Source organism: Acrocarpospora pleiomorpha, assembly GCF_009687885.1.
GTDB classification, from domain to species: domain Bacteria; phylum Actinomycetota; class Actinomycetes; order Streptosporangiales; family Streptosporangiaceae; genus Acrocarpospora; species Acrocarpospora pleiomorpha.
In genome coordinates this window covers 1-56,036 of record NZ_BLAF01000053.1, presented here as the reverse complement: position 1 = coordinate 56,036, position 56,036 = coordinate 1, and the positions used below count along the sequence as shown (strand labels likewise).

At 67.9% G+C, this 56,036-nt stretch carries 50 protein-coding genes and 1 pseudogene; 29 read left to right on the top strand and 22 right to left on the bottom strand.

Annotation, left to right across the window (positions count from 1 at the left end):
* Positions 1-222, bottom strand: a 222-nt coding sequence (locus Aple_RS36860; protein ID WP_246265012.1) for a COX15/CtaA family protein, incomplete at its 3' end; no start/stop codon positions are given.
* A 170-nt stretch (positions 223-392) separates the two neighbouring features.
* Between Aple_RS36860 and Aple_RS36855 the strand changes: the two genes are divergently transcribed.
* From Aple_RS36855 to Aple_RS36830, 6 genes are all read left to right on the top strand, one after another.
* Positions 393-1,637 (top strand): NAD(P)/FAD-dependent oxidoreductase, encoded by a 1,245-nt coding sequence (locus tag Aple_RS36855; RefSeq protein WP_155349380.1) that lies wholly within the window; start codon positions 393-395, stop codon positions 1,635-1,637.
* Positions 1,634-1,885 (top strand): (2Fe-2S)-binding protein, encoded by a 252-nt coding sequence (locus Aple_RS36850; RefSeq protein ID WP_155349379.1) that lies wholly within the window; start codon positions 1,634-1,636, stop codon positions 1,883-1,885. The genes Aple_RS36855 and Aple_RS36850 overlap by 4 nt, the downstream gene beginning before the upstream one ends.
* Positions 1,882-3,183, top strand: a complete 1,302-nt coding sequence (locus Aple_RS55780) for an FAD/NAD(P)-dependent oxidoreductase (RefSeq protein ID WP_155349378.1) — start codon at positions 1,882-1,884, stop codon at positions 3,181-3,183. Before Aple_RS36850 ends, Aple_RS55780 begins: the two co-directional genes overlap by 4 nt.
* Positions 3,173-4,063 (top strand): dihydrodipicolinate synthase family protein, encoded by an 891-nt coding sequence (locus Aple_RS36840; RefSeq protein WP_155349377.1) that lies wholly within the window; start codon positions 3,173-3,175, stop codon positions 4,061-4,063. The genes Aple_RS55780 and Aple_RS36840 overlap by 11 nt, the downstream gene beginning before the upstream one ends.
* 1 nt (position 4,064) lies before the next feature.
* Positions 4,065-5,057, top strand: coding sequence for a proline racemase family protein (locus tag Aple_RS36835; RefSeq protein ID WP_155349376.1), 993 nt, complete (start codon positions 4,065-4,067; stop codon positions 5,055-5,057).
* A 131-nt stretch (positions 5,058-5,188) separates the two neighbouring features.
* The gene (locus Aple_RS36830) at positions 5,189-5,866 is read left to right on the top strand and encodes a GntR family transcriptional regulator (RefSeq protein ID WP_155349375.1); all 678 of its coding nucleotides are present in this window, start codon (positions 5,189-5,191) and stop codon (positions 5,864-5,866) included.
* 4 nt (positions 5,867-5,870) lie between these two features.
* Here the strand turns inward: Aple_RS36830 and Aple_RS36825 are convergent, their stop codons facing one another.
* The 4 genes from Aple_RS36825 to Aple_RS36810 all read right to left on the bottom strand — a co-directional run bounded on the left by Aple_RS36825 (position 5,871) and on the right by Aple_RS36810 (position 9,059).
* A complete protein-coding gene (locus Aple_RS36825; protein ID WP_155349374.1) occupies positions 5,871-6,773 on the bottom strand; it encodes an EamA family transporter in 903 nt (300 codons plus the stop codon).
* 84 nt (positions 6,774-6,857) lie between these two features.
* Positions 6,858-7,142, bottom strand: a complete 285-nt coding sequence (locus Aple_RS36820) for a VOC family protein (RefSeq protein ID WP_174889924.1) — start codon at positions 7,140-7,142, stop codon at positions 6,858-6,860.
* Entirely contained in the window at positions 7,139-7,903 is a 765-nt protein-coding gene (locus Aple_RS36815; RefSeq protein ID WP_155349372.1) for an ABC transporter permease, read from the bottom strand. The genes Aple_RS36820 and Aple_RS36815 overlap by 4 nt, the downstream gene beginning before the upstream one ends.
* A gap of 247 nt (positions 7,904-8,150) precedes the next feature.
* Positions 8,151-9,059: an ABC transporter ATP-binding protein gene (locus tag Aple_RS36810; RefSeq protein ID WP_155349371.1), complete on the bottom strand. Its 909-nt coding sequence runs from the start codon at positions 9,057-9,059 to the stop codon at positions 8,151-8,153.
* 147 nt (positions 9,060-9,206) lie between these two features.
* Between Aple_RS36810 and Aple_RS36805 the strand changes: the two genes are divergently transcribed.
* The 12 genes from Aple_RS36805 (at position 9,207) to dnaE (ending at position 24,549) form a co-directional block, all read left to right on the top strand.
* Positions 9,207-9,977 (top strand): VOC family protein, encoded by a 771-nt coding sequence (locus tag Aple_RS36805; protein ID WP_155349370.1) that lies wholly within the window; start codon positions 9,207-9,209, stop codon positions 9,975-9,977.
* A gap of 149 nt (positions 9,978-10,126) precedes the next feature.
* The gene (locus Aple_RS36800; RefSeq protein WP_155349369.1) at positions 10,127-10,897 is read left to right on the top strand and encodes a helix-turn-helix transcriptional regulator; all 771 of its coding nucleotides are present in this window, start codon (positions 10,127-10,129) and stop codon (positions 10,895-10,897) included.
* A complete protein-coding gene (gene sufB / locus Aple_RS36795) occupies positions 10,894-12,306 on the top strand; it encodes a Fe-S cluster assembly protein SufB (RefSeq protein ID WP_155349368.1) in 1,413 nt (470 codons plus the stop codon). The genes Aple_RS36800 and sufB overlap by 4 nt, the downstream gene beginning before the upstream one ends.
* 2 nt (positions 12,307-12,308) lie before the next feature.
* A complete protein-coding gene (sufD, locus tag Aple_RS36790) occupies positions 12,309-13,427 on the top strand; it encodes a Fe-S cluster assembly protein SufD (RefSeq protein WP_155349367.1) in 1,119 nt (372 codons plus the stop codon).
* The gene (locus tag Aple_RS36785) at positions 13,424-13,741 is read left to right on the top strand and encodes a Rieske (2Fe-2S) protein (RefSeq protein ID WP_155349366.1); all 318 of its coding nucleotides are present in this window, start codon (positions 13,424-13,426) and stop codon (positions 13,739-13,741) included. Before sufD ends, Aple_RS36785 begins: the two co-directional genes overlap by 4 nt.
* Positions 13,738-14,490, top strand: coding sequence for a Fe-S cluster assembly ATPase SufC (gene sufC, locus Aple_RS36780; RefSeq protein ID WP_425544284.1), 753 nt, complete (start codon positions 13,738-13,740; stop codon positions 14,488-14,490). Before Aple_RS36785 ends, sufC begins: the two co-directional genes overlap by 4 nt.
* Entirely contained in the window at positions 14,490-15,761 is a 1,272-nt protein-coding gene (locus tag Aple_RS36775) for a cysteine desulfurase (protein WP_155349364.1), read from the top strand. The genes sufC and Aple_RS36775 overlap by 1 nt, the downstream gene beginning before the upstream one ends.
* Entirely contained in the window at positions 15,758-16,189 is a 432-nt protein-coding gene (sufU, locus tag Aple_RS36770) for a Fe-S cluster assembly sulfur transfer protein SufU (RefSeq protein WP_155349363.1), read from the top strand. Before Aple_RS36775 ends, sufU begins: the two co-directional genes overlap by 4 nt.
* The gene (locus tag Aple_RS36765) at positions 16,189-16,557 is read left to right on the top strand and encodes a metal-sulfur cluster assembly factor (RefSeq protein ID WP_155349362.1); all 369 of its coding nucleotides are present in this window, start codon (positions 16,189-16,191) and stop codon (positions 16,555-16,557) included. Before sufU ends, Aple_RS36765 begins: the two co-directional genes overlap by 1 nt.
* Before the next feature lie 356 nt (positions 16,558-16,913).
* Positions 16,914-18,872 carry a DEAD/DEAH box helicase gene (locus Aple_RS36760; protein ID WP_246265010.1) on the top strand — a complete coding sequence of 653 codons (1,959 nt, stop codon included), beginning with the start codon at positions 16,914-16,916 and terminating at the stop codon, positions 18,870-18,872.
* 427 nt (positions 18,873-19,299) lie between these two features.
* Positions 19,300-20,808 (top strand): cellulose binding domain-containing protein, encoded by a 1,509-nt coding sequence (locus tag Aple_RS54980; protein ID WP_246265009.1) that lies wholly within the window; start codon positions 19,300-19,302, stop codon positions 20,806-20,808.
* A gap of 159 nt (positions 20,809-20,967) precedes the next feature.
* Entirely contained in the window at positions 20,968-24,549 is a 3,582-nt protein-coding gene (gene dnaE, locus Aple_RS36750) for a DNA polymerase III subunit alpha (RefSeq protein WP_155349361.1), read from the top strand.
* A 439-nt stretch (positions 24,550-24,988) separates the two neighbouring features.
* Here dnaE and Aple_RS36745 read toward each other — a convergent pair whose 3' ends face one another.
* The 3 genes from Aple_RS36745 to Aple_RS36735 all read right to left on the bottom strand — a co-directional run bounded on the left by Aple_RS36745 (position 24,989) and on the right by Aple_RS36735 (position 27,912).
* A complete protein-coding gene (locus Aple_RS36745) occupies positions 24,989-25,255 on the bottom strand; it encodes a hypothetical protein (protein ID WP_155349360.1) in 267 nt (88 codons plus the stop codon).
* A gap of 388 nt (positions 25,256-25,643) precedes the next feature.
* Positions 25,644-26,297: an HAD family hydrolase gene (locus Aple_RS36740; protein ID WP_246265008.1), complete on the bottom strand. Its 654-nt coding sequence runs from the start codon at positions 26,295-26,297 to the stop codon at positions 25,644-25,646.
* A gap of 616 nt (positions 26,298-26,913) precedes the next feature.
* A complete protein-coding gene (locus tag Aple_RS36735; RefSeq protein WP_155349359.1) occupies positions 26,914-27,912 on the bottom strand; it encodes a hypothetical protein in 999 nt (332 codons plus the stop codon).
* 140 nt (positions 27,913-28,052) lie between these two features.
* Here Aple_RS36735 and Aple_RS36730 point away from each other — a divergent pair, with 140 nt between their 5' ends.
* Complete coding sequence (locus tag Aple_RS36730; RefSeq protein WP_155349358.1) at positions 28,053-28,589, top strand: DUF4760 domain-containing protein; 537 nt, start codon at positions 28,053-28,055, stop codon at positions 28,587-28,589.
* A gap of 343 nt (positions 28,590-28,932) precedes the next feature.
* Here Aple_RS36730 and Aple_RS56450 read toward each other — a convergent pair.
* A pseudogene (locus Aple_RS56450) lies at positions 28,933-29,046 on the bottom strand (Clp protease N-terminal domain-containing protein); the annotation flags it as partial.
* 135 nt (positions 29,047-29,181) lie between these two features.
* On the opposite strand from Aple_RS56450, the gene Aple_RS36720 reads away from it, so the two are divergent.
* The 5 genes from Aple_RS36720 (at position 29,182) to Aple_RS36700 (ending at position 34,602) form a co-directional block, all read left to right on the top strand.
* Positions 29,182-30,012, top strand: coding sequence for a hypothetical protein (locus Aple_RS36720; RefSeq protein WP_155349357.1), 831 nt, complete (start codon positions 29,182-29,184; stop codon positions 30,010-30,012).
* A gap of 783 nt (positions 30,013-30,795) precedes the next feature.
* Positions 30,796-31,605, top strand: a complete 810-nt coding sequence (locus Aple_RS36715; RefSeq protein WP_155349356.1) for a hypothetical protein — start codon at positions 30,796-30,798, stop codon at positions 31,603-31,605.
* A gap of 872 nt (positions 31,606-32,477) precedes the next feature.
* The gene (locus tag Aple_RS36710) at positions 32,478-32,750 is read left to right on the top strand and encodes a hypothetical protein (protein ID WP_155349355.1); all 273 of its coding nucleotides are present in this window, start codon (positions 32,478-32,480) and stop codon (positions 32,748-32,750) included.
* A gap of 105 nt (positions 32,751-32,855) precedes the next feature.
* On the top strand, positions 32,856-33,677 hold the full coding sequence (locus Aple_RS36705) for a glycoside hydrolase family 16 protein (RefSeq protein WP_218038687.1): 822 nt from the start codon (positions 32,856-32,858) through the stop codon (positions 33,675-33,677).
* A gap of 121 nt (positions 33,678-33,798) precedes the next feature.
* Positions 33,799-34,602 (top strand): hypothetical protein, encoded by an 804-nt coding sequence (locus tag Aple_RS36700; protein WP_155349353.1) that lies wholly within the window; start codon positions 33,799-33,801, stop codon positions 34,600-34,602.
* A gap of 275 nt (positions 34,603-34,877) precedes the next feature.
* On the opposite strand, the gene Aple_RS36695 is transcribed toward Aple_RS36700, so the two are convergent.
* Positions 34,878-36,431 carry an isopeptide-forming domain-containing fimbrial protein gene (locus Aple_RS36695; protein WP_218038686.1) on the bottom strand — a complete coding sequence of 518 codons (1,554 nt, stop codon included), beginning with the start codon at positions 36,429-36,431 and terminating at the stop codon, positions 34,878-34,880.
* A 233-nt stretch (positions 36,432-36,664) separates the two neighbouring features.
* On the opposite strand from Aple_RS36695, the gene Aple_RS53795 reads away from it, so the two are divergent.
* Entirely contained in the window at positions 36,665-38,083 is a 1,419-nt protein-coding gene (locus tag Aple_RS53795) for a serine/threonine-protein kinase (RefSeq protein WP_281361646.1), read from the top strand.
* A 5-nt stretch (positions 38,084-38,088) separates the two neighbouring features.
* Here the strand turns inward: Aple_RS53795 and Aple_RS36685 are convergent, their stop codons facing one another.
* The 8 genes from Aple_RS36685 to Aple_RS36650 are packed head-to-tail and all read right to left on the bottom strand — an operon-like array spanning position 38,089 to position 48,030.
* Positions 38,089-39,579, bottom strand: coding sequence for a CoA-acylating methylmalonate-semialdehyde dehydrogenase (locus Aple_RS36685; RefSeq protein WP_155349352.1), 1,491 nt, complete (start codon positions 39,577-39,579; stop codon positions 38,089-38,091).
* Positions 39,576-40,196: an SRPBCC family protein gene (locus Aple_RS36680; RefSeq protein WP_155349351.1), complete on the bottom strand. Its 621-nt coding sequence runs from the start codon at positions 40,194-40,196 to the stop codon at positions 39,576-39,578. Before Aple_RS36680 ends, Aple_RS36685 begins: the two co-directional genes overlap by 4 nt.
* Positions 40,193-42,547 carry a xanthine dehydrogenase family protein molybdopterin-binding subunit gene (locus Aple_RS36675; RefSeq protein ID WP_246265007.1) on the bottom strand — a complete coding sequence of 785 codons (2,355 nt, stop codon included), beginning with the start codon at positions 42,545-42,547 and terminating at the stop codon, positions 40,193-40,195. The genes Aple_RS36680 and Aple_RS36675 overlap by 4 nt, the downstream gene beginning before the upstream one ends.
* Positions 42,537-43,025 carry a (2Fe-2S)-binding protein gene (locus tag Aple_RS36670; RefSeq protein ID WP_155349350.1) on the bottom strand — a complete coding sequence of 163 codons (489 nt, stop codon included), beginning with the start codon at positions 43,023-43,025 and terminating at the stop codon, positions 42,537-42,539. Before Aple_RS36670 ends, Aple_RS36675 begins: the two co-directional genes overlap by 11 nt.
* 21 nt (positions 43,026-43,046) lie before the next feature.
* Entirely contained in the window at positions 43,047-44,720 is a 1,674-nt protein-coding gene (locus Aple_RS36665; protein ID WP_170321853.1) for a thiamine pyrophosphate-binding protein, read from the bottom strand.
* A gap of 23 nt (positions 44,721-44,743) precedes the next feature.
* A complete protein-coding gene (locus tag Aple_RS36660; protein WP_155349348.1) occupies positions 44,744-45,586 on the bottom strand; it encodes a carbon-nitrogen hydrolase family protein in 843 nt (280 codons plus the stop codon).
* Positions 45,587-45,598: 12 nt separating this feature from the next.
* A complete protein-coding gene (gene hydA, locus Aple_RS36655) occupies positions 45,599-47,014 on the bottom strand; it encodes a dihydropyrimidinase (protein WP_155349347.1) in 1,416 nt (471 codons plus the stop codon).
* Positions 47,011-48,030 carry an ABC transporter permease gene (locus tag Aple_RS36650; RefSeq protein ID WP_170321852.1) on the bottom strand — a complete coding sequence of 340 codons (1,020 nt, stop codon included), beginning with the start codon at positions 48,028-48,030 and terminating at the stop codon, positions 47,011-47,013. The genes hydA and Aple_RS36650 overlap by 4 nt, the downstream gene beginning before the upstream one ends.
* A 184-nt stretch (positions 48,031-48,214) precedes the next feature.
* Between Aple_RS36650 and Aple_RS36645 the strand changes: the two genes are divergently transcribed.
* A complete protein-coding gene (locus tag Aple_RS36645; protein WP_170321851.1) occupies positions 48,215-49,045 on the top strand; it encodes an FAD binding domain-containing protein in 831 nt (276 codons plus the stop codon).
* Between the two features lie 65 nt (positions 49,046-49,110).
* Here the strand turns inward: Aple_RS36645 and Aple_RS36640 are convergent, their stop codons facing one another.
* The 3 genes from Aple_RS36640 to Aple_RS36630 all read right to left on the bottom strand — a co-directional run bounded on the left by Aple_RS36640 (position 49,111) and on the right by Aple_RS36630 (position 52,317).
* Positions 49,111-49,779, bottom strand: coding sequence for a FadR/GntR family transcriptional regulator (locus Aple_RS36640; RefSeq protein WP_170321850.1), 669 nt, complete (start codon positions 49,777-49,779; stop codon positions 49,111-49,113).
* Between the two features lie 64 nt (positions 49,780-49,843).
* A complete protein-coding gene (locus Aple_RS36635) occupies positions 49,844-51,391 on the bottom strand; it encodes a sugar ABC transporter ATP-binding protein (protein ID WP_155349343.1) in 1,548 nt (515 codons plus the stop codon).
* Positions 51,385-52,317 (bottom strand): sugar ABC transporter substrate-binding protein, encoded by a 933-nt coding sequence (locus Aple_RS36630; RefSeq protein ID WP_170321849.1) that lies wholly within the window; start codon positions 52,315-52,317, stop codon positions 51,385-51,387. The genes Aple_RS36635 and Aple_RS36630 overlap by 7 nt, the downstream gene beginning before the upstream one ends.
* A 327-nt stretch (positions 52,318-52,644) precedes the next feature.
* Between Aple_RS36630 and Aple_RS36625 the strand changes: the two genes are divergently transcribed.
* The 3 genes from Aple_RS36625 (at position 52,645) to Aple_RS36615 (ending at position 54,612) form a co-directional block, all read left to right on the top strand.
* Complete coding sequence (locus tag Aple_RS36625) at positions 52,645-52,908, top strand: phosphoribosyl-ATP diphosphatase (protein WP_155349341.1); 264 nt, start codon at positions 52,645-52,647, stop codon at positions 52,906-52,908.
* Positions 52,909-52,971: 63 nt separating this feature from the next.
* Entirely contained in the window at positions 52,972-53,817 is an 846-nt protein-coding gene (gene hisG, locus Aple_RS36620) for an ATP phosphoribosyltransferase (RefSeq protein ID WP_155349340.1), read from the top strand.
* Positions 53,818-53,883: 66 nt separating this feature from the next.
* A complete protein-coding gene (locus Aple_RS36615) occupies positions 53,884-54,612 on the top strand; it encodes a carbonic anhydrase (RefSeq protein ID WP_155349339.1) in 729 nt (242 codons plus the stop codon).
* A 6-nt stretch (positions 54,613-54,618) separates the two neighbouring features.
* Here the strand turns inward: Aple_RS36615 and Aple_RS36610 are convergent, their stop codons facing one another.
* Positions 54,619-55,875 carry an EAL domain-containing protein gene (locus tag Aple_RS36610; RefSeq protein WP_246265006.1) on the bottom strand — a complete coding sequence of 419 codons (1,257 nt, stop codon included), beginning with the start codon at positions 55,873-55,875 and terminating at the stop codon, positions 54,619-54,621.
* Positions 55,876-56,036: the final 161 nt, after the last annotated feature.

Here is a 56,036-nt window from a genome sequence, read left to right as displayed (position 1 = left end):
TGCCACCGCGACCGCGAGGACGAGGAAGGTGAGCATGCGGTTGCCGAATTCGATCGCGGTGTTGATCGGGGAGATCTCGGGGTGCGCGGCCGGGACGAAGCTGTCGGGGGTGCATCTCGGCCAGGTCGGGCAGCCGAGGCCGGAGCCGGTCAGGCGGACGGCGGCGCCGGTGACCGTGATGCCCGCGTTGACCACTACCGCCGCGAGTGCCCACGATCGCATGCTTCGCTGAGTGGGCGTCCAGAACGAGTGGTGGAGGGAGCGCAGGTTCACGCCTGACATCGTAGGTGGCCTGGGGTGCGGTCCTGGTTTCGCCCCGGCACGACCGCCGTCTCGATGCCGCCGCGAGGCCGCTCTTGCGATCGCATGGTGGAATGTGACATTTTACTTGCATGTCGGACGTGGTGGTGATCGGGGCGGGAGTGGTGGGGGCCGCTTGTGCCTTCTATGCCGCGCGGGCCGGGTTGAGCGTCGTCGTGGTGGATCAGGGGACGGTCGCGGGCGGAACCACGGGGGCCGGAGAAGGCAATGTCCTGGTTTCGGATAAGGAGCCGGGGCCTGAGCTGGATCTGGCGTTGTTGTCGTCCGGGCTCTGGGCGGAGCTGGCCGTGGCGGTCGGCGGGTTCGAGTACGAGCCGAAGGGCGGGCTCGTCGTCGCCGAGACGCCTGAGGTGCTGACCGCGCTGACCGGGCTCGCCGCCAAGCAGGAGTCCAGCGGGGTGCGGGCCGCCGTGGTGGATCCGGAGGAGTACGAGCCGCATATCGCGCGCGGGCTGGCGGGCGGCGTCTACTACCCGCAGGACGCCCAGGTCCAGCCCATGCTCGCCGCCGCCCGCCTGCTGCGGGCTTCCGGCGCCCAGGTTCGTACGGGGGTACGGGTGACCGGTCTCGCCCGATCGGGAGACCGGGTCGTCGGGGTCAGGACCGATGAGGGCGATCTGCGCGCCGGAGCCGTCGTCAACGCCGCCGGGACCTGGGCGGGCGACGTCGCCGCCCTGGCGGGGGTCAACCTGCCGGTGCTGCCGCGACGCGGCTTCATCCTGGTCACCGAACCGCTCCCCGAGCCGCTGATCCGGCACAAGGTCTACACGGCCGCGTACGTCACCAACGTGGCCAGCGAAGACGAGGGCCTGGAGACCTCGGCGGTCGTGGAGGGCACCCCGGCGGGCACGGTCCTCATCGGCGCCAGCCGCGAACGAGTCGGATATGACCGAAATATCGCCTATCCGGTTCTCGCCCGGCTGGCCGAACAGGCGATCGCGCTGTTCCCCGCCCTCGCCGGCAGGCAAGCGATCCGCGCCTACTGCGGCTTCCGCCCCTACTGCCCCGACCATCTCCCCGTCATCGGCCCCGACCCTCGCGCCCCCGGCCTCTACCACGCCACCGGCCACGAAGGCGCGGGCATCGGCCTCGCCCCCGCCACCGGCCTACTGATCTCCCAACTCCTCACCAGCGGATCCAGCCCTTCCGGCCAAGTCAGTCCTTCCGGCCGACCTGGCCCATCCGGATCCGGTTCTTCCGGCCAAGCCCGCTCTTCTGGCGGATTCGGTCCGTCCGGGGGATCGAACGAATCCGGCGAATCCGGCGCGTCGCCGGATCTCGACCTCTTCCCGTTCCGTCCAGAGAGGTTCGCATGACCGCCCCCGGCTTCGAGATCGTCTTCTCCGGGCGGCCCATCCCGGTCCTGCCCGGCCAGACGATCGGAGCGGCCCTCCACGCCGCCGGAATCCGATCCTGGCGCACCACCAGGATCAACGGCCGCCCGCGCGGCCTGTTCTGCGGCATCGGTGTCTGCTTCGACTGCCTGCTCACCGTCAACGGCGAACCCAACGTCCGCGCCTGCCTGACGACGGCTCACCCTGGGGACGAGGTGACCCCGTCGTGAAATATGACCTCATAGTCATCGGGGCCGGCCCGGCCGGGATGGCGGCAGCGGGCACCGCGGCACGGGCGGGACTGGACGTCGCACTGATCGACGCCGCCCCACGACTCGGCGGTCAATTCCATCGCCAGCCGCCGCCAGAGATCAGCGTCCGGAAGGAAACCTCGCGGGACTTTCTCAGGCTTCGTGATCGTCTGGCTGGGGTCGATCTTCGCCTGGGGTGCCGGGTGTGGGCGGTGGAGCCTTCGTTTTCGGTGCACTTCGACGGTGGGACGTTGGCGGGGGAGCGGTTGCTGATCGCGACGGGGGCGCACGATCGGGTGGTGCCGTTTCCCGGGTGGGATCTGCCTGGGGTGATGACCGCCGGGGGTGCGCAGGCGCTGCTCAAGGGGAATCTCGTGGTGGCCGGGCGGCGGATTGTGGTGGCGGGGACCGGGCCGTTTCTGTTGCCTGTCGCGGCTGGGCTCGCCGCCGCTGGTGCGGACGTCGTCGGGGTGTTCGAGGCGGCTCGTCGGGTGGGTGCATTGGCGCGGTATCCGGCCAAAGTTCTTGAAGGCGCCGGTTATGGGGTACGGCTGGCGCGGCATCGAGTGCCGTACCACCGGGGACAGGCCGTCGTCGCGGCGCATGGGACCGATGAGCTCACGAAAGTCACCGTGGCGAAGATCGACGCGGGGTGGCAGGCGGTCAAGACGCGGGACATCGAGTGTGACGTGCTCGCGGTGGGTTACGGGTTCGTGCCGCAACTCGATCTGCCCGTGCAGCTTGGATGCGCGACCACGCGGGACTCCGATGGCAGCCCGATCGTGGCGGTCGACGCGGAGATGCGGACCTCGGTTCCCGGCGTGTACGCGGCCGGGGAGAGCACCGGCGTCGGCGGCGCGGAGCTGGCCGAGCTCGAAGGCGTCATCGCCGCGCACTCGATCACCGGCACGCCCGTCCCGCCCGGAATCACGCGCCGGAGAGAGCGCGCGCGGGCGTTCGCGCGGCTGCTGCACGAGGTGTTCCCCGTCCGGGACGGCTGGCGGAGCTGGCTGCGGGAGGACACGATCGTCTGCCGGTGCGAGGAGGTTCCGTACCAGGCGATCTGCGCGGCGCGGGAGCTGGGCGCCACCGACGCGCGGTCGATCAAGCTGCTGGCCCGGCCGGGCATGGGCTGGTGCCAGGGCCGGATGTGCGGCTACGCCGTCGCCCGGCTGGCGGGGGAGGACCCGCCACCGCCGCGCCGCCCCTTCGCGCAGCCCATCAGCTTGCAGGACCTGGCCGCCTACCCCTTGAGGAGATCCAACGATGACACGTGAGAAGCCGTGGCGCGGCGTGATGGTCGCCACTGCACTCCCACTAAAAGCTGATTTGTCCGTAGATTTCGATGCCTTTGGCGAGCATTGCCGGTGGCTGGTGGCGTCCGGCTGTGACGGTGTCGTGCCGAACGGGTCGCTGGGGGAGTACCAGACGCTGACCGCAGACGAGCGCGCCCAGGTCGTCCGCACCGCCGTCACGGCCATCGGCGCGGACCGCGTCATGCCGGGCATCGCCGCCTATGGCGCCCAGGAGGCCAAACGCTGGGCCGAGCAGGCCGGGGAGGCCGGATGCGGCGCGGTCATGCTGCTGCCGCCCAACAGCTACCGCGCCGACGAGCGCGCCACGGTCGAGCACTACCGGATCGTCGCCGAGGCGGGCGTGCCGATCGTCGCCTACAACAACCCGATCGACACCAAGATCGACCTCACCCCGGCGCTGCTGGCCCAGCTGTACGCCGAAGGCCTGATCGTGGCCGTCAAGGAGTTCACCGGCGACGTCCGCAGGGCGTACGAGATCGCGGAGCTCGCGCCGGGCCTGGATCTGCTGGTCGGCTCCGACGACGTGCTGCTCGAACTGGCGCTGGCCGGCGCGGTCGGCTGGGTGGCGGGCTACCCGAACGCCCTGCCCGAGGCCACGGTGCGCCTCTACCGGGCGGCCATGGCCGGGGATCTGGGCGTCGCGCAGCCGCTGTATCGCGTGTTGCACCCGCTGCTGCGCTGGGACGCCAAGATCGAGTTCGTGCAGGCCATCAAGCTGTCCATGGACCTCGCCGGGCGGCCGGGCGGCGGCTGCCGGCCTCCCAGGCAGCCGCTGCTGCCCGCGCAGGCGGCGGCGGTCCGGGCGGCGACCGAGAAGGCCCTCGCGGAAGGACTGCGCTGACATGCGGACCAAACGGGTGTTCCACGCCGTCGACTCGCACACCGAGGGCATGCCGACCCGGGTCATCACCGGCGGAGTCGGGGTGATCCCGGGCGCCACCATGGCGGAGCGCCGCGAATATTTCATGGCCAACCTGGACCATGTCCGTACCCTGCTCATGTACGAGCCGCGCGGCCACGCGGCGATGAGCGGCGCGATCCTGCAGCCTCCCACCCGGCCGGACGCCGACTGGGGAGTGCTCTACATCGAGGTGTCCGGCTGCCTGCCCATGTGCGGGCACGGCACGATCGGCGTCGCCACCGTCCTGGTGGAGACCGGGATGGTCGAGGTGACCGAGCCGGTGACCACGATCAGGCTCGACACGCCCGCCGGTCTGGTCACCGCGTCGGTCGCCGTCGAGGACGGGGCCGCGACCTCGGTCACCATCCAGAACGTGCCCTCGTTCAGCGTCGCCCTGGACCAGACCATAAAAGTCACCGGATATGGCGAAATAACCTACGACCTCGCTTATGGCGGGAATTTTTACGCGATTGTCCCCATCGAAGCCGTCGGGCTTCCGTTCGATCGGGCGTACAAGCAGCAGATCCTCGACGCCGGACTGGCGATCATGGACGCGATTCCCGAACCCGCGCACCCGCTCGATCCCGGCATCAAGGGCTGCCACCACGTGCAGTTCCTCGCCCCCGGCTCCGACGCCCGGCTGTCCCGCCACGCCATGGCGATCCACCCCGGCTGGTTCGACCGCTCCCCGTGCGGCACCGGCACCAGCGCCAGAATGGCCCAGCTCCACGCCCGCGGCGAACTCCCCATTGGTACGGACTTCGTCAACGAATCCTTCATCGGCACCCGCTTCATCGGCCGCCTGATCGAGGAGACCACCGTCGCGGAACTCCCCGCCGTGATCCCCACGATCACCGGCCGCGCCTGGATCACCGGCACCGCCCAATATTTCCTCGACCCCGCTGACCCGTTCCCAAATGGATTCTTGCTCTGATCACCTGATGCCGTTTGTCCGGATGCGAAACGGTACGATCCCCCTTTGGCCATCCCGCCGGAACCATTCCGGCCCCGGAAAGCCCCGGAACGGATGTCATGCTGGCAGGGAGTACGCGAGTGGGGAGTGGGATGGCTCGGGGAGCTGAAGGGCTCGGCCTGCCGGCGGTCGGGGAGCGGCTGAGCCTGCGCGAGCAGGTCGCCCAGGCGTTGCGGGGGGCCCTGGTCGCGGGGGAGATGCGGCCGGGGGTGGTCTACTCGGCCCCCGTGCTGGCCGCCCAGTTCGGCGTCTCGGCCACCCCGGTCCGGGAGGCCATGCTCGACCTGGCCAAGGAGGGCCTGGTCGAGGCCGTGCGCAACAAGGGCTTCCGGGTCACCGAGATGTCGGAACGGGACCTGGACGAGATCACCGAGCTCCGGCAGCTGATCGAGGTCCCGACCGTGGCCCGGCTGGCCGACCCGGCCAGGGCGGCCGAGTTCGAGCGGCTGCGCCCGCTGGCCCGCGAGATCATCACCGCCGCCGTCCGCGGCGACCTGCTCACCTACGTCAACGCCGACCTGAGCTTCCACCTGGAGCTGCTGGGCATGTCCGGCAACGCGCACCTGGTGGAGGTCGTCCGCGACCTGCGCGGCCGGGCCCGGCTCTACGGGCTGAAGGGCCTGGCCGACCGGGGCGTGCTGGCCAACTCGGCGCACGAGCACCTCGACCTGCTCGACGCCCTCAGCCGCGGCGACGCGACCGCCGCCGAGCACATCATGAACCACCACATCCAGCACGTCCGCGGCATCTGGGCGAACAAGCCTGAGTGATTGGTCAATTGGACCTGGTCGCGCCGATCGAGGCGATGACCACGCAGCCGATGGCCGCCCACTCGCGCAGGTGCAGCACCTCGCCCAGGATGAACAGCCCGACCAGCGCGGCGGCGGCAGGTTCCAGGCTCATCAGGATGCCGAACACCCGCTTGGGCATCCGGCGCAGCGCCTCCAGCTCCAGCGTGTAGGGGATGACCGACGACAGCAGCCCGACGCCGAGCCCGAGCAGCAGGATCTCGGGCCGGAGCAGGTCCATGCCCCCGGCGGTGATCCCCACCGGCGCGATCACCAGCGTGGACACCAGCATCGCGAAGGATAATCCCGTGGTGCCGGGGAAACGCCGCCCGACCGAGGCCGACAGCAGGATGTAGGCCGCCCAGAGCGCCCCCGCCCCCAGCGCGAACCCGATCCCCGCCCAGCTCGCGCCCGCCGCCTTCCCCCACGGCGCGAGCAGCATGATCCCGGCCGCCGCCAGCACCACCCACAGCAGGTCCAGCCGGCGCCGCGACGCCACCACGGCGACCGTCAGCGGCCCGATGAACTCGATCGCCACCGCGATCCCCATCGGCAGCCGGGCGAGCGCCTCGTAGAACGACAGGTTCATCAGCCCGAGACTGACCCCGAACGCCGCCCCCGCCAGCAGATCCTTGCGGCTGAGCCCCCGCACCCGGGGCAGCGCGATCGCCACCAGCACCAGCGCCCCCGTGCTGATCCGCAGGAACACCACCGCGCTCGGCGGCAACATCGCGAACAGGTTCTTCGCCAGCCCCGCCCCCACCTGCACCGACACGATCGCCAGCAACACCAGCCCCGACGGCGGCACCGCGTCGGACGCGGCCCTGACCCCCGCCCCGATCCGAATCCTGTACGGCCGTGCGGACCCGGAAACGGTCTCGGCGGTCACGAGCGCAACTCCTTCACGTACGAGCTGAACAGCCCCCAAATCGTAGAGGCATCTCCCCAATTCGGGCGAATGGTTAAATACCCGTCATTGAACCATCAGATCGATCTTGCGCCCGTCGGGGTCGGCCAGCAGGTGCCTCCCAGGAGGCAAGGCAACGGTGGAGCCGTCCACCTCGAACCCGAGGCGCAGCGCGCCCGTCAGCCGCTCGGCCGTCGCCGGATACAGCTCGATGACCATGCCATCGGGCCATTCGGCCGCTAAATGCTCCGGACCCCGCCCGTGCTGCTCCGAGACGAAGGACAGCCCCAGCGCTTCGTAGAAGACGCGGCACTCTTCCATCCGCGGGGTGTAGATGACCAGTAGGTTCATTCCCACCTGAAGGTCCTGGCCGCCAGCGTCAGGGACACTGCCGCCCAGCCCGCGAGGACGCACACCGCCAGCCACGGGAGCCCGCCGCCGTCGGCGAGCACCGAACGCATCCCGTCCGTGAAGGCGCCCAGCGGAAGGAACTCCAGCACAGGCTGGATCCCCTGGGGATAGGTCGACAGCGGGAGCACCACTCCGCCGAGGCCCAGCATCACCAGGTAGACCAGGTTCGCCCCCGCCAGCGTCGCCTCCGCGCGCAGGGTTCCGGCCATCAGCAGGCCGAGACCGCTGAACGCCGCCGTACCCAGCAGGATCAGCGCCGCGGCCCACAGCGGATTGCCGCGCGGCGACCAGCCGAGCCCCAGCGCGACCGCGACCAGCACCACGACCTGGAGCACCTCGACCGCGAGCACCGCCGCCGTCTTGGCCAGCATCAGCCCGGTCCGCGACAGGGGAGTGGCGCCCAGGCGCTTGAGCACGCCGTAACGCCGCTCGAACCCCGTCGCGATCGCCTGGCCGGTGAAGGCGGTGGACATGATCGCCAGCGCCAGCACGCCGGGCGCCACGAAATCCACCCGCTCGCCCGCCACGTCCAGCAGCGGCGCCTTGGAGAAGCCGACCAGCAGCAACACCGGAATGATCATGGTCAGCAGCAGCTGCTCGCCATTGCGCAGCATCGCCCGGACCTCGGCCCCCGCCTGCGCGAACACCATCCGCCCGAGCGGCGCCGCCCCGGGCGCGGGACTGAAGTCGAGAGTGGTCATCGCCATGAATCCGCCAGGACTTGTCGGAAAAATCGGGTTTGGAGCGCTTGGCGGAGTCTCGCCATTCGGATCGGTTGGCAATTCCGGGCATCTGGGACTTGCCGGATCTGGATGGGTTCGGCCTGACGCGTCTGCCAGCGCTCCCGGAACCGGCGAAATCCACGCTCAAGCCGGAAGATCTGTGGCCTCCCGGACAGTCGATGGCCGGGCCTGGCGGCTGATGTGGCGGTGCGGATCGGTTGAACGTTCACCTGAGTTCCCTTCCCGTCAGCTCCAGGAAGACGTCCTCCAGGGTGCGGCGTTCGATGCTCAGGTCCTCGGTCGTCACGCCCTCGGTGGCGCACCAGGCGGTCACGGTGGCCAGCAGCGACGGATCGACCAGGCCCTCGATGATGTAGTGGCCCGCCGGGGACTCCTTCGCGGCGCTCCCCGCGGGCAGGGCGGCGAGCAGCTCGTCGAGGTCGAGCCCGGGCCGGGCGCGGAAGCGGAGCTGGCGTTCCGCGCCGGTGAGGGCGGCGGGGCTGCCCTCGGAGACGACGCGGCCCCGGTCGATGATGACGACGTGGTCGGCGAGTTTCTCCGCCTCGTCCATGTAGTGGGTGGTCAGCACCACCGAGACGCCGGCCGCTCTGAGCTCGCCGACGACCTCCCAGCAGGCGTGCCTGGCCTGCGGGTCGAGCCCGGCGGTCGGCTCGTCCAGGAACACCAGCTCCGGACGCCCGATCACGGCGGCGGCCAGCGACAGCCGCTGCTGCTGTCCGCCGGACAGCCGCCGGAACGGCGTGCGCGCGTGCTCGGTCAGGCCCAGCCGGTCCAGCAGCGCGGCGGCCGGGAGCGGATGGGCGTGGAACCGGGACACCAGGCGCAGCCACTCGCCCGCCCTGATCGCCTGCGGCACCCCGCCGGACTGCGGCATCACCCCGACCCTCGCCCGCAGGCTGGGGTCTCCGGGCAGCAGGCCGAGCACCCGCACCGAACCCGCGTCGAACCGCAGGAACCCCTCGCAGATCTCGATCGTGGAGGTCTTCCCCGCGCCGTTGGGGCCCAGAATCGCCGTCACCTCGCCACGAGCGCACCTCAAGGTCAGCCCGTCGACGGCTGTGGTCCGCCCGTACCGCTTCACCAGGCCGGTGATCTCGACGGCAGGGGAAATCATGCCTACGAGTTTAGGGAGTGCCGAGCCCGCTCCCGCCCCCGGCGTCCCAGGTAAACCCTTGCATGGAATCCCGCAAAGTCAGCAGATTTCGGGACAAAAGCCGTGTAACGCTTAAATCGTCCTGTGTCACCGAGAAGGGGGATCGGCATGCCGGAGTTCACGAGGTATCGACCGGGCACGGCCTGCTGGGTGGACCTGTCCAGCACCAACGTCGAGGAGTCGGAGGACTTCTACGGGCAGCTCTTCGGCTGGACGGCCGAGTTCGACGACCGTCCGGAAACCGGCGGATACGGCATGTTCCGCCGCGGCGGCAAGGCGGTGGCCGGGATCGGCCGGACGATGAGCGAGAACCAGCCCACCAGCTGGAACACCTACTTCGCCACCGAGGATGCCGGGAAGACCGCGCAGGCGGTCCGGGAGGCCGGCGGCACCGTGATCATGGAGCCCATGGAGATCGTGGACGAGGGCACCATGGCCGTCTTCCAGGACCCGACCGGCGCGTACGTCAGCGTCTGGCAGTCCAACCGTCACCCCGGCGCCCAGGTGGCCGGCGAGCCGGGCACGCTCAACTGGGTGGAGCTGCTGACCCGCGACGTGGAGGCGGCCAAGAACTTCTACACCCAGGTCTTCGGCTGGACCGCGGACAACCGCATGATGGGCTCCACGCCGTACACCATGTTCATGATGGCCGGGGAGACGGTCTGCGGGATGATGGAGATGGGGAGCCAGTTCCCGGCCGAGGTGCCGGCGCACTGGCTGGTCTACCTCGGCACCGCGGACCTGGACGCCACCATCGCGCAGGCGCGCGGCCTCGGCGCCCGGCAGCTCTACGGGCCGATGACCGTCCCCGACATGGGGCGGTTCGCGGTGTTCGCGGACCCGCAGCGCGCGACTTTCGCCGCCTGGCAGCAGGCCTGATCGCGAATTACGGGCCGGGACCTTGATCAGTCCCGGCCCATCATCGCGTTTGCCCAGGTTAGGTAAGGCTTACCTGCGTGACAAATTACATTCTTCGCGTATCCCGCTTCCGTTTGTGGTGAGGGAAGGAATTACGCCACACTGATGTTGTGAAATACGTGACCGGGACGGCGAACACTAGGGAGACCGCGGCCTCGCGGCGCTCTGCTGTGCCGTCGGCGCCGGGTGCTGTGCCGTCGGCCGAGCGTGGGACCCGTGCCCACGTCGCCCGGCTCATCATGGAGCACGGCCCGGTGACCGCGGCCGCGCTAGGCGAACGGCTCGGGCTCACCCCGGCCGCCGTCCGCCGCCACCTTGACAACCTCCTGGCCGAAGGCATGATCGAGCCGCGCACCGCCCGCCAGCGCGGGCAGCGCGGCCGGGGCCGCCCCGCGAAGCTGTTCGGCATCACCGACGCCGGCCGCAGTGCCTTCGAACACGCATACGATGACCTGGCCGGGAGCGCCCTGCGCTTCCTGGCGGAACGCCTCGGCGGTGAGGCCGTGACCGACTTCGCCCGCTCGCAGGTGTCCGCCCTGGTCGCCCGCCTCACGCCGATCATGCGCGAGGTGCCGGAGGACCAGCGGCTGCGGGTGCTGGCCGAAGCCCTGTCCGCCGACGGCTACGCGGCCTCGGCGAGCAAGACCGGCACCGGCGGCGAGCAGCTCTGCCAGCACCACTGCCCGGTCGCGCACGTGGCCGCGGAGTTCCCCCAGCTGTGCGAGGCCGAGACCGAGGCCTTCGGGCAGCTGCTCGGGACGCCCGTGCAGCGCCTGGCCACCATCGCGCACGGCGACGGCATCTGCACCACCCATGTAAGCCCCCGATCGCATGTAATCCTCAGCCCGCAGCATAGAGAGAGCAAGGAGTCCGGAAGGTGACTATCACCGACCGCCCGGAGCTGGAAGGCCTCGGGAACTATAAGTTCGGCTGGTCCGACTCGGACGCCGCGGGAGCCGTGGCGCGCCGTGGCCTTTCCGAGGACGTGGTCCGCAACATCTCCGCGCTCAAGAACGAGCCGGACTGGATGCTCGACCTGCGGCTGAAGGGCCTGCGGCTGTTCGGCAGGAAGCCCATGCCCACCTGGGGCGCCGACCTGACCGGCATCGACTTCGACAACATCAAGTACTTCGTCCGCTCCACCGAGAAGCAGGCCGCGTCCTGGGACGAGCTGCCCGCCGACATCAAGAACACCTACGACAAGCTCGGCATCCCCGAGGCGGAGAAGCAGCGCCTCATCGCCGGCGTCGCCGCGCAGTACGAGTCGGAGGTCGTCTACCACAAGATCCGCGAGGACCTTGAGGAGAAGGGCGTCATCTTCGTCGACACCGACACCGGGCTGCGCGAGCACGAGGAGCTCTTCAAGGAGTATTTCGGCACGGTCATCCCGGTCGGCGACAACAAGTTCGCCGCGCTCAACACCGCGACCTGGTCCGGCGGCTCCTTCATCTACGTGCCGCCGAACGTCAGCGTGGAGATCCCGCTGCAGGCCTACTTCCGGATCAACACCGAGAACATGGGCCAGTTCGAGCGCACCCTGATCATCGTCGACGAGAACTCGTACGTGCACTACGTCGAGGGCTGCACCGCGCCGATCTACTCCTCCGACTCGCTGCACTCCGCGGTCGTGGAGATCATCGTGAAGAAGGGCGCCCGCTGCCGTTACACGACCATCCAGAACTGGTCGAACAACGTCTACAACCTGGTCACCAAGCGCGCGGTGGCGTACGAGGGCGCGACCATGGAGTGGATCGACGGCAACATCGGCTCCAAGGTCACCATGAAGTACCCGGCCGTCTACCTGATGGGCGCGCACGCCAAGGGCGAGACCCTGTCGGTCGCGTTCGCGGGCGAGGGTCAGCACCAGGACGCCGGGTCGAAGATGGTGCACCTCGCGCCGAACACCTCCTCCACCATCATCTCCAAGTCGGTGGCGCGGGGCGGCGGGCGCACGTCGTACCGCGGTCTGGTGCAGATCGAGGAGGGCGCGTACGGCTCCGCCTCGACGGTGAAGTGCGACGCGCTGCTGGTCGACCAGATCAGCCGCTCCGACACCTACCCGTATGTGGACGTGCGGGAGGACGACGTCTCCATGGGTCACGAGGCCACCGTCTCCAAGGTCTCCGAGGACCAGCTCTTCTACCTGATGAGCCGCGGCCTGGGCGAGGACGAGGCGATGGCGATGATCGTCCGCGGCTTCGTCGAGCCCATCGCGCGCGAACTCCCCATGGAGTACGCGCTGGAGCTCAACCGGCTCATCGAGCTGCAGATGGAAGGAGCGGTGGGCTGACCATGGGCCTGGAGACCAAGCCTCTCGTCACCCTGCACGAGAAGGCCTCATACGACCTCGCCGATTTCCCGGTCCCGACCGGGCGCGAGGAGGAATGGCGGTTCACGCCGCTGTCCCGGCTGAAGGGCCTGCACGACGGCTCCGCCGTGTCCGACGGCACCGACAAGGTGGAACTGGTCCTCCCCAAGGGGATCGGTTCGGAGCTGGTCGGCCGCGACGACCCTCGGATCGGCAAGGCCGGCAAGCCCGCCGACCGGGTCGCGGCCCAGGCGTACGCGTCGTTCGAGAAGGCGACCGTGATCACCGTGCCGCGCGAGGCCGTGGTCGCCGAGCCGATCCGGATCGACGTGCACGGCGAGGGCGGCACGCTCTTCACCCACCTGCTGGTGGACGTCAAGCCGATGGCCGAGGTCGTCGTCGTGGTCACCCACACCGGCACCGGGGTCCGGGCTGGGAACGTCGAGTTCCTGGTCGGGGACGGCGCGAAGGTCACCTTCGTGGCCCTGCAGGACAGCGACCGGGACGCGGTGCACCTGGCTCAGCACACCGCGCTGGTCGGCCGGGACGCCACCTTCAAGTCGATCCTGGTCACCCTCGGCGGCGACGTCGTCCGGCTCTCCCCGCGCGTCGGCTACGCCGGTCGCGGCGGCGACGCCGAGCTGGTCGGCCTCTACTTCGCCGACACCGGGCAGCACCTGGAACACCGGCTGCTGGTGGATCACAGCCTGCCCGACTGCCGCAGCAACGTGATCTACAAGGGCGGCCTGCAGGGCGAGGGCGCGCACACCGTCTGGATCGGCGACGTCATCATCCGCGCCGAGGCCACCGGCACCGACACCTACGAGCTCAACCGCAACCTGCTGCTCACCGACGGGGCCCGCGCGGACTCCGTGCCGAACCTGGAGATTCTCACCGGTGAGATCACCGGCGCGGGGCACGCCTCCGCGTCCGGGCGGCTGGACGACGAGCACCTGTTCTACCTGCAGGCGCGCGGCATCCCCGAGGCGGAGGCCAGGCGGCTGGTCGTGCACGGGTTCTTCAACGAGCTGATCCAGCGCATCGACGTGCCGGAGATCCAGGAGCGCGTGCTGGCGGCGGTGGAAGCGGAGCTCGCCCGATGACGTTCGAAAAGGTCTGCAAGCTGGCGGACATTCCCGTCGAGGGGGTCATTCCCGTCGAGGTCGACGGCACCCCGGTCGCGATCGTGCGCACCGACGAGGGCGTGTTCGCGCTCCACGACGTGTGCTCGCACGCCGAGGTCAGGCTGAGCGAGGGCGACGTCTACGACGGCACGCTCGAATGCTGGCTGCACGGCTCCTGCTTCGACGTGGCCACCGGCAAGCCGACCGGACCCCCGGCCACCAGGCCCGTTTCCACCTACCCAGTCAAGATCGACGGCGACGACGTCTATGTCTCGCTCTCGAAGGAGTCATGACCGTGTCCACGCTTGAGATTCACGACCTGCACGTGTCCGTCGGCGACAAGGAGATCCTCAAGGGGGTCGACCTGGTGGTCAGCTCGGGGGAGACGCACGCCATCATGGGCCCCAACGGCTCCGGCAAGTCCACCCTCGCGTACGCGATCGCGGGCCACCCCAAATACACGATCACCTCCGGCCGGGTCCTGCTGGACGGCGAGGACCTGCTGGACATGACCGTGGACGAGCGCGCCCGCGCCGGTCTGTTCCTGGCCATGCAGTATCCCGTCGAGGTGCCCGGCGTCTCGGTCTCCAACTTCCTGCGCAGCGCCGTCACCGCCGTCCGCGGCGAGGCCCCCAAGCTGCGCGAGTTCGCCAAGGACCTGAAGAAGGGCATGGACGCGCTGGCCATCGACGGCTCCTTCGCCACCCGCAACACCAACGAGGGCTTCTCCGGCGGCGAGAAGAAGCGGCACGAGATCCTCCAGCTGGAGCTGCTCAAGCCGAAGATCGCCGTCCTCGACGAGACCGACTCCGGCCTGGACGTGGACGCGCTGCGCGTGGTCTCCGAGGGCATCAACCGGTTCCGCGAGTCCGGCGACACCGGGGTGCTGCTGATCACGCACTACACCCGCATCCTGCGCTACGTGACGCCCGATTTCGTGCACGTCTTCGCCGCCGGCCGGATCGTCGAGGAGGGCGGGCCCGAGCTGGCCGAGAAGCTGGAGGACGAGGGCTACGAGGCGTACACGAAGGCCGCGCTCTGATGAACGGCCTTGATGTGGAGCGGATCAGGAAGGACTTCCCGGTCCTCTCCCGCGAGCTGCCCGGCGGGCGGCCGCTGATCTACCTGGACTCGGGCAACTCCTCGCAGAAGCCGGTCCAGGTGATCGAGGCCATGCGGGACCACCTGTCGATGCACTACAGCAACGTCGGGCGGGCCCATCACGCGCTGGGCGCCGAATCCACCGAGGCGTACGAGAACGCCCGCGACAAGGTCGCCGCCTTCATCGGCGCGCCCTCGCGGGACGAGGTGATCTTCACCAAGAACGCCTCCGAGGCGATCAACCTCGTCGCGTACGCCTTCGGGAACCCCCTCAACACCGACGAGCGGTTCCGGCTCGGCCCCGGTGACGAGATCGTCATCACCGAGATGGAGCACCACTCCAACATCGTGCCGTGGCAGTTCGCGGCTCAGCGAAGCGGCGCCACGCTGCGCTGGTTCGGCGTCACCGACGAGGGCCGCCTGGACCTGTCGAACCTGGACGAGATCGTCAACGAGCGGACGAAGGTCGTCGCGTTCGCGCACCAGTCCAACGTGCTCGGCACGGTCAACTCCATCTCGCCCATCCTGGCGCGGGCCCGCCAGGTGGGCGCGCTGGTGCTGCTGGACTCCTCGCAGGCGGTGCCGCACAAGCCGGTGGACGTGGCCGAGCTCGGCGTGGACTTCATCGCGTTCACCGGGCACAAGATGGTCGGTCCCTCGGGGATCGGGGTGCTCTGGGGCAAGGCGGAGCTGCTGGACGCGATGCCGCCGTTCCTGGGCGGGGGCGAGATGATCGAGGCGGTCTGGATGGACCGGTCGACGTTCGCGCCGGTGCCGCACAAGTTCGAGGCCGGGACCCCGCCGATCGTCGAGGCCATCGGCCTGGGCGTCGCGGTGGACTATCTCACCGACGTCGGCATGCCCGCCATCAAGGAGTGGGAACACCAGCTGACCGGGTACGCGTTGGACGCCTTGTCGGAAATTTCGGGATTGCGGGTGATCGGTCCGCGGTCGGTGGAGTCGCGGGGAGGCACGGTGTCGTTCACGTTGAAGACGCCGGGTGGCTTCGACATACATCCGCACGATGTGGGGCAGATCTTGGACGACGTGTTCGGCATCGCCGTCCGGGTCGGGCACCATTGCGCGCGGCCGCTGCACCTGCGGTTCGGCATCCCGGCCACGACGCGGGCTTCGCTGTACCTTTACAACACCACCGACGAGATCGACGCCCTGGTTCGCGGGCTCCATCATGTGCAGAAAGTGTTCGGATGATCGCGGAATCGATGTACCAGGAGTTGATCCTGGAGCATTACAAGCACCCGCAGGGGCGTGGCCTGCGGGAGCCGTACGACGCCGAGGTTCACCACGTGAACCCGACCTGTGGCGACGAGATCACGCTGCGGGTCAAGGTGGAGTCGGGCAAGGTCGCCGACGTGTCGTACGAGGGGCAGGGCTGTTCGATCAGCCAGGCCGCCGCGTCGGTGCTGCACGAGCTGGCGGCCGGGTCCACGGTCGAGGACTCGCTCGCGGTGGTCGACGAGTTCACCCGGCTCATGCAGGGCCGGGGCACGGTCGAGGCCGACGAAGAGGTGCTCGGTGACGCCGTCGCGTTCGCCGGGGTGGCCAAGTTCCCCGCGCGGGTGAAATGCGCGCTGCTGGCCTGGATGGCATACAAGGACGCTGTGGTGAGGAGTTCCTGATGAGCAAGCCCACTGAGACGCCCACCGTGGCGGCATATGACGGCGATCTGGCTCTGGACGACGTCATGGAGGCGCTGAAGGACGTCGTCGACCCCGAGCTGGGCATCAACGTCGTCGACCTCGGCCTCATCTACGGCCTCAACCTGGACGCCGCCGGCGAGGGCGAGCTGCCGGTCGCCACCATCGACATGACGCTCACCAGCGCGGCCTGCCCGCTCACCGACGTCATCGAGGACCAGGCCAACTCGGCGCTGGCCGACATGGTCTCCAGCGTGGTCATCAACTGGGTGTGGCTGCCGCCGTGGGGCCCCGACAAGATCACCGACGAGGGCCGCGATCAGCTGAGGATGCTGGGCTTCAACGTGTGATGGTCATGACGCCCGGAAATCCGGGGTAAGATACATCGGACCCCGGCTTTTCCAAGCCGCTGGGTCGGTCACGACCAGTGACCTCGCGCCGCGACTGTGAACCGCGGCACCTGCACACTGCTGAGCAGATTTCGCGCCACGCTGACGTGGTTGCGACGTGGCCGGGGACGGATCCCCGGCCTCAGGGGCGGTGCGCAGAACCGGCACCGTCCGGCACCTGAAAGGGGTGCCTTCGTCCGGAACGGCCTGAGGCCGTCCGGACCACCTGGCTCGTCCTTACGCAGAAGTGACGCGCCCACGCCCGTGCTGCCGGCACTTGACGCGGCACGTCATTTTCTATGGAAAGGCACGACCTCGTGACCACGCTTGACCCCGCTATGCCCGTCACCGCCGACGTCCTCGCCGCCGAGGCCCCGGCGGTGTCGGAGTTCACCCTGCTCGGCTTGCCCCGCCCGCTCGTCTCGGGCCTCGCCCGGGCCGGCATCACCTCGCCGTTCCCCATTCAGCGGGCGGCCATTCCCGACATTCTCGCCGGGCACGACGTGCTCGGCCGGGGCCAGACCGGCTCCGGCAAGACCCTCGCCTTCGGCCTGCCGATGATGGCCAGGATCGCCGGGGAGAAGGCGCAGCCGCGCCGCCCCCGGGCGATCATCCTGGTGCCCACCCGCGAGCTGGCCCTCCAGGTCGCCGACGCGCTGGAGCCGCTCGGCCGCGGCCTAGGCCTGCGGATGAAGACCGTCGTCGGCGGCATGTCCATGGGCAAGCAGGTCGAGGCGCTGCGCCGCGGCGTCGAGGTCGTCGTGGCCACCCCCGGCCGGTTGACCGACCTGATGGAGCAGGGCGAATGCTCCCTCGAGGACGTCCAGGTGAGCATCCTGGACGAGGCCGACCACATGTGCGACCTCGGCTTCTTCCCCGTGGTCAGCGCCATCCTGGACGAGACCCCCGCCGACGGCCAGCGCCTGCTGTTCTCGGCCACCCTCGACGGCGACGTGGACAAGCTCGTCCGGCGTTTCCTCACCGACCCGGTGACCCACTCGCTCGCCCCGGCCACCTCCTCGGTCGAGCTGATGGAACACCACATGTTCCAGGTCACCTTCCACGACAAGCCCGACGTCACCGCCGAGATCGCCGCCCGCGAGGGCCGCACGATCATGTTCGTCCGCACCCAGCACGGCGTGGACCGCGTGGTCAAGCAGCTCGCCCGGGTCGGCGTCAAGGCCGGCGGCCTGCACGGCGGCAAGCGCCAGAACCAGCGCACCCGGATCCTCGGCGAGTTCCGCGAGGGCAACGTCCAGGTCCTGGTCTGTACGGACGTCGCCGCCCGGGGCATCCACGTCGACGACGTGAGCCTGGTGCTGCACATCGACCCTCCGGCCGACCACAAGAGCTACCTGCACCGCGGCGGCCGTACGGCTCGCGCCGGGGAGCGGGGCTCGGTGGTGACGCTGGTCATGCCGAACGAGCGCCGGACCACCGAGGCGATGGCGCGGCGGGCCGGGATCAACCCGTCCCGGCACAAGGTCGTGCCCGGCGACCCGGTGCTGGCCGAGATCGCGGGCGCGCAGCAGCCCTCCGGCGAGTCCATCCCGGTCTGGGAGCCCGACGTGCGCAAGCCGCTGAGGGCCACCAAGGAGCGCGGCCCGCGCGGCGGCTTCGGCGACGGCGAGCGGCGCCCGCGGCGGTACGCCGACCGCAACCGTTCCGACGACTTCCACCGCCGCCCGGCGGAGGACGGCGAGGCACGGCGTCGTGACGGTCGTGACAGCGGCGGCGGCGCCCCGCGCGGGCAGTTCCGCGACGACCGCGGGCCGCGCACGTTCGGCGGCGACCGTCCGCGCGAGAACGGCCGCTCCAGTGACCGGCCCAACGGGCGTTCGTACGACCGGGACGATCGCCGTGGATTCGGCAACGATCGCCCGGCGTACGACCGGCCCGCCTACGACCGCCAGGATCGTCCTTCTGGCGGCGACCGGCCGTACGGCAACAACCGGCCGTACAACGGCGACCGGCCCGCCGGGCGCGGGCGTCCGTTCACGGGTGACCGGGACGGCGGGCGCCGGTTCGAGGACCGGGGCGCCGAGCGTGGCGGATACCGGGGCAACGGCGACAATCGTGGGTCCTACCAGGGCGGGGAGCGTCCCCGTACCGAGACGCGGGGCGGCTACAACGGCGAAGGCCGGTCCGAGTCGCGCGGCTGGAACGGGGAGGCTCGCCCGGCCGAGCAGCGGGGCGGTTTCCGCCCGCGTTCGGGCGGCGGCTTCCGCCAGGGCGGCCGCCCCGGCGGCCACTCGGGCAGCCGCCACGGCCGCTAGCTGATTTGTTCGTAAGCCCCGCTGGAGTGCGCTCCAGCGGGGCTTACGCGTTTCAGGACGCGGCGATCCGCGGGCAGGGAGACTGAACCGGATCAGTCGCATGCGGGTTCATGCTCGGCGCGCTGTCCCCGCTGGTGGAGTTGGCCGAGCATTCCGAATGAACGTTTCATCGGAACTTGGTCCTGGGACCGGGTCGCCGCAGTTGATCGAAGGGGTGGACTGCCGCCTCTTGTCACTTAACCGGTCCATTACTTCACTGGGCTTCGACAACGGGTCAGGCGCTGTCTTCGATCAGATCCCGTACCGAGGAGATCCTTTGCCCGCCCATCCCTCGCATCGCGCCAGACCGGTTCTGCTCGCCGCGCTGCTCGCACTCGTCCTCGCCGTCTCCGGCGTCCTGGTTGTACGCACTCCGGCGCGAGCCGCCGTGCCGGCGGGGTTCGCCTATCGTTGCGGCATTCACTTCTGCCTTGACGGGCGTACGTTCTACTTCGCCGGCGCCAACACCTACGACGTGTTCACCTTCGGCGGCAGTTACGGCGACACCGAGACCCAGTACATGGACAAAGCCAAGATCGACTCCCACTTCGCCGATCTGCAGGCCGACAAGGTGAGCGTGCTCCGGCTCTGGATGTTCAGCCATGAGGACTGGCACGGCTTCGAAAAGACCGAAGGCGTCTACAACGACCAGCAGTTCGCGCTGTTCGACTATGTGATCCAGTCCGCCAAATCGCATGGGATCAAGTTGATCCCGGTATTCGAGAACTACTGGGAGGCGTATGGGGGGATCGATACGCGCCTCCAATGGGAAGGGCTGAGCGGTGGGCATCCCGGGCGCGCCAAGTTCTTCAACAAGACGCAATGCCCTGGTTGCTTCGTTCAATACAAGAACTACGTGTCGTACGTGCTGAACAGGACGAACCACTACAGCGGCGTCAAGTACAAGGACGAGCCTGCCATCTTCGCGTGGGAGCTCATGAACGAGCCTCGGTACCAGGATGTCAGCGCGGCCGAGAATGTCAGTGGGGCCACGTTGCGGGCGTGGGTGGACGAGATGGGTGCGCATGTGAAGGGGATCGATCCCAATCACATGCTCGGCACCGGCCTGGAAGGGCATGAATCGCGTTACGGGTTCGGTGGGGACGAGGGTAATCCGTTCGTGTACATTCACCAGTCGCCGTACATCGATTTCACGTCGGCTCATCCGTATCCGCAGGCCGGGTGGGCGGCGCTCAGCCTGGAGCAGACGAAAACGCTGATCAGCCGGTGGATCTCCGACTCCCATGACCTGGTCGGGAAACCCTTCTTCATGGGTGAGTGGAACACCGACATCAACGGCACACGCAACCAGTGGTGGACCGAGATTTACAACCATTTTGAAGCTCAGGGTGGAGACGGTTCCGCCTTCTGGTGGTATCCGCACCGATCCGCGGGCGGCGACAATCACGCGGTCAAATTCGGCGACCCCGCCCTCACCATCTTCCGCAGCCACTCCACCCGAATGGCGGCCAAGAACGGCCCCTCCTCTCCGTCCCCATCTCCCAGCCCTTCGCCCTCACCTTCTCCGTCGCCCTCACCTTCCCCCTCTCCGTCGCCGTCCCCTTCGCCGTCCCCTTCGCCCGTTCCTGGGAAATCCTGCACGGCGACTTACGCAGTAACCAATCAATGGCCCGGTGGCTTCGGCGCGACGGTAACGGTGAAGAACACCGGCACCACCGCTACCACCGCATGGTCGGTGAAATGGGCGTTCCCTAACGGCCAGACCATCACCCAGCTGTGGAGTGGCAACCACACCACCAGCGGCGCCAACATCACGGTTACGAACATGTCCTGGAATGGGGCACTCACCCCGAACGCCACCACTTCCTTCGGCTTCAACGCCAGCTGGTCCAGCACCAACGGCCTCCCCAGTCTCGTGACCTGCACAGCGACCTGACCGTCGCGGACCGGCTCCCGCTCCTCGGCGGGAGCCGGTCCGCCACGCCTGTGTCTTGAGGCGTCACATGGGTTTCCGGGTTTGGGCATCAGACTTGTCGGTCGGGGTCGATAGAGTTTGAGGGTCTGTCGGTCCCTGCTCGAAAGGCCAAGATCCCCTGTGGCTGATTCGTTCGTTCACCTGCACGTTCACACCGAGTATTCGATGCTGGACGGGGCGGCGAAGATCGGGAAGCTAGCCGCCAGGGCGGCTGAGCTGGGGATGCCCGCGATCGCGATGAGCGATCACGGGAACATGTTCGGGGCGTATGAGTTCCAGAACAAGGTGACCGCGGCCGGGGTGAAGCCGATCATCGGGATCGAGGGCTACATCAGTCCCGAGTCCCGGTTCCACAAGCGGCCGGTGTTCTGGGGCGAGCCGCACCAGCGCAAGTCCGATGAGCGCACCGGCCTCGGCGGCGACGTGTCGGCCAGCGGGACGTATCTGCACAAGACGATGTGGGCGATCAACGCCCAAGGGCTCCGGAACCTGTTCCGGATCTCGTCGCTGGCCTCGCTGGAAGGCCACATGAAGAAGTATCCGCGCATGGACGACGAGCTGTTCGCGGAGTATCACGAGGGCATCGTCGCCACCACCGGCTGCCCGTCCGGCGCGGTCCAGACCCGGCTGCGGCTGGGGCAGTATGACAAGGCCCTGGAACACGCCGCGAAATACCAGGAGATCTTCGGGCGGGACAACTACTTCCTGGAGATCATGGATCATGGTGGGATCCCGATCGAGACGGGCGTCCGCAGCGACCTGCTGCGGATCGGGGAGGCCCTCGGCATCCCCCCGCTGGTCACCAACGACTCCCACTACGTCACAGAAGACCAGTCCACCGCGCACGACGCGCTGCTCTGCGTCGGCACCAACTCCCAGATCAGCGACCCGAGCCGGTTCCGGTTCTCCGGCAACGGCTACTACGTGCGCACCGCCGAGGAGATGTGGGCGCTCGACCCCAACTCGGAGCTCTGGGCCCAAGGCTGCAAGAACACGCTCCTGATCGCCGAGCGCGTCGAGGCCTATGACGAGGTCTTCGCCCACCGCGACCTGGCCGCCAAGTTCCCGGTCCCCGAAGGGGAGACCGAGATGAGCTGGCTGCGCAAGGAGACCCAGCGCGGCGCGGTCCGGCGCTACGGCGACCCCGTGCCGGCGGAGGTGCTGGAGCGGATCGAATACGAGCTCGGCGTCATCGAGAACATGGGCTTCCCCGGCTACTTCCTCGTCGTCGCCGACATCTGCCAGTATGCGCGGGACAGCGGCATCTGGGTGGGCCCCGGCCGAGGCTCCGCCACCGGTTCCATGGTCGCGTATGTCACCGGCATCACCGAGCTCGACCCCATCGAGCACTCGCTGCTGTTCGAGCGGTTCCTGAACCCCGAACGAATCTCCATGCCCGACGTCGACCTGGACTTCGACGAGCGCCGGCGCGGTGACATGATCAGATATGTCACGGAACGTTATGGCGAGGACAACGTCTCGCTGATCATCACCTACATGACGATCAAGTCGAAGGCGGCAGTGAAGGACGCCGCGCGCGTCCTCGGCTATCCCTTCCCGGTCGGCGAAAAGATCACCAAGGCGTTCCCGCCCGCCGTCATGGGCAAGGAGATCCCGCTCACCGGCATCTTCGACGAGAAACACGCCCGGTATGCCGAAGCCACCGAGCTTCGCAAACTCTACGAGGACGACCAGGACGTCCGCCAGGTCATCGACACCGCGCTCGGCCTGGAGGGGCTGACCCGCGGCACCGGCGTGCACGCCGCGGGCGTCATCCTCTCCTCGCAGCCGCTGATCGACGTCATGCCGATCTTCATGCGCCCCGACGACGGCGCCCGCATCACCGGCTTCGACGGGCCCAGCAGCGAGAACATGGGCGCGCTGAAGATGGACTTCCTCGGCCTGCGCAACCTCACCGTCATCGGCGACGCGATCAACAACGTGAAGAGCAACCGCTCCATCGACCTGGACATGCTCAAGCTGTCGCTGGACGACGAGAAGACCTACGAACTGCTGGCGCGTGGCGACACGCTGGGCGTCTTCCAGCTCGACAGCTCGATGATGCGCGATCTGACGAAGCTGATCGCCCCGGCCCGATTCGAAGACATCTCGTCGGTTCTGGCCCTGGGCCGGCCCGGTCCGATGGGCGCCAACGCGCACACCAACTACGCGCTGCGCAAGGCCGGGCAGCAGGAGATCAAGCCGATCCACCCCGCGCTCAAGGACGCCCTCGAGCCCATCCTCGGCACGACCTACCACCTGGTCGTCTACCAGGAGCAGGTCATGGCCATCGCGCAGCAGCTGGCCGGATACACCCTCGGCGGCGCCGACATCCTGCGCCGGGCGATGGGCAAGAAGAAAAAGGAGGAGATGGACAAACAATGGGCCACCTTCTCCTCCGGAATGGTCGGCAAGGGCTACACCGAGGAAGCCGCCAAAGCCGTCTGGGACGTTCTGGAACCGTTCAGCTCCTACGGATTTAACAAGTCCCACACGGCCGGGTATGGACTCGTGTCGTACTGGACGGCGTATCTCAAGGCCAATTATCCGGCCGAATACATGGCCGCCCTGCTCACCTCGGTCGGCACCAACAAGGACCGGATGGCGATCTACCTCGCCGAATGCCGCCGCATGAAACTCAAGGTCCTGCCGCCCGACGTCAATGAATCCGGGCTCCAGTTCAGCGCCGTCGGCGAGGACGTGCGGTTCGGGCTGGGCGCGATCCAGAACGTCGGCGAGAACGCCATCAACGGCATCATCTCCGCCCGCAAGGCCAAGGGCATCTTCACCGACTTCAATGACTTCCTCACCAAGGTCCCCCAGGTCGTCTGCAACAAGCGCACCATCGAATCACTGATCAAGGCGGGCTCCTTCGACGGCCTCGGCCACAGCCGCCGCGGCCTCGTCCAGATCCACGACCAGGCCATCGACTCGGTCATCGACGTCAAACGCAAGGAGGCCGTGGGCCAGGACTCCCTGTTCGACGCCTTCGAGGACAGCGGCGACAACAACGTCTTCCACGTCGTCGTCCCCGACGGCGAATGGGACAAGAAGACAAAACTCTCCTTCGAGCGCGAAATGCTCGGACTGTATGTCTCCGACCACCCGCTCAACGGCGCGGAACGTGTGCTCGAACGCAACCGCGACCTCACCGTCGCCCAGGTCCTCGACGGCCAGGCGGGCTTCGGCAACGTCCGCATCGCCGGCATCATCTCCGGCGTCGACAAGAAGGTCACCAAGAAGGGCGACGTCTGGGCCATCCTCACCATCGAGGACCACGACGCCTCCATCGAGGTCCCCTGCTTCCCCAACACCTACCAGCTCTACGGCAGCAACCTCGCCCCCGACCTGGTCGTCTCGGTAACCGGCCGAATCCGCTCCCGAGGCGACGGCGAAGAGGCGACAGTCTCCTTCAACGCCATGGACATCACCTTCCTCGACATCTCCGGCATCCAGGCGGACGGCCGCGAGCCCATCGTCATCGCCCTCCGCGAGGAACGCATCACCAAGGACTTAGTCAGCGAACTCAAACGAATCCTGACCATCCACTCAGGCGACACCCCCGTCCGCATCCGCGTAGAACGCCTCAACCGCAAAACCAACCTCCTCGAACTCCCCGACTACACGGTCAACATCACCAACGGCGCCTTCGCAGGCGACATCAAGGTCCTCCTCGGCGCCAACGCCCTGCTCGGCCCATGACGGGCGCGGAACCTGGCCGATCGGTTCGCCGATGTGGCTGGGTTCGCGATGGGCTGGCTCAGCGCCAAGATAGGCGTCCAGCCGCTTGAGGTCGCCACGGCTCACCCGTCGGCTCGACGGGCGAGCTCAGGCGAGGTAGCCGTAGGCTCGAGCGAAGCCGTCGTCCCGCAGCGGCCTGAGCCACACCGGCTGATCGCTGTTACCGCTGGGGCTTCGCAGCCCCGCGCACCGGAGCAACCCTCGCCGTGCCCGCACAGGACGCCGGCGGAACGCCCACGCCCCCCCGCGCACCGGAGCAACCGCCAACGCGCACCCCACCCTGCCCACACCCCGCTGGCGATCAATCCGGACCGGTCTGAGCCAGCCGCTTCGTCATAGCGCGGAGCCGTGACCGCCGCACAACGTCCGCGGGCTCCCCACAGTGACCCGTGGCCAGGTTTCAGTGGTCATCGGGACAGAACTCCGGGTCTTCTTCGTCAGGCGTGACCGGTGCATATTGCCGCAGCTCACCGCCCCTCAACATTGACACCCTGAAGAACAACTCCTCCTGATCCATCACGAATACCTGCAGCGCGTTCGGGCACCGCCAGGGCATCTGTGCAATGTGATCAAGGACTCTCTTCAGGTCGGCATCGTTGAGCGCACCGGCCCACACATCACACTCGGGGTACTTCCACCCTCCCCATGCCGTGCCCTCGGCAGCCATCTCGCAGAGAAATCCGCAGCCTCGCCCCGGCCTATCCCGCAGTGGAGCTTCCGTACGCAGTCACTCGCTCAACGCCTCCACGTTCGGACGGTCATTCGGATGGATCGATACCATCACATTGGCGACCCAGCTCATCAGCCCATTGTCCGCCACAGAGGACCCCTCAGGGTTGAACTGCCCGGCTCATCGGATGTAGCGCTCATGGGAATGTTCAACGTTGTCACGCTGCCTGAACCGCTCACTTGTCAAAGGGCCAGCAGGGAAGGCTGGTGGGGGAGGACTTCCGGGCCGCATAACACCGCCCTACGCGGACGCTCCTCACCGCCTCGTATCTACGGCGTGAGCAGCCCGGGTCGCCATCGCCGAGGGTCGTGCCATTCCCTACGAATCAGATGGTCAGAAGCAGTCGGATGGCGTCCTCTATCCGAGAAACCACCTGGTGGGCGGCGTGATCGGGATTGGATGAGGCCTTGTGGTTGATCCAGATGGTTCGGAGCCCTGCCTCGTTGCCTCCCTGAATGTCGGAGATGAGGTTGTCGCCGGTGGCCCAACCGCCGTCGGCGAGGGATTTGCCGCACCGTTTTGCGGCGATGTCGAAGAGGCCGATGTCTGGCTTGCGGATTCCCTCAGCTCCTGAGATGGCCCAGGCATCCACGACATCGGCGAGGCCGGTCCGTTGAATCTTGCCGAGTTGGTTGTCCGCCATGCCGTTGGTCACGATCCCCACCGACCACCCCGACGTACGGAGAGCGGCCAGGCCGGTGAGAACCTCAGCCGGGCAGCGGACGAGGTGCGGCATTCGAGTGCGGTAGCGGGCCCAGAGCTCCTCAACGGAGTCGGCCAGGGCGAAGCGTTCGCGGGCCATCGTGAAGAACTCGGCGCGGTGCGGGTTTCCTGCCCTGTCGATGGCGAGAAGCCAGTCGACGGCGGCGGGCCCAAGTCCGTGGTCGTCTGCGAACTCGCTTGCCCACAGCTTGAATGCGGCGTCGAGGTCGATAAGGGTGTTATCGAGGTCGAAGAGGGCGAGCCGCTGCACGATCACGGAGACTATCCCACCGCAGAGTCGACCGCCGGTACTGTCGTGCGGTCCATGCAAGTCCGTTGCGTTCCGGTCATGTCCGCACCTTTTACGTCTCCGGCCGGGAACGCCGTTGACCAGCAACGAGGTCACCGGCGGACACGAGCGGACTGTCGCAGGAAGCCAAGATGAACTCTCGTAATGCGTAGGTCTGGGGTTCGATTCCCCAAGGCGGCTCCCATCATGACCAGGGCGTTTCCCCTCCGGGAGACGCCCTGTGATCGTTTCCCGTTGCATTCCCCGTTGCAGTTTTTGGTGGCTGGCGGTAGCCACGCGGTATCGGCCGGGGCGCTTCTCGGCCTGATCACTGAACGGAGATCTATCCGAGCTTTGTTCGACGCCACCTGCTTCCGGCAAGATCAACGTCATCGCGCCTTCATCAAGACTGATCTTGCGGCCGAGGTATTGAAGCTAGAAACCAATCCGGTTGTTAGACGGCAATCGATTCTCCGATGCAGGTCTAGTTAGGGTTCAGCTGAATCGCGATGCCCCAGAAAGCCGTGCTCTCTGGTCATCCCGCCCGGCACATTCACCGCCTGAGCTGCAGGTTAGTGGCTAGAGGCCCTCCATCTCCGAGGGCTCAATCTGACGAGAGCGGCAGATCGGGGGTCGATGGTGGCGGTAGGAGCTTGAGTAGACCGGGGAACTGGACCGACCGCACAGGCGACGCCACAGATGGGACACTGCGAGCCAACTTGTCCGTTGCCTGCCAAGAGATTCGCGTGGTCTGTTTCTCTCTGTCAGAGGTACCTACCCATACCGCCGGGCGGCCTGCTATCGATGCTTCCGCGGCTCCATAGGCTCGCCCACCAAGCTTCGTGAGTGTCAACGGGACTTCACTCTGCAAGATAGCGAAGTCACCCCACATCTCCAGCTCTTCGATCAGGTGTAGCTCACCTGTTTCGCTCTGGCGCAAGTGGTATCCGAGTCGAGGTATGGCGAGTCCGAGAGAGAACGCCTTTAGCTGGTCCTTCTCTGGGTGATTGTGGGCTATGACTCCGAGCCGAACCCGGATCGCTTTGAGATCCAACGCTTCCTGCACCAGGTAGGCCAGCGATCCTAGGAGAGAGCCGTCCGCTGCGCAGACATCGTGCAAGGGTTCGCCTGCTACAACCTGTAAGTCCTGCGTTCTAGAACGGACATGGACTTTACAGCCGCTCGCCTTATAGCTGATCGCGTCAACGAACAGGCGTTTGACTATCGCTTCGCCCTCAATCTCGATCACCTCAGGCGTTAGCGCCTGTACTCTGCCTGCTTGCTGCTCGATCTTTGCTAGAGCGTTGGCTACGAAGCCGGACTTGGACACCAGAAGCAGCCGGTTAGTGGGCAGATCGCGGTGCTTCTCCAGCTGCTGTTCCACCCAGAGCAAGCCCGCCGGCCGACTGTGCTCGATCACCTCTACGGAGATACACAAGGGTTCGCCGTCGAATTCGCCTTCGATTACGATGTCAACCTCTCGTTCGACGCCTAGAGACGCGCTTCGCAACGATTTCGACTCTGTCACTATCACCCCAGGCTGCGCATAATGCTCGCGTACGAGACGAACGATCGCCTGGAAGGGTGTTGAACGCCTAGGCATAGGAGGAGCATAGTTACATCCCCGACGCGCGGATAGAGGCTGCGTGACACCAATCGATACTCGATCGAGACACCTTGCGCGCTCTCTCGGCTGCTGGCTACCGCTTGCAATGTGATCGACCAGTACCCAGAATCGAGTGGGTGAGCACATACGAGGCGGGCACCTTAACAGTGTCGGTGATCAGCCTGATCGTGAGCGCATCGGTGATGGGTCTATTGATTTGGCAGCTGAGGCTGCTTCGGCGGCAGGTAGACGATGCGCGGACGTCGCTCGATATCTCCACTAGTCAGGCCGCTAGCGAAAATCTCCGAGTACGGCAGTCGGAAACGTTGAAGTTCGTGGCGACGACACTTCCGGAGCAGAATAACCTTCTGAACGATGTGCCGCAGCACGAATCTGATGTCCGGTATACAGGGTTCTTGGAATCGGCGTTAGTGCCCGATTCGGATAACTTCCACAAGCTGCGCCGACTCATGAGCTACTACGAGATGCTTTCGGCCGCAGTGAACATGGACGTGTTCGACTATGCGATCATCGATCGCACCATGGGTGCGCGGGTCAAACGGACGCACCGCATGTATAAACCCTGGGTGAAGGCCGAACGGATTCGGCTCAATCGAGTACGCCTCTATGAGGAACTCGAAATGCTCGCCACACGCCTAGTGGAAGAGTCTTAGTCTCCCTGTGTATCGGGCCAATGCGAGACCGCTTTTCCGGCCAGCCCAAAACGCAAGGTCGCGCTGATGCATAGCCTGGTCAGGACAAGGTCAGGACAGAGATAAAGCCAAGAAGAATGTGCTCGGCGCCTGTTTCCGCCCGCCGTAAAGGATCTTCTTCGACAGGCTGTCCTACAGTCCGCGCTGAGTGGTCTGACGCAGTGAGCAGGCGTCCATGATCGCCCGATCGCTTCTCCCAGCTGAGGGACGGGTAGAGCTGGCCTCTCAGATGGCCTGGGTCAGGTTACAGCCGAACTGGACCAGCACCAGCGACGTGGTCGGCGCAGCCTCCTGCGGACCACCCCATCGCCATCGGCTCTTTGCCCTCACTCTCCCGAATCAGGCCCAGCAGGATGTGCTCAGTACCGATGTAGTTGTGGCTGAGGATCTGGGCCTCTTCCTTAACCAGGACGACCACCCGCGCGCTGGTGGTACGCCGCCTGGCGGCATTTCGGTAAATCGTTAGACGAGATGCCGGGACTGACGATCAACTAGTGTCCTCGAAAGCACGAGCAGAGACGGACGTCCCGTGCACCTCCCTACTTTTGAAGACGTGGTAGAAGCAGCAACGCAGGAAGCCGCGCGCGAGTTCATTCGGGTTGTGCGGACTGCCCTGTCGCAGCAGCAGGCAGCCACACACAAGTTCTGCCTCAGCTCTCAGGTCGTTGTCGCTGCGCCGGGGTCGCCCGGCGATGGCCTCTATTACGATCTTGCACTTCAGTGCCCGATGTATCGAAAGCCCCTTGAGCGCCTGACAAGGGCCGGCTCCCACGCGTCCGAGCTGGCGATCGGCAATCTCCTTGATCATGTCCGGTCTATTGGGCTGATGATCGGTGACGAGTCACTGCCATGCTTCGCCCACGTCGCCGCGAGCCGAGTCGCTATCGAAGCCGCAGTGACGTCATGCCGATGGCTCGACCCCAATATCTCGACGCCAGAACGCCTACTTCTGGTCGCAGCAGGAGGGAGGTATAGCGCTCTTCAAGACAAGAAGGCCGCAGACTGCCTTCCTGCCTCCGTGTCATATGCCGCTGGCGCGAAGGCGGCGGCGCAGAATCGCTATGACGAGACCCTGCGCCACATTGCCGAGACCGGCATCAAGGAAGCGTTCGACCGTCGAGGTGACCCTTCGCACTACGTTTGGAACGACGGGGCCACGAAGGTTCCCCTGAAGTTCAACATCACGTCTGAAGTGGCGAAGTGGTTCCCTGATCTTCCCGCTATCTACCAGACGGGGTCGGGCGCAGTGCACAGCGTCCCCTGGCAGCTCGCCGACGCCGTGGCAGAAAGCGACACGGCCTTTTCTGGGTACCGGGTACGCCCGAGCATCTTAGGCATCGGGGCAGCCGTCGACGCAGTCCTTGTCGCGTGCAGCACCGTGTGATGGCTGCGCACGGGGTCTTCTTTGGTATCGAAACCGCCGAAGAGGTGGCCAAGGTTGAAGTACGGCGCGCAGCTGTGGGTAAGGCCGTTCTTCCCTGGGACAAGCGAGTCGCTGACGTCCCTCTATGGATGCGCCACTCCGGAAAGCCCTGACCGCAGCTTGGTGACGGGCCTTGGGTGCCCCCAACGATGTTGTTCTTCAAGGGGTGTTTGTCCTAGATGTACGGGTTGGTGTGCACGCGCATGGGGGTTAAATCGTTGTGATGTTAGTCACAGTCAACCGCAAGATTCTTGGCACTCGATAGGAATCAGTTGCACTGTCACATCTCCTTTGGAGGCTATCGCCCGCCTACGCCTCAGAAGGGTCAAGACTTCGGATCAACGGGCGAATCATGATCCAGACGCTGGCGTCACCAAGGTGGAGGTCGGTCGACACCGCCCCTCAGAGCACCTGTATGGGTGTATAGCCCAGCGGCAAACAGGATCTTGCTAACGCAATTGCTAACACCGTCCCTGGGCGGTCATGAATAGCAGCAGGATCCCGATGGCCTTCAGGCCTGCGAGACCGGGGCCGGCTCGGTGACGGCGCTGGTCATGTATACGTACATTGGCAGCTTCGGCGAGGACAGGACGCGCTCGGGCACGCCGACGCCCACCCTGCCTGGGCGGACCGCTCACGCTGGGCCAAACGGCACCGCGCACCTACACAGTCGGCCCAAGACAGCGGTGCTTCCCGGGCAATAAACTTGCGAATTTGAATCGGGACTGGGGACGGCGGTGGCGAATGCCAAAGAAGAAGATGTGGGTTGAGTACGACGACGGATCGCATCTCTCGAAGTCGCAGAAGAAACCCGGCGAGTACAGCCCCCTGACTCGCGAAGACAAAACCAACAAGCTCGGGCACGTCACGCTGAGCGACATCGACGAAGACGACGACGATCCGCAGGTGGTGTTCGTCTACCACATGGAATCGAGCCCATCTAGCGGACCGGTGGCACGCGAGGAGCCGTCGCTGTCGGACCACGCGATCGGCCTGCTCGGCAACCTGCTCATCGCCGGTGCCGACGCCGCCGCGGACAAAGCCAGACCGCACGTGACGAGATGGCTGGCCGAGCAGGCGGCACCGACTGTGATGTCGACATGGAATTGGCTCAGATCCCGCCGGCCCGGCTGGCCGGCCGGACGTGCCGAGCAGGCCGCGGCGGCAGAGCCCGCACCGTCGACCGAGAGGCAGGAAGTTGTCGCCGCTCTCCAGGCGTGCCAGGCCAGCATGAGCACCGAGGAAGCGCGCAACCGCTTCCTGGCGGCCCTTGTGACTCGGTTGTACAGCGAGGAGCAGCTGAGAATCCTCCGGGAAGCCCAAATCGAAGATGTCAACGGCCTTCTGGAAGTGGACAGCATGGTGGAGGCGCTCACCGTGGAACAGCTCCGGTCCGCCATCACGGCGCTGATCGAGGAGAATCCGTCCCTGGTCGGCGACGGTGCGCAGGCTGAACTCGGGAAGATTCTCGATGGAGGCCGCCCCGAAGCCGCCCGCATACCCCTGGCCGACGAGCCGTCCGCAGAGCCACTCCGAACCGACCGCGGGATGTAGCCCGACGAGCGGAGTGAACGCCGATTGCCAGGTCGCTCGTGCCAGGGGCAGGCCGTTGTCGCCCGGCCACAGCGCCAACGGCTCGACCGCGCGTCCGTCCCGCTCCCTCATCAGCCGGGCGCGGGATGCCGTGTCGATCAGTCCGTGCGGCCAGGCGCGCTGGCTGTCGGACAGGGTCAGCGCACAAGGTCCTGTGCCGCGAACCAGCAGTGGCCCAGGGAAAGCGTCATAGACGCCCTCAGCCCGGCGGCGGAGGATCAACTCGTCGCGTTCAATCTCCCGGTACTGGTGCAGGCTGCGCAGCGTGCGCCGGTTGATGAACACCGTGCGCCCCTTGCTGCGTTTGGTCACCGCGGGCCCGAGGTGCAGGTCGCCGATAACGCGGGTGCCGGCCATCGGCGGCAGCTCAGTGACCAGCAGGCTTGCCGCCTCGCCGAGCCGCATGACGTTTCAGCAGGTCAGAGTGTTATCGAGGTCGATGAGGGCAAGCCGTTACAGGTCACGGAGGCTAACCCACCCATAGGGGCGGCCGCCATCGCTGGCGTACGGTTACGGGTGGTCCCGTTGCAGTTCCCGTTGCATTCCGCTGATGTCCGCGCCTGTGCGCGCTCGGCCGGGAATCCGTTGACCTGCAACGATGGCTACGGACGGACACGAGCGGACCACCGCAGGAAGCCAATACGAGCTCTCGTAATGCGTAGGTCTGGGGTTCGATTCCCCAAGGCGGCTCCACTCTTGAGCAGGGCGTTTCCCTTCGGGGAGGTACCCTGTGATCGTTTCCAGTTGCAGTTCTCTGAAGCCCGATCCAGACGGCTCATCCGCGCCGCGGAAGCGGCACCCCCGGGAGTACAGGGTTCACCCTCGGCCTGGCCATGGCCGCCAACCAGATCGCCGTCATCGTGGCCCCACCGGCTCTGGGCCTTCTCACCGACCTGACCGGCAGCATCGCATCAGCTTGGTTCCTGCTCGCCGCGATGACAACTTTCGCGTTACCGCTGACCGCAGGGCAGCGAGGGCCGGATCACGAGAACCCAAAGAGACCGAATGGCGACAATCGGCCATTCGATTTACCAATCGCAACTTCCGCAACATCGATCACTAATTGTTTTGATCTGGCACCATGTGCGAAAAATAGGGCAGACTAATGAGGGGGTCATGCCAGCTGTGACAGCATATCTGGAACTCCAACCGGGTTGGGGTTAGGTCAGGCTATCCAAAGGGGGCGCTTCATGAAATGGCCGAGGATTGCGATGTCGCTGGGGATGATTCTCCTGATCACCGCGACGAGCGCGACAGGACAGCCGGCTTCGGCCACGGCCAAGGGCCTTTTACTTCAGGGCGAAGACACAGCCGCCAAGCCGATCAAATGGGGCAAGCCGATTCTGGTCGAGAATTTCAGCGGCACGAAGATTAACACGAAGTCGTGGTATGTCTACGATTCCCCGAATGCTACGCCGCCACGGTCGAAGGGCGCGGTGCGCGTCCGAAACGGCAAAGTGGAACTGACCGGCGGATTCAACGCCGGAGGCAAAGACGTCTCGGGCGGCATGGCGATGCGCCTCAACCAGATGTACGGCCGCTGGGAGGCCCGTTTCCGGAGCGAGCGAGGCGCCGGCTACTCACCGGTCATCTTGCTGTGGCCGAAAACCGAGAGATGGCCGGCCGACGGTGAGATCGACATCATCGAAGTCCCCTGGTCCGCTCGCGATAAGGCCATGCACTACATCCACAACGGCCCTAAGAACACCAAACGCGGGCACACCTTCAAGGGCGACTTCACCCGCTGGCACACGGTGGCAGTTGAATGGCTGCCGACGAAAGTGACCTACTGGGTCGACGGCAAGAAGAGCTGGGTTGTGACCGATCCGAAGCTCATCCCCAAGACCTCACACATGCATCTCACCCTTCAGAACGACTGGGGATGCAACATGTGGGCGCCTTGCCGGAACGCCCAGACGCCCGATCACGTCACCATGTATGTCGACTGGGTCAAGGTATATCGGCTCCCCGGATCAGAGCGGAAACCGGAGCCGTCGTCAATCGATCCGACGACGCCGCTCTCAACTCGATAAGACAACCGACTTGCCCCAAGCCGGGAAGTGAAACACGGAAGGCGGGCCTCGACGCATGCCCCGTCGGCGATTAACCTCTGTCTACGCAGGACCCGCGAGGAAAATTGCGCGAATCCTGCTCATGCTTCTTGTCGCGCTCCTGTGCCTCGGCGGCGTGATCGCCTACTTAATCGTCTACCAAACACGTCAGCCGAATCTGCTGGGGGTCGCCGCCGTCGCCGTGGCCGGTATCGCCCTGTGCGTCTTCGCCTTCCTTTGGCCGCGGGAAGACTCGAAAACGCCATTGCAGTGGCTCAAGGCACAGAAATCTTCGAGGTTGCTCGGAGGTCTCAGCCTGCTGGTTGGAGTGGCTCTGGCGGCAGGTCAGATCATTCCTGAAGCTCCTGATGTCGTTGAGAGCACACCCACTACCAGCCCTTCAGCACCACCGCAGAACTGCTTGGACCAATTGGGTCCGAACGCCAAACGGGTCACCACATCCCAAGTGAACGCTCCGCCCGTGCTGCGGGAGGCGGGCTACGCGCTCAGCGATGAGAACGGTCGTCCACAACTGAACATCGCCGGGACCATTCGTGGTTCCATCCCCGAGGGCAAGTCCCTCTATCTTCTCGGCGTCCCCCTTCCCATCTCGCACGATCTAGAAGGAAATCCGGGGAATGGCCGCTATTACCCGGCCGGTGACATCACACCCACGCCTTCCGACGGTTGCTTTCTCTCCGGCAGTCGTGGCATCGCGTATACCGGGTCCCAAGGCCTGGTCTGGCGCAATATGATCGCGCTGGTCACGGAGAGTCAGGCAGCGGAGCTGAATGAATATCGGCGGTCGCACGCTCTGCACTCAGAGGCCGAGAAAGACGGTTACATGCCCGAAGAGATCGAGAAACTCAAGATAGCCATCGTCGCCACATTCGACATTCCGACGTAACTTCGGCGGCCGCGCGCCGATCATCGTGCGAAACTCGTAACGCACGTCACAGATCATTCCAAATCGACCCTTGGTGGCCCTCCAGGGTTCAGCGGTCCGCCACCACTGATTGCCCAGGGCGTTCTCCACTTGGAGAGCGGCCTGTCGCGGTCTCTGGTTGCGATTGTGGTTGCAGTTTCCGTTACGCCATAGAGGCAGTGCGTGATGCCGCCTTGCCGCGGGTGATTCGCGGCAAGGCGGGGGTCAGGTGAGTGGCCTGACCGGGTTTCAGCAGGTCAGCTTTCCTTCTTCCGTGCCTCCTGCGGCGTGCAGTACGGGCAGGCGGGTGCGGGGTCGACGCAGACCTTGACGCTGTCGCTGTTGTTGGACGGGTTGAGGTCCAGTTCCTTGCCGCTTGCGGTGGCGGTGTTGGTGGTTTCGGCGACTGTGGTGGCCTTGGCTCGGATGGTCAGGGTGGCTGTGGTGTCGGCGGCGAGCGTGCCGATGGTCCAGGTGTCGTCGGCGTATGTGCCGGTGGAGGGTGTTGCGGACAGGAGGGTGAGTCCGGTTGGGAGTGTGTCCTTGACCATGACGGCGGTGGCGTCGTTCGGGCCAGCGTTGTGGACGGCCAGGTGGTAGCTGATCATTCCGCCGGCGGTGACGCGGGTTTGCTCGGCGGTCTTGACCACGCTCAGGTCGACGGCCGGGTTGATCTCGGTGACGGTGTCGCCGCTGGTGGAGGTCAGTGGCTCGGGGTCGGGGCCGAGGCGGTTCTCGTAGGTGACCGTGCCCTGGTTGGTGACCTGTTTACCTGCGGCGGCCCGGCCGACCTTGACCCGGAACTCGACGGTGGTGCCGTCGGGCAGGGCGTCGCTGTTGGGCAGTTGGCCTCCGGCCGCGGCGGTCGCGCCGTCGCCCAGCGTGATGGTGATCTTGCCGGTGGCGGGGTCGAAGTCGGCCTGGTCGTCGTCGGCCTGGTCGGTCTTGGCGCCGCTGTTGGGGCCGTCGACGACCTGGAGTGAGCCGGGTACGAAGGTGGTGCCCGCCGGGACGGTGTCGGTGAGGCGGACGTTGTCGGCCGCGCCGCCGCCCTTGTTGACCGCGGTCAGCCGGTAGGTGATCTCTTCGCCGACGTCCAGCGGCCCCTGCGGGCTCGCGGTCTTGCTCACGATCACGCACGGCGCTGTCCCGAAGAAGACATCGTCGAGGAAGTTGCCGTAGGTGGGGTTTCCCCCGGCGGCGGAGACGGAGCGGAAGGCGAACCTGGTGGTCGTCATTCCGGCGGGCACGGTGTAGGTGCCGGAGTAGGTGCCCCACTTCGTGGCGCCGTCGGACATGATGGCCTGCTGGGCCGGGCCCGCGGGATCGCCGATGTCCAGTGCCAGTGTGTCGGTTCCGAGACGGCCGCGGTGGGACAGTCGCCAGTACAGCTTCTGCCCGGGCGTGGTCGGGCGGTCCTGGTACAGGGTCGCGACCTGGGTGGCGTTCAACTCGGCGAACTGCTGTCCCTGGACGGGTGGGACGCCCATCCGGGTGCTCCAGATCTCGATCAGATGATCGGTGGAGGTCGTCCGCCAGCCCGGCACCGCGTTCGCGCCGCTTTGCGAGGCATCGGGGAACGAAGCCCACGCCCCGCCGGTGACGACGGGCCGTTCGAAACCGCCGTTGGCCAACGCCACTCGCTCCGGACAGGTAGCCGGATCCGGTGCGGTCCGCGTGGTTAGGCGGGCTGGGCTGGCGTGCGCCTGGGTCGATGCGGTGCCGGCCAGCGCCGCGTCGGGCAGGGTCAGGGGCAGGGCTGTCGCCGCCAGGGCGGCGACGGGGTAAAGCATCCTGCGGATGTGCTTCATGATGATGTTCCTCTCGATGGGCGGACTGCGTCCGTCCACCAGCGCCGGAGGCTCGGCGCTGGCACCACACCGCAGATTCGCGTGAGGGGATCACCGGAGGGGATGTGACACGTACCGCTCTGCCGATATTTGGCACGATCTTGTTTGTGAGCGAACTGCTCGAGGGTCTGGCAGAGCGAGTGCGCGGTCAACCGACGTTGCCGTCGATCTGGAGATCCGAAAGGCTGGCCCTCATGGATGCTGACGCCACAGCCACGCCTGTGAGAACCATCGGCCCCTACACCCTCCTCCGGAGGCTGGGTGGAGGCGGCATGGGGATGGTGTATCTGGCGAATGACACTTCGGGGCGGCGGGTCGCCTTGAAGGTGATGCGTCCAGAGCTGGCGACCGAGGTGAACTTCCAGCGGCGTTTCCAGAAGGAGGCCGAGGCGGCACGGCGGGTGGCACGTTTCTGCACCGCCCCCGTGCTGGACGCCGGGGTGGACAACGGGCAGGCGTACCTCGTGACCGAGTACGTCGAGGGTCCCGACCTGGCCGCCGTGGTCGAGGCGCAGGGCCCGATGACCGGCGCCAACCTGGAGGCGCTCGCGGTCGGCGTGGCCACCGCGCTCGTCGCCATCCACCAAGCCGACGTCGTCCACCGCGATCTGAAGCCCTCGAACATTCTGCTCAGCCCGCTCGGCCCGCGGGTCATCGACTTCGGCATCGCGCAGCTCGCCGACACCCTGGGCACCCAGTCCGTGATCGGCACCCCCACGTACATGTCACCCGAGCACGCCACGGGGGAGCGGGTGACAGCCGCGAGCGACGTGTTCGCCTGGGCGGGCGTGATCGCCTACGCGGGCACCGGCAGCCCGCCCTTCGGCGTCGGCGGCGCCGCCGAGCTGCTGTATCGGATCGTGCACAACACGCCACGGCTGGACGGGCTCGACGACCGGCTGCTGCCTCTCGTGGAACGCGCCCTGGACAAGGACCCCACCCGGCGCCCTACCGCGCAGCAGGTCCTGGACCGGTTGCTCGGCCGCGAGAAGGTGGCGATCGAGACCGCCACCGAGGTCGTCAGCGACATCTGGGACCCGGTCGAAGGACCTGCGACGAGCCTCGCCGCCGACGCGCTGCGAATGCGGCGGCAGCGGCAGAGGTGGGTCGCCGCGGCGGCGGTCCTGGCCGCCGTGGCGGTGGTGGCGGTGCTGCTGGCCGTGCTGCGGTCGGGCGGAGTGCTCGACCAAACCACGGATGGCGATCCGCTGGCACAGCGTGTCGTGTCCCGGAACGGTTACAACCTGCACGTGCGGATCGACTCGTTACGTCGGGCCGGCAAGACCGTGACGGTCAAATGGTCGGTGAGGTACGAGCCGACCGACCCCGCCGGCATATGGGAACCGGGCAACGTTTTCGGACAGTCGTCGAACGGTCCTTTCCAGTACAGCACCGATGGCGTCGTGCTGATCGACACCGTCAACGGTGTAAGGCACGCCACGGCGAACCAGAACGGCTGCCTGTGCTCGCCCCTCTACGACAAGCGGTGGAAGAAAGGGGAGACCGCCCCCTTCTACAACTCCTTCACGGACGTACAGACGACGGCTGTGAAGGCGGACATAGACATTCCCAGTCTCGGGCTCTTCGACGGCCTGCCCATCGAAACCGAGTGACTGAATCAGTCCTGGGTGGGGAAGCCGAGGTTGATTCCGCCGTGGCTCGGGTCGGGCCAGCGGGAGGTCACGACCTTGCCGCGGGTGAAGAAGTGCACGCCCTCGGTGCCGTGCGCGTGGGAGTCGCCGAACAACGACTGCTTCCAGCCGCCGAACGAGTAGTAGGCCATCGGCACGGGAATGGGCACGTTTATCCCGACCATGCCGACCTGGACTTCGTGCTGGAAACGCCGGGCCGCGCCGCCGTCCCTGGTGAAGATCGCGGTGCCGTTGCCGTACGGGTTGCCGTTCACCAGGTCGAGCGCCGCCTCGTACGTCGGCACCCGCAGCACGGAGAGCACCGGCCCGAAGATCTCGTCGGTGTAGAGCGGCATCTCCGCGGTGACCCCGTCGAACAGCGTCGGGCCGAGCCAGAAACCCCGCTCGTCGCCGTCGATGCCCTGCTCGCGGCCGTCCACCACGAGTTCCGCTCCCGCCGCCACGCCCGCGTCGAGGTAGGAGGCCACCCGGTCGCGGTGCGCCAGGGTGACCAGCGGCCCCATGTCGCAGCCGTGCCGGCCGTCGCCGATCCGCAGCCGCGCCATCCGCTCGACGATCTTGGCGATCAGCGCGCCGGCCGCCGGCTCGACGACCACCAGCGCGGAGATCGCCATGCACCGCTCTCCCGCCGACCCGAAGCCGGCGTTGATCGCGGCGTCGGCGGCCAGGTCGAGGTCGGCGTCGGGGAGCACCACCATGTGGTTCTTCGCGCCGCCGAGCGCCTGGACCCGCTTGCCTGCCCGGGTGCCCCGCTCGTAGACGTACTTCGCGATCGGCGTCGAACCCACGAACGAGACGGCTTCGACGTCGGGGTGGTCGAGCAGCCGGTCCACCGCCACCTTGTCGCCGTGCACGACGTTGAGCACGCCGTCGGGCAGCCCCGCCTCGCTCCACAGCGCGGCCATGAAGTCGGCCGCGCCGGGGGTCTTCTCGCTGGGCTTGAGCACGACGGTGTTGCCGGCGGCGATGGCGACGGGAAGGAACCACATCGGCACCATGGCGGGGAAGTTGAACGGAGAGATGACGGCCACGACGCCGAGCGGCTGGCGGATCGAGTACGAATCCACCCTCGTCGATACATTCTCCGAGAAACCGCCCTTGATCAGGTGAGGGATGCCGCAGGCGAACTCCACCACCTCCAGCCCGCGGGTCACCTCGCCCAGGGCGTCGGCGAGGACCTTGCCGTGCTCGGCGGTGATGATCGCGGCCAGCTCCTCCTTGCGGGCGTTGAGCAACTCCCGGAAGGCGAACATCACCTGCGTGCGCCTGGTCAGCGACACATCACGCCAAACGTGGAAGGCACTGGCCGCCGCGGCGACGGCTTCGTCCACCTCGGCGGGGGACGCGAGATCGACGCGTCCCGTCACCTGACCCGTCGCGGGGTCGAAAACCTCGCCGCGCCGTTCGCCGGCGCCGCCCCACGGCCTGCCGTCGATCCAGTGCGTCGTGTGCGTCATTTCCGCTCCCCGGGAGTAGTGCGGCTCGCGCGGGCACCAAAGATCTTTCCGAAGGTCCGGCGGACCCAGTCGGCGATGAGGGATCCCAGCAACGGCATCAACCGCAGCGCCGATCCGTCCCTGGCGGAAGCCGGCGGACCGGCGACGTCCACCGCCGGAGAACTCGCGACCGACTCCAGGATGGCCTGCTCGATCCGCTCGGAGGTCTGGGCCACCATCCGGTTGCCGACCTGCTCGATCACTCCCTTGCCCATGGTGGCGACGCGACCGGTGAGCGCGAGATCCGTGCTCACGGTGACGCGCGATCCGGTGGCCGTCGCCGCCACCGACATCGTGGCCTTGGCGCGAACCGACCCGGCGGCGCCGCTCTCCTCGCCCTCCGCCTCGATCGCGGCGACCCTGGTGACCGGATCCGCCGAGATGATGCGGGCGATGCCGCCGTACTTCACGGTGACGGGACCGACCTTGACCTTCAGGGTGCCCCGGTAGGTGTTCTCGCCCAGCTCTTCCTGCAGACTCACGCCCGGTACGCAGGCCGCCACCCGGTTTACGTCCATCAGGTAGGCGAAGGCGACATCCGGCTCCGCCAAAATATCGAAACTATGCTCCAGGTTCACGGCTCGGTCCTATCGATAGCGGTACGGATCTCCGCCGGGAACAGCGGCATCGAGGTGACGGGGAACTCGAACGGGGACAGCGCGTCCTCGATGGCCTCGGCGATCGCCGCGGCGACCGGGATGATGCCCGCCTCTCCCGTGCCCTTGATCCCGAGCGGGTTCCAAGGCGAGGGGGTCTCCAGATGGTCGAGGATCAGCGGGGGCAGGTCGTCGACGGTCGGCAGGTGGAAGTTGAGGAAGCTGGTGGTGGTGGGCTGGCCGTTGTCGGCGAAGGTCAGCCGCTCCAGCAGCGCGCCGCCGATGCCCTGGATCAGCCCGCCGACCACCTGGCCGTCCACGACCAGCGGGTTGATGACCCGCCCGCAGTCGTGGACGACGACGTACTGGTCGATGGTGACCCGTCCCGTGCCCGGATCGACCTCCACCAGCACGCCGTGGGCCCCGCTGCCGAACACCCACTGACCGCTGCGGAAGTACTCGGTGGCCGACAGCGAGACGGGCGCGTCGGAGCCGGGCTCCCGGGAGACCCACGGGGTGGGTCTGTCCGTGCCGGGGTACTGGATGGGGTTGGCGCCGCTCGCGATGTCGGCCAGGCTCACCCGGGCGTTCTCGGCACCGCGCACGAAGACGTTCCCGTCCCTGGTCTCCAGGTCTTCCGCGGCGCATTCGAGCAGCACCGACGCGGCCGCGAGGATCTTCGTCCGCAGCGCTTGGGCGGCGGCGGCGACCGCGTTGCCGCTCATCACCGCGGCCCGGCTGCCGAACGTGCCGTGGCCGACCGCGGTGGGGCCGCCCGCCGCCGTGACCACGTGAACCCGCTCGGCCGCGCAGCCGATGACGTCCGCGGCGATCTGGGCGAAGGTGGTGGCATGGCCCTGCCCCTGGGACGGGACGGACACCTCCAGCACGATCCGCCCGCTGCTGTTCAGCGTCGCGGCGCAGCCCTCATAGGGGCCGACCCCGGTGCCCTCGACATAGGTGGCCATGCCCAGCCCGAGGTGGCGGCCCTCGGCCCGCGCCGCGCGCTGCCGCTCCCGGAACGCCTCGACGCCGACGTGCGAGAGCATCCGGTCGAAGCCCTCGACGTAGCTGCCACTGTCGTAGATCGCCCGGCTGCGGTCGTGCAGTTCGAGCCCCGTGTCGTACGGGAACGCGCTGGACGGGATGAGGTTGGCGCGGCGCACCCGCCACGGCTCCGTGCCCAGCCGCTTGGCGACCGCCCCGATCAGGCGCTCCATGACGAAGACGCCCTGCGGCCGGCCGGCGCCCCGGTAGGGGCTCACCGGCGGCTTGTTGGTGTAGAGCACCCGGCCGCTGTAGCGGTAGTGCGCGATGTCGTACTGTCCGGGCAGGTGTGTTCCCGTGACGGCTGGTACGGCGATCCCGTACGGAACGTAGGCGCCGGTGTCATGATCGAAATCGGTGGTCACCGCCAGGATCCGCCCGTCGTCATCGAAGGCCACGACGGCCTCGTGATGCTGTCCCCGCTCCTGGTTGGCGCTGATGAAGTGCTCCCAGCGGTCCTCGGTCCACTTCACCGGCCGGCTCAACCGCAGCGCGGCGTAGGGAACGAGCACCTCCTCCGGGTAGAACAGCATGATCTTGGTTCCGAACCCGCCGCCGACGTCGGGCGCGGAGACCTCCAGCCGGTCCAGCGGCACGTCCAGGATCCGGCTGAGCCCCTGGCGGATCGCGACCGGTGACTGGGTCGAATCGAACACGGTCAGCTTCTGCCGGCGCGGATCCCAGTCGGCGAGCACGCCGCGGCCCTCCAGCGGGCTGCCGCAGCTGCGCTCGATGTCCAGGCTCAGCGCGAGGGTGTGCGGCGCGGACCTGATCACCTCGTCGGGATCACCCCTGACCTGCGACACGACGGCGGCCACGTTGCCGGCGATGTCGTCGTGCACGAACCGGTCGCCGCGCCGGGCGTCGCCGAACTCGACGACCTCCGGCAGCGGCTCGTAGTCGATCTGGACCAGGTCCGCCGCGTCCTCGGCGAGGTAGCGGTCCTCGGCGACGATCATGACGATGGCCTCGCCCACGTACCGGACCCGGTCGACCGCCAGCGGCCGCTGGGTGCGCGGCGCCAGCAGGCTCGGGTGCGGGCCCAGCAGCGGCAGCGGGCCGTTCAGGTCGCCGAGGTCGTGGCCGGTCAGGACCAGCCGCACCCCCGGCGCTCGCCGGGCGCCTTCGACGTCGATGCCGGCGATCCGCGCGTTCGCGTGCATGCTGCGGACGAAGTGCGCGTGCAGCGAGCCTGACAGGTGGATGTCGTCGAGATACATCCCGTTCCCGCGCAGCAGCCGGTCGTCCTCCAGCCGCGGCATCCGCCGCCCCACGTTACCCGGCACCGCCTCCCACCTCCCTCGGCTCCGCGCAGATCTCGTCGATCGCGGTCATGATGGTGCGGTAGCCGGTGCACCGGCACAGGTGCCCGCGCAGGGCGTCGACCGCCCGCTCCTTCGAAACAGGTCCCTCCTCCTCCAGCACCGCGGTGAGCGACATGAGGATTCCCGGGGTGCAGAACCCGCACTGCAGGGCGTGGTTGCGCTTGAAGGCCGCCTGAACGCGGGAGAGCGGCTGCCCCGGCTCGGTCAGGGACTCCACCGTCCGCACCGGCTTGCCGTTCGCCTGCACGGCGAGCATCAGGCAGGCCCGTACCGGCCGGTCGTCGACGAGCACGGTGCAGGCGCCGCAGACACCGTGCTCGCAACCGACGTGCGTGCCGGTCAGGTCCAGCTCGTGGCGGAGGAAATCGGACAGCAGCAGGCGGGCTTCCACCTCGCGCTCGACCGGCTGGCCGTTGACGGTGGTGCGGACGTAAGGCATCGGCGGCCTCCTTAGCGCAGATCAGAGAGTGGACGGGTCGATGCCCTGCTTCGCGTACGAGGTGACGGGGGCGATCGCCTCCCGGTCGACGCGGGCGTCGATCAGCGTGGGAGCCTCGCTCCGCGCCGCGGTCGCCAGCGCGTCATCCAGCTCGCCCTTGGAACGTACCAGCACGCCCGCCGCGCCCAGCGAGCGCGCGACGGCTCCGTAGTCGACGTCGGAGAAGTCGTTGATCTCGGGGATGACGTTCTTCTCCACGTATTTCTGCAGGTGGTACTCGAAGGCCAGGGTGCCGTTGTTGACCACCACGATCGTGACCGGGATGCCCACCCGTACCGCGGTCTCCAGCTCGGCGATGTTGTAGCCGGTCCCGCCGTCACCGGTGACGCAGACGACCCGGCGCTCCGGCGCCGCCAGCTGGGCGCCGAGCGCTCCGGGGATCGCCCAGCCGAGCGAGCCCGCGGCCCGCAGGAAGGTGGTCCCCGCCGCACGCGCCTGGTAGAGGACTCCGGCCCAGGCGGCCATGTAGCCGGTGTCGGCGACCACGACGTCGCTGGGCGCGAGCGACTCGGACAGCGCGGACACCACCTCGCGGGGGTGCATCTGGCCCCCCGTCGAGGGCGCCTTGAGCGCGTTCTCGCGCCACCCGGCGACCCGCTCGCTCACCGAGGCCACCCACGCGGTGTCCCGCGCGGCCCCCGGGTCGGCGCCGAGCTCGGAGAGCAGGGCCTGGGCGGTGAGCTTCACGTCCGCCAGCACGTTGAGGGCCGCCGACGGGTCCAGCGCGTCCGAGCGGGTGTCGACCCTGATGAGGTCCGCGGCGGCGAACATCGTGAAGGAGTCGCTGGTCACACTGCCCAGCCGGCTGCCGAGCACGAGCACCAGGTCGGCCTCGTCCACGACCTCGTTGGCCACCCCGGCCGCGTAGCGGCCCACCACGCCCACCGCGAGCGGGTGCGCCTCGCTGATGGACGCCTTGCCGCCGATGGAGGTGACGACCGGCGCACGCAGGGCCTCGGCCAGCAGCCGCACCTCGGGGTCGGCCCCCGAGACCCGGGAACCGGACCCTGCCATGATCACGACTCGGCGCGCGCCGGACAGGCGCGCCACGATCGCCTTGACCGCCTCAGGCGCGGGAGCCGTCCGGTACTGCGGGGCCCGCAGCGTGGCCGCCGGGGCGTCCGGCGTGCCGTCGTCCTCCAGCGGCTCGGCCAGCACGTCGCGCGGGATGTCCAGGTGCGCGGGGCCGGGCGCGCTGGTGGCCTCGTGCATGGCGCGCAGCAGCATCGATCGCACGTGGGAGCCGCGGAGCGCCTCCCCGGCCCAGTGGGTCACCGGGCGGTGCATCGCCAGCTGGTCCAGCAGCTGATACTCGTGGCGGTCGCGGGTCGCCGCCGGCACCGAGCTGGTCAGGGAGACGACCGGGCTCATCGCCCAGTACGCGTCCGCGAGCGCCGAGGAGATGTTGGCCGACCCCGGGCCGTGCTGGCCGTAGACGAAGGTGGGGCGGCCGGTCATCCTGGCATAGCCGTCGGCCATGTAGGCCGCGCCCTGCTCGCTCCGGCAGGGGATCATCCTGATGCCCTGGCGCTGAAGGGCGGTCCACAGCGCGGGGTCGCCGCCGGTCAGCATGAAGAAGACGTCGATCTCCTGGGCCCGCAGGGTCTCGGCGACGGCATCGGCCACTCGTCTCACGTGAGCTCTCCTAAGTTCAATGATCAGATCTGGTACAGGGCGGGGCGCCGGCTCGTGGCCAGCCCCATCGCCGCGCGGACGGAGTCGAGGGCCGCCGGGTCGTACGGGGCGCGGGCCTGCTCGAAGAGGCCGTCGCCGGCCACGTTCAGAACGGACCCGTCGGGGCCGAACACGGCCGACCGCCCCAGGTATTCGGTGGTCCTGATCCCCGGCAGTGATTCCGGTCCTGCGCGGTTCGCCACGACGGCGTACACCGACTGCTGCAGCGCCATCGCCTGCATCTCGGCGAGGAAGGTCGGCGCCGTCCCCGCCGGTGAGGCCGTGGGCACGGCGACGATGCCGGCATCGTTGGCGCGCAGCGTCGACCATGCCTCGGGGAAGTGCCGGTCGTAGCAGATGAGCACGCCCATCCGGGCGAAGTCGAGGTCCCACACCACCAGTTCGGGGCCTGCCCGGAAATACTGATCTTCGAGGAAGACCGAACCGTAGTGGCGGACGTTGCACAGGTGGGTCTTGTCGTAGACGAGTGTCGCGTCGCCGGACAGCAGGCCCCGGCCGGGAAGCAGTTCCCCGGCCCGGTCGAAGACGACCGCCGCGTTGCGGGTGAGGCCGGGACCCGGCAGGCACAGGCCGGCGACGACGTAGCTGCCCGTACGCCGCGCGAGGCGGCGGTAGGGGGAGAACAGGCTCTCCTCGTCCTGGCCGGCCAGGGTTTCGGCGAGCCACTCGTGCAGGGCGGGGGCCACCGGGAAGTAGGGGACGTTCGCCATCTCGGGGAACACGATCAGATCGTGCCGGCCCGCCAGGTGGATCGCGTCGGCGTCGACGCCTCCGGCGGGCACCTGCGCCGCCGTCAGGATAGCCACGTCAGCACCCGCTCAGACCGTGTCAAAGGAGCTGGGGCCCCGCCGGATGAGCTGCCCGCGGCCAGGGCGGCTGATGGCACGCCCCCGCTCGGCGACCAGCTCGCCGCGCGAGTAGACATAGCGCGGCCAGCCGTGGCACTCATAACCCTCGTACGGGTCGTAGTCGGCCTTGGAGTGCATCTGATCGGCGGTGAGCACCCGCACGTCACCCGGGTCGATGACGGCGATGTCGGCGTCGGACCCGACCGCGATGACGCCCTTCTTCGGATACATCCCGAAGAGCTTGGCCGGGTTCGCGGAGGTCACGGCGACGAAGCGGCAGGGGTGCAGGCGTCCGGTGCGCACCCCCTCGGAGAACAGCATCGGCACGCTGGTCTGCAGGTTGGACACGCCCGCGGGGATCTTCCAGAACGGAGCCTCGGCCAGCTTCTGCTCGCTGCGCCACGGAGCGTGGTCGGTGGCGTAGGTGTCGATGTCGCCCAGCCGCAGGCCCTCCCAGAGCGCCTCGCTGTCCTCGGTGGAGCGGATCGGCGGCAGGCACACGAACTTGTTGCCCTCGGACTCGGGCAGCTCGTAGACGCTCTCCTCAAGGAAGAGGTAGACCGGCCGCGTCTCCACGAAGATCTTGTCGAAGCGGGCGCGCACCTCGCGGACCGCATCGAGCGCGGCGGCCGTCGACAGGTGCACGAAGTACACCGGAGCCTTGAGGAAGGCCGCGTACTCGGCGATCTTCCGGGTGGCGATCGCCTCGGCCTGAGCGGGCCGGGCCCGCGGCAGGTATTCCACGCCGGTCTGCCCGCGGTCGCGGAAGGATTGGGTGAGGTGCTCGATGAGGGCGCCGTCCTCGGCGTGCACGTTGACGAGGATGCCGCTGGCCGCCGCCTCCTCCAGCACCCGCAGGATGCCCGCGTCGGGCAGCTGGAATCCGGTCACCGCGCCGAAGACCTTGACGCTGGTGAATCCGTCGGCCGCCAGGGCGGGGAACTCCTTCACCACGGTGTCGGCCTGGTTCGTCACGACGACGTGCAGGCCGTAGTCGATGTTCGCCTGGGTTCCGGCCAGCTCCAGGTCACGGTCGACGGCGGTGCGCAGCGACTCGCCCTCCTCCTGGAAGGCGTAGTTGATGACGGTGGTGATGCCGCCGGAGGCCGCGGCCTGGGTGCCGGTGTCGTAGTCGTCGGCGTTGTGCGACCCGACGTAGCTCACCCAGTGGTGGAAGTGCGTGTGCACGTCGATCGCGCCGGGCGCCACGAAGCATCCGGAGGCGTCCACGATCTCGGCGGCGGGGGTGTCGATCTGGCCGACCGCGACGATGACGCCGTCCTTGATCCCGACGTCCTGCTGTCCCATCGACTCCGCGTTGACGACGATGCCGTTGCGGATGATGAGGTCCAGGGACTGGAGCTCGGACTGTTCGGGGGCGCTCATGCGGTGACTCCTCTAGTACTGATCTTGGAAAGACGGTCGAGCAGCGCGGCGATGAGGATCAGCGAACCGATCGCCACCTGCTGCCAGAAGGCCGTGACGTTCAGCAGCACCAGCCCGTTCTGGATGCTGGCGATCAGGACGGTTCCGACGACCGTCCCGGCGATGCTCCCGACCCCGCCGTTGAGCGACGTGCCGCCGATCACGACCGCGGCGATCGCCGCCATGAGGTCGGCCGCCCCGACGGTTCCCGAGCCGGCGTCCAGCCGGGAGGCGAGGATGATGCCCGCGACGCCGGCGAGGCTCCCGCTGAGCACGAGCACGACCGCCTTGGTGCGCCGGACGTTCACCCCCGACAGCCGGGCCGCCTCCGGGTTGCCGCCGACGGCGTAGATGTTCAGGCCGAACGAGGTGCGGTGCAGGACGAAGGCGAGCACCGCCAGGATCACCACGGCGATCAGGACCGGCGCGGGCACGCCGAACAGGCTGCCCTGCCCGATCGCGCCGAACTGGGGTCCCAGCCCGAACACCGAGGTGCCCTGCGTGAGCAGGTAGGCCGCGCCGCCCGCCACGCTGAGCATGGCCAGGGAGGTGACGAACGAGGGCACGCCCAGCTTGCTGGTGAAGAACGCGTTCACCCCGCCGACCGCGGCCCCGGCCAGTACGCCGAGCACCAGGGCAAGCGGCCAGGGCAGCCCGGCGGTCACGATGAGGACGGCGGCCAGGGATCCGGCCAGTGCCTCCACCGACCCGAGGGACAGGTCGATCTCCCCGGCGATGAGCGCCAGGGTCAGCCCGCCGGCGATGATCGCCAGGGTCGAGGCGGCCAGGAAGATGTTCAGCAGGTTCGACACGGTGGCGAAACTCGGGGCGGCCGCCGTGAGGCCGATCCAGATGATGATCAGGGCCGCCGCCGTTCCGCCGACCGAGGATCGCGCGCCGCGCAGAATCCGGCCGGCGCGCCCGGCCGGCGGTGCCGGAGCCCGCGTGTGCGCGCCCGGCGCCTGTTGGGTTTTCACGTGCCCTCCTGCCCTTCCGAGGGTCGAACCAAGGGGAATGCCAGGAAGCCTGGCAGAAACCCTCGAAACCAGTCAAGCGATTGGCCTGACCAATCCTTGATGAATGGTGAATCTTGCGGGTCTTCATCAGGGAATCTATCCTGAGCCGGCAAGAAACTGGTCAGTCCAGATGTTGGAGGTCGCCGTGAAGCCCGCGATGATGGAGTACTACGCCCCCACCGGGCTCGACGAAGCCGCGACCCTGCTGGCCGAGACCGCCGAGGACGGCGGCAAGGTGATCGCCGGAGGCCAGAGCCTGATCCCGATGATGAACTTCCGGTTGGTCCGGCCGCCGGTGCTGATCGACCTGGGCGGGGTGGCGGAACTCACCTCGATGGAGGCGACCGGCTCCCACCTGTCCCTGGGCGCCATGGTGACCACCGCGACCGTCGCCTCCTCCAGCCTGGTACGGCGCGACTGGCCCCTGCTCGCCCACGCGGCGACCTGGGTGGGCCACGACCAGATCCGCAACCGGGGCACCGTCGGAGGAAGCGTGGTCCACGCGGACCCGTCGGCGGAGATGCCCGCCGCCATGCTCCTGGCCGACGCCCGCCTCGAGGTCCGCTCGGCCACCGGTTCCCGCACCGTGGACGCGGCGGACTTCTTCTGGGGATACATGTCCACCGCGCTGGAAGAGGACGAGATCCTGGTACGGCTCTCCCTGGAGATCCCCCCGCCGGGCACGCGCTGGGGTTTCCGCGAGTTCGCGCAGCGGCACGGTGACTTCGCCGAGGCCGGGGCCGCCTGCCTGCTGCCGCCCGGCGGACGCCCGCGCGTTGTCGCGTTCGGCGCGGCGGACCGGCCGTTCCGGGCCGCGGAGACCGAGTCGGCGCTGGCCGCGGACCCGGCGGCCGACGCCGAGACACTCAGGCGAGCCGTGTCACGGGACGCGGAGCAGGCGGGAGTCGCGGACCGGGCCAAGATTCGCCTGCTCGCCGCGATGGTGCTGCGGGCCGCCGAGATGGCCAGGCAGTAGCGGTCTGACCAGGACGCCTCAGGCCGGTCGCGGGTTCGCGACCGGCCTGGCGAGCGTGGCGTGTCTCAGGCTTTGCCTGGGCGGAACTGGTCTTCCACCCGGGCCAGGTGCAGCAGCATGGCCGCCTTCGCCCGCTCCGGATCACGGGCCCGGATGGCCGAGGCGATCGTCCTGTGCTCGACGCCGGACAGCAGCCGGGACTCGGCGCTGGTCGCGGTCACCGCGAGCACCTGATACTCCAGATCGCGGATGCCGCGGATCACGCTGAGCAGCAGGCGGTTGTTCGTGCGGCGCACGATCCACTCGTGGAAGGCGATGTCGAGCTCGGGGAAGGTGCTCTGGTCGGAGGCGTCCAGCTCGTCGAGCAACTGGTCGAGCTCGCTGAGATCGTCCTCCGGCAGGTGCAGCGCCGCCATCGCCGCGGCCTGCGGTTCGAGGAAGCGCCGCACCTCGAACAGGTCGATCTCCGAGCCGCGAACCAGCCGGAACGCGTAGCTCAGCGGAGCCAGGAGGAACTCCGGGCTCAGATCCGTGACGTAGGTGCCCGCGCCGCGCCTGGACTCGACGATGTTGACGGCCTCCAGGCTCCGCAGCGCCTCGCGGACCAGCGGCCGGGAGACCCCCAGCCGGGTCGCGAGCTCCCGCTCGGCGGGCAGCGCGTCTCCAGGGGAGAGCTCACCGTTCAGAATCAGGTTGACGACATGCTCTTTCACGTCGTGGAGAGGGCCCGACACGGTCTTCACGCTACCGGAGGCCCGGTGCGGATGTGAGAGGCGAGGAGGGGGCGCCGTCACGGCATCAGACCGCGGGACGCATGGAGGAGGTTGTCGCATGCAGCATGATCTCCTTTTCGTCCGTCCCGCGGGGCAATTCGGCGACCACCGTACCGCGACGGAAGACGAGCACCCGGTCGCTCATGCCGCAGATCTCCTGGCCGTCCGAGCTGACCAGGATCACGGCCACGCCCGTGCGGCCCAGTTCGCGCAGGATGGCGTAGATCTCCGCCCGCGCGCCGACGTCCACGCCCGCCGTCGGCTCGATCAGGATGAGCACCTTCGGACGGGTCGCCACCGCCTTCGCGATGACCACCTTCTGCTGGTTGCCGCCGCTGAGCCCGCCCACCGGCGCCGCCGGATCGCTGGGCTGGATGTTGAAGTCGCCGATCGCCTTCAGCGCCGCCCGCCGTACCCGCTGGCGCCGCAGCACCGGGCCGGCGCCGCGGATCGAGTCCCGCACGGTCGGGCAGGCCGCGATCGTCAGCGCGAGGTTGCGCTCGATGCTCATGCCGGCCACCAGGGCGTGCGATCGGTCCTCCGGGACGAGGCTGATCCCTTCGCGCATCGCCTGCGCGGGGGAGGAGACACGGATCTGCCTGCCCTCGACGGTCAGCCGGCCGCGGGCGAGTGGACGCACGCCGGCCAGGGCCTCCGCGGCCTCCACCATCCCGGCGCCGACCAGGCCGGTGAGGCCCAGGACCTCGCCGGCCCGGACCTCCAGCGAGAGCGGAGGCGCGGCGCCGACCACGGCGCCGGAGAGCGTGAGCACCGGGGCGTCGCCGGAGGGCTCCGCCGTCGGCGGGTACATCGCCTGGACCGGCCGGTCCAGCATCGCGGCGATCATGGAGCCCACGTCCAGGTTCGCCTTGCCGAGCCGTTCCACGACCGCGCCGTTGCGCAGCACCGTGGCCCGGTCGCACAGCGTGGTGATCTCGTCCAGGCGGTGGCTGACGTAGACCAGCCCCACGCCGCGTTCGCGCATGTCCCGCAGGCGGTCGAACAGGGCGTCACGGTCGGCCGCGGTCAGCGAGGCCGTGGGTTCGTCGAGAATCAGCACCTTGGCGTCGGTGGCCAGCGCGCGGGCGATCTGCACCAGCTGGGCTTCGGGCACCGACAGCGCGGAGACCGGCGTCGTGACGTCGAAGTCCAGCCCCATCAGCGCCAGCGCCTCCTCGACGATGGGCCTGGCGCCACGCCGGTTGAGCATCCCCCACCGCGTCGTGCGCCGCGCCGCCCGGGACTCGCCCAGCAGGAAGTTCTCCAGGATGCTCAGCCCTTCCACCAGCGGCAGGTGCTGGTGGATGGCGTAGATGCCGAGCTTCTCCGCGTGCAGCGGATCGCGCAGGGCCGTCTGCTCGCCGTTGACTTCCAGCCGCCCCCCGTCGTGGTCGGGGGAGTGCACGCCGGTCAGCACCTTGATGAGGGTCGACTTGCCGGCTCCGTTCTCCCCGACCAGGGCGTGGATCTCACCCGGCTCGAGGGTGAAGCTCACCCTGTCCAGCGCCCTGAGACTGGAGTAGGTCTTGCTGACCTCGACGGCGTTGAGGAGCGTCGCCGCTGTCATCAGCATGTGCCCGAGATGGCCTTGGTGACGCGCGCCCGGAGCAGGTCGTCCACCTCGAACGGCTTGCCGTTCACCGTCACGCTCGTCGCGCCCTGCTCGATCTCCTTGAGGTGCGCGGTCGTCAGCAGCGTGATGGGCGGCTCGATCTTGGCGGGAACCTTCTCGCCCTTGATGGTGGCCAGGGACGCGTCGATGAACTCGGCCCCGATCAGGTCCAGGAACAGGACCCCGTCGGCGGCGAAGGTGCCCTGGTAGGTCGCCTGCAGGCCGATGCACGTGCCGTTGTAGCCGATGAGGGTCACCTTGCCTTCCAGCTTGCGGGCACGCAGGGCGGACAGCGCTCCGAACGCCATCTCGTCGTTGTCGGCGAAGATGGCGTCGATGTCGGAGTTGGCGGTGAGCAGGTCCGTCGTCACCCGCAGGGCCTTGTCCCGGGCCCAGTCGGCGGGCTGGCGGGCGACCACCTTGGCGTCCGGCGCGGTCTCGGCCAGGCCCTGCTCGAAACCGTTCGCCCGCTCGATCCCCGGCGTGTCCGCCGGGGCCCCCTCCAGCACGAGAACGCGGCCGGATCCGCCGAGCTGCTCGCCGAGCCACCGGCCGGCGACCTTCCCGCCCTCGGTCTCGTTTCCGATGAGCGAGGAGACGACCAGGCCGTTGCCCTGGGTGCCGGGCACCTCCGACTGGAGGATGAAGACCGGGATGTTCGCCTGCTTGGCCTGCTGAAGCATCGGCATGATCTGCTGTTTGTCCCACGGCTCGATGCCGAGGGCGTCGACCTTCCGGGAGATCATGGTCTGCACCTTGCTGATCATGTCCTGCATGTTGGCGCTGTCCTGGGCCAACAATTCCACATTGGCGTGCTTACCGGCCTGCGCGATGGCGGCGTCGGCCATGTCCTTGATCGCGGGGTTGTCCCACGCTTGCGTCACCATCCCGATAGTGGTCTTACCAGTTCCGGTTGATGTCTCTTCTGTGGCGCAGGCGGTGGGGAGGATGAAGAGGACGCCTGCCGCTATGATTGTCCAACGACGCATGATCTATCTCCAGTGACCAGGGAGGGGAGTCGCTAGTTGGCGGTTGGTGGTGCGGTTGAGCGTGCCACCGGGGTGTAGCCCTGTCAAGATTTGGCCTGACCAATTTTCTGGAGTGATGTGCTGTCGTGCGCCGACATGGGGTCTCGGAGCGTGGACGGTCACACGGAATCGGGAAAACGGAAGCTAGGGTTGACCTGGCAGATTCCGTGAGTGTGAGAGTGGATCATGACGACCTTCGATGAGCTGTACTCGTTGTTGTCCGAGCGGGCGCGTACCAGGCCGGAAGGGTCGGGGACGGTGGCGGCGCTGGACGCTGGGGTGCATGCCATCGGGAAGAAGATCGTGGAAGAGGCCGCTGAGGTGTGGATGGCGGCGGAGCACGAGTCGGCGGATCGGGCTGCTGAGGAGATCTCGCAGTTGCTGTATCACCTGCAGGTGCTGATGGTGGCGCGGGGAATCGGGTTGGACCAGGTGTACAAGCATCTGTAGGACTCCGCGTGAGTCCGGCAACCCAGGTAAACCAGGTGAAGATCCGATGCCGAGGGGCGAATCATGTTGCGTCTAGCCGTACCGAACAAGGGTGCTCTTACCGAGGCCGCCCAGACCATTCTCAAAGAGGCCGGATACCGGCCGCGGAAGGACAGCAAGGAGCTGGTGGTCGTCGACCCCGAGAACTCCACTGAGCTGTTCTTCCTGCGCCCGCGGGATATCGCCGTGTATGTGGGGGAGGGCACCCTCGACGCCGGGATCACCGGGCGGGACATGCTGTTCGACTCGGGGGCTCCGGCGGAGGAGGTCGTGCCGCTCGGGTTCGGGCGGTCGACGTTCCGGTTCGCGTCGACGCCGGGGGCGTACACCGGTGTCGAGGATCTGATGGGGAAGCGGATCGCCACGTCGTACGCGGGACTGCTCGGCAAGTATCTCGCGGACCAGGGCGTGGACGCGCGGGTGATCAAGCTGGACGGGGCGGTGGAGACGGCGCTGCGGCTGGGGGTCGCCGACGCGGTCGCCGATGTCGTGGAGACGGGGACGACGCTGAGGAATGTCGGGCTTGAGGTGTTCGGGGAGCCGATCGCGAAGTCCGAGGCGGTGCTGATCAAGCAGGTGGGGGCGGCGGACAATCCCATATTCCAGCAGTTCGTGCGGCGGTTGCAGGGCGTTCTGGTCGCGCGGGACTACGTGATGATGGACTACGACATCCGGGCTGAGCGGATCGATGAGGCGATCGACATCACGCCGGGGATGGAAGGGCCGACGGTTTCGCCGCTGCACCGGGAGGGCTGGGTGGCGGTGCGGGCCATGGTGCCGCGCAAGGGCCACCAGTCGATCATGGATCAGCTCTGGGACCTGGGCGCGAAGGCCATCCTGGTGACCGATATCTACGCCTGCCGCTTGTAGTTCGCGAAGCGGCGGACAACGCGGGTTCGCGCGCGGACAATTGTCACCGTGAGTAGTGGCGCGCGTGTGAAACGTAGGCGGGTCCTGTACGGCGGAGCGGTGCTCGCGGGCGGGCTCCTGGCGGGCGCCGGGTTCGTCGGCGGAGTGGCGGTCGGGTCGAGCGATCGGCCCGAACTGCTGCCGGAGCGGGCGCCGCGCACCCCGGAGGAGGCCTGGCGGCTGCTGATGGCCGGGAACCAGCGGTGGGCGTCGGGGCGGTCGATTCACCCGAACCAGGATGTGGCGCGGCGGCTGGAGGTGGCGGGCGGGCAGGCGCCGTACGCGGTGGTGGTGTCGTGCATCGACTCGCGGGTGCCGCCGGAGATGGTGTTCGACGCGGGCGTGGGCGACGTGCTGGCCGTGCGGACGGCCGCGCACACGGTGGATCCGCTGGTCACGGCCGCTATCGAGTACGGGCCTGAGGATCTTCGGGCGTCGCTGGTGGTGGTGCTGGGGCATCAGCGGTGCGGGGCGGTGACGGCGGCGGCGCAGGCGCTCAGCAAGGGGGATCGGCTGCCGGGTGGCATGCAGAACATTGTGACGGCGCTGCAGCCCGCGTATTCGCGGATGACCGGGCGGGGGCGGGTGATCGTCGATCCGCTGCTGGTGGAGAGCATGGTGCGGGATCACACGGTGAACGTGACACGGCAGCTCGCGCGGGATCCGCTGCTCGCGCCGAGGATCCGCAGTGGTGGGTTGCGGGTGGTGGGGGCGTACTACTCGCTGGAGACCGGGCGGATTTCACGGCTCCTGTGAGCGGTGTCAGACCTTCGCCGGCTGGTTGGCGACATGGCGGATCAGGTCGCTGACGTGGACGATGCCCAGGCAGCGGCCCACCTCGTCGACCACCACCAGGTCGTCGTAGACGCGTTCGGACTCCCGGCCCGCGAGCTGCATGGCGGCGATGGCGGGCGTGGTCTTGGGGACCAGGCGGGCTGTGTCGGCCACGCGGTGGGCGGGCTTCTTGGCGTGCAGGGCGTGGCCGTACGCGCCGGCCATGAACAGCAGGAAACGGCTGCGGTCGATCATGCTCTGCGGGCGCTGGTACTCGTCCACCAGGATGACGCTGGTGATGGACGACTCCGAGCCGAAGGCGTTGACGACGTCTTCGGCGCTCGCGTTCAGGGAGACGGTCATCGCGGGGAGGAGGAACTCCTGGACGCGAGGGCCGAGCAGGGCCGCCATCGGAGTGGCCTCGGGGATCGGGACGGGGACGTGGACGCGGCCGTGGGAGGGCTTCCAGTCGTGGGGGGCCAGGAGGGGGCCCTGGGCGAGGCGGATGCCCCAGCTCCGGATGGCGCCGAGCTGGGATTCGTCGCGGATGCCGGGAGCCAGGACGTGGGCGCCGATGCCGCGGGCCATCGTGACCAGGGATTCGGCGAGGGCGCCCCGGCGGGCGTCGCGGGGGATGCGGTCGACCAGCTGGGTGCCGATCATGATGACGTAGGGGGAGGTGTCGGCCAGGACGTCGAGGGGGAGCTGGCTGACTCCCAGGCCGCCGAAGGCGATCAGGTAGCCGGCGGCGCGCAGGCCGTCGATGCCCGCGAGCAGGTGGGGGCGGTCTTCGGCGTGGATGTCGCCCTCGAGGACCAGAATGACCTCGCGGGGGCGGCGGCCGCCGACGCGCATGGCCTCGTTCAGGGGGGCGAGCCCGGCGGAACCCGCGATGACGGCGGCGGCCGGGATGGACAGCACGAGCGGCAGCCGGGCTTCCTCGGCGGTGGCGGCCTGTACGGCGTGCACGGTGGCCGTGATGTCGGTCGCGTTCGCGCCGTAACGGCCTTCGGCGGTGACCTGGACCGCGATCACGCCGCCGGAGTCGAGGTCGACGACGGGCGTGAAGACGGCGGCGGGGCCACTGGTGTTGGCCTGGGGGTCCTCGTTGCCCGGCATTCCGGTGGCCGGGGCGGCGGACCAGGCGGGGATGTACCCCGACACGGTGAACGGCCCGGAGTGCGAATGTTCCGCGGACGGCGGAGAGGTCGCGACCGGCGCCGAGAGGGGAATGGGAACCGACACCCTTGAATTCTGGTCTCCTCGCAGGTACGGCAGCTGCTATAGGAAATGAAGTTCACCGACATTTCCCCGTTTGTTGCGGTGAATACCAACCCGTCCACCCTTGTCCCAGGGGCTTCGCCCCCTGCCCTCTGATTTGGTTGGCTGCGGTGGATCTCCCACCC

What these genes read in the sequence shown, in the direction of transcription:
- Aple_RS36745 (WP_155349360.1), bottom strand. Translation starts at nt 25,255, where the DNA reads ATGGCTGCCGAGGGCACGGCATGGGGAGGGTGGAAGTACCCCGAGTGT.
- hisG (WP_155349340.1), top strand. Translation starts at nt 52,972, where the DNA reads ATGTTGCGTCTAGCCGTACCGAACAAGGGTGCTCTTACCGAGGCCGCC.
- Aple_RS36705 (WP_218038687.1), top strand. Translation starts at nt 32,856, where the DNA reads ATGTCGCTGGGGATGATTCTCCTGATCACCGCGACGAGCGCGACAGGA.
- Aple_RS36685 (WP_155349352.1), bottom strand. Translation starts at nt 39,579, where the DNA reads ATGACGCACACGACGCACTGGATCGACGGCAGGCCGTGGGGCGGCGCC.
- Aple_RS36700 (WP_155349353.1), top strand. Translation starts at nt 33,799, where the DNA reads ATGCTTCTTGTCGCGCTCCTGTGCCTCGGCGGCGTGATCGCCTACTTA.
- Aple_RS36820 (WP_174889924.1), bottom strand. Translation starts at nt 7,142, where the DNA reads ATGAACCTACTGGTCATCTACACCCCGCGGATGGAAGAGTGCCGCGTC.
- Aple_RS36835 (WP_155349376.1), top strand. Translation starts at nt 4,065, where the DNA reads ATGCGGACCAAACGGGTGTTCCACGCCGTCGACTCGCACACCGAGGGC.
- Aple_RS36625 (WP_155349341.1), top strand. Translation starts at nt 52,645, where the DNA reads ATGACGACCTTCGATGAGCTGTACTCGTTGTTGTCCGAGCGGGCGCGT.
- Aple_RS36765 (WP_155349362.1), top strand. Translation starts at nt 16,189, where the DNA reads ATGAGCAAGCCCACTGAGACGCCCACCGTGGCGGCATATGACGGCGAT.
- Aple_RS36695 (WP_218038686.1), bottom strand. Translation starts at nt 36,431, where the DNA reads ATGAAGCACATCCGCAGGATGCTTTACCCCGTCGCCGCCCTGGCGGCG.
- sufD (WP_155349367.1), top strand. Translation starts at nt 12,309, where the DNA reads ATGGGCCTGGAGACCAAGCCTCTCGTCACCCTGCACGAGAAGGCCTCA.
- Aple_RS36635 (WP_155349343.1), bottom strand. Translation starts at nt 51,391, where the DNA reads ATGCTGATGACAGCGGCGACGCTCCTCAACGCCGTCGAGGTCAGCAAG.
- Aple_RS36710 (WP_155349355.1), top strand. Translation starts at nt 32,478, where the DNA reads ATGGCCGCCAACCAGATCGCCGTCATCGTGGCCCCACCGGCTCTGGGC.
- Aple_RS36670 (WP_155349350.1), bottom strand. Translation starts at nt 43,025, where the DNA reads ATGCCTTACGTCCGCACCACCGTCAACGGCCAGCCGGTCGAGCGCGAG.
- Aple_RS36735 (WP_155349359.1), bottom strand. Translation starts at nt 27,912, where the DNA reads ATGCCTAGGCGTTCAACACCCTTCCAGGCGATCGTTCGTCTCGTACGC.
- Aple_RS36840 (WP_155349377.1), top strand. Translation starts at nt 3,173, where the DNA reads ATGACACGTGAGAAGCCGTGGCGCGGCGTGATGGTCGCCACTGCACTC.
- Aple_RS36815 (WP_155349372.1), bottom strand. Translation starts at nt 7,903, where the DNA reads ATGACCACTCTCGACTTCAGTCCCGCGCCCGGGGCGGCGCCGCTCGGG.
- Aple_RS36805 (WP_155349370.1), top strand. Translation starts at nt 9,207, where the DNA reads ATGCCGGAGTTCACGAGGTATCGACCGGGCACGGCCTGCTGGGTGGAC.
- Aple_RS36850 (WP_155349379.1), top strand. Translation starts at nt 1,634, where the DNA reads ATGACCGCCCCCGGCTTCGAGATCGTCTTCTCCGGGCGGCCCATCCCG.
- Aple_RS36830 (WP_155349375.1), top strand. Translation starts at nt 5,189, where the DNA reads ATGGCTCGGGGAGCTGAAGGGCTCGGCCTGCCGGCGGTCGGGGAGCGG.
- Aple_RS36630 (WP_170321849.1), bottom strand. Translation starts at nt 52,317, where the DNA reads ATGGTGACGCAAGCGTGGGACAACCCCGCGATCAAGGACATGGCCGAC.
- sufC (WP_425544284.1), top strand. Translation starts at nt 13,738, where the DNA reads ATGACCGTGTCCACGCTTGAGATTCACGACCTGCACGTGTCCGTCGGC.
- Aple_RS36785 (WP_155349366.1), top strand. Translation starts at nt 13,424, where the DNA reads ATGACGTTCGAAAAGGTCTGCAAGCTGGCGGACATTCCCGTCGAGGGG.
- Aple_RS36810 (WP_155349371.1), bottom strand. Translation starts at nt 9,059, where the DNA reads ATGATTTCCCCTGCCGTCGAGATCACCGGCCTGGTGAAGCGGTACGGG.
- sufU (WP_155349363.1), top strand. Translation starts at nt 15,758, where the DNA reads ATGATCGCGGAATCGATGTACCAGGAGTTGATCCTGGAGCATTACAAG.
- Aple_RS53795 (WP_281361646.1), top strand. Translation starts at nt 36,665, where the DNA reads ATGGATGCTGACGCCACAGCCACGCCTGTGAGAACCATCGGCCCCTAC.
- hydA (WP_155349347.1), bottom strand. Translation starts at nt 47,014, where the DNA reads ATGAGCGCCCCCGAACAGTCCGAGCTCCAGTCCCTGGACCTCATCATC.
- Aple_RS36715 (WP_155349356.1), top strand. Translation starts at nt 30,796, where the DNA reads ATGCCAAAGAAGAAGATGTGGGTTGAGTACGACGACGGATCGCATCTC.
- Aple_RS36855 (WP_155349380.1), top strand. Translation starts at nt 393, where the DNA reads ATGTCGGACGTGGTGGTGATCGGGGCGGGAGTGGTGGGGGCCGCTTGT.
- Aple_RS36775 (WP_155349364.1), top strand. Translation starts at nt 14,490, where the DNA reads ATGAACGGCCTTGATGTGGAGCGGATCAGGAAGGACTTCCCGGTCCTC.